Origin of the sequence: Paenibacillus sp. DS2015 (genome assembly GCF_050433705.1) — a bacterium.
Lineage (GTDB): Bacteria > Bacillota > Bacilli > Paenibacillales > Paenibacillaceae > Paenibacillus_AQ.
This window is the reverse complement of sequence record NZ_JBNPWS010000005.1, coordinates 115,343-173,013: the sequence shown is the minus strand read 5'-3', so window position 1 is coordinate 173,013 and position 57,671 is coordinate 115,343. Positions and strand designations below refer to the sequence as shown.

Genomic DNA, 57,671 nt, shown 5'->3' with positions numbered 1-57,671 from the left:
CCATTTCATTGAGAAGTAGGAAGCTACTAATGAAATGACAAAGGCTAGGGCATAAGGAAGCGCTAATGTTCCCAGATCGGGATCATGTAACAGGTTCGAACCTTCAAGAATCATACCGCCAATACTTATAGGGATATATAAGAAGAATGAAAATTTCAATGCGGTAGACTGTTTTAATCCAAGTCCCATACCCGCTACAATGGTAGCTCCGGATCGACTAACTCCCGGAATTAATGCAACAGTTTGGGCAAGTCCAATGATGATAGCATCTTTAAGTCTAAGCCCTGCCTCATTCTTTCGCCCACGTAAATTGCGGATCAACCATAAGGCAATCCCCGTAAGGAAGAGGGCTATAGCTATCGTTACTAATCCTTTTAAGGTCTCCCCGATCCAATCGTTAAATAGGAAGCCAATGAGTCCAGCAGGGATCGTTGCAATCACAAGGTACAGAATGAAATGGAAATCTTTTTTGTATTGTTCATCACGACCGGTGACGTACAGAAATCCATGTTTAATGAGTTGAATTAGATCATTCTTGTATATGAGTAGAATGGCGAGTAGAGAAGCAAAATTGACAAGAACCTCAAAGCTAAGTCCTTCAATCTCTAATCCAAAAAGCTTTTGCACAATAATGACATGTGCACTGGAAGAGACAGGGATCGGTTCTGTAACACCTTGTACTAAGCCCAAGAAGGCATATTTAAGCAATGTTATGAAATCAGTCATCGTTGTACAACACCTCGTTAATGAAGATTGTGGAGAAACACCATACCATGGACATACCGACGAGAGAGAGACTGGAAGCAGGATGTGTGAACAGAGGTTAAGGCTACATGGATCGCTGTTTGAAGTGTTTCCCTCTGTTCGTCAGAGAGCTCTGGTTTATGTGCAACATAATCTTTGGCGGCCTCATTAATCATCTGATCCCACTTGTAGACGAAATCTGTCCGATCACCTATGTAATTGCGGTAACGGACATCAAGCTCCTCGAACAACTCAGCATAGGAGGAATAGAAATCAAGGGGGTGAATCAGAAGTAAGTCTTGTTGATCCTGACCTTGAAATACAATTTGGAAAAATTTACGCATCGTGTCGTAATCCAGTGTCGATCTAAGATCCTCAATGATGAAGAAAAGAGCGACTTGTTGTAAGGAATACTTCTTACCTTCCTCCGCATGTCCAATAAAATCTTTGAAATCTCGTTTCACCCAGTTCTGAACGGAGGTAATAGAGAAATAGGTGTACTCAATTTGAGATCCTAGGGACACAATATCATGAAGAGAAAAGGCGGGATGGGTATCTGCCTTGATCATCTTTTCTATAATGGGCGGAAGTGAGGTTGAGATGAAGGCAGACATGGATGTACCTTGTGCAAATTCTTGTTGGTGATTGGTTCTCCAGATATCTTGAATAACCGTTCGTGGAGAGTTCGGTGCACCTGCTTGTAAAGAAAGCAATAAGTTGGCCATATCTTTGCGTGTAAACGTTAAAGTTTCCATAGAGACACCTTTCTATAATGACTAGTTCATCAGAACTTATCATAAAATGATTATGCGGTTGTGTCAAAAGGATATATAGAAAGAGAATGCGGCTGCTTGTTTCATAGGTGGGGTGTAATCGTCGAATTTAGCCTCATATGAACGCTATAGCCATTTGATATGTAGAGTATAACACAATATAATAAGTTCATAAGAACTACTTTATAGAACAACTCAACTATTATAAGAAGGAGCTTGATATGTTACTGAATTTATTTCTTGTTGCTTTACTGATTGTACTCACCGCGTTCTTTGTGGCTACGGAGTTCGCAGTCATCAAACTTCGCCCAAGCCGAGTGGATCAAATGGTTACAGAAGGAAGAAAGAATGCTTTAGCTGTAAAGACAGTAACAAGTAATTTAGATGGATATTTATCGGCCTGTCAGTTGGGTATTACGATTACTGCCCTGGGACTTGGTTGGTTGGGTGAGCCGACAGTAGAGAAGATTCTGTTCCCTCTATTCGAACAACTTGGAATTGGTGAAAGTACGGGACACCTTCTTTCCTTTATTATTGCATTCGTATCTATCACATTTCTCCATGTCGTGATTGGTGAGCTTGCACCCAAGACACTAGCCATTCAGAAGGCAGAGCAGATCGCAGTGATTACGGCCCCTATTATTATAGTGTTTAACAAGGTTATGTATCCTTTCATATGGGTATTAAACGGTTCCGCCAATGGATTAGTAAGAATGTTCGGTATTATGCCTGCTAGTGAACATGAGGAAGCCCATTCGGAAGAAGAAATTCGTATTATTCTCTCGGAGAGTTATGAAAGTGGTAAAATTAATCAGACTGAATTCGGATACGTAGATCGGATCTTTACTTTTGATGAATTACTTGCGAAAGAGATCATGGTACCCCGTACGGATATGGTATGTTTGGATGCCAATCAGACACTTGCGGAGAATATAGCCGTTATCAAAATAGAGCAATATACACGTTTTCTAGTTACTAAAGGAAGTAAGGATAACATTATTGGTTTTGTGAATACGAAAAAGTTCTTCTTGAACTATGATAACAATCCAGACTTCGATTTTAACGCATTGATCCAACCTGTCCTGACGGTCTCTGAGACGTTGCCTATTAAATCATTGCTATTGAGAATGCAACAAGAACAGGTTCACATTGCACTTCTAGTAGATGAATATGGGGGTACCTCAGGATTGATCACAATCGAAGATATTCTAGAAGAAATTGTCGGAGAAATTCGGGATGAATTTGATACAGATGAGAAGAAGCCGATCGAAATATGCGGTGAAGATCGATACCTAGTCCAAGGCAATACTTCGATTGACGAATTAAATCAGATGCTTGGTATAACCATTGAACATAGTGATGTGGATTCCATTGGGGGATGGTTATATAGCAGACGACCCGAGCTTGAGAAAGGTGTAGAGTGGCGCTATGGTCAGATTACCTTCATCATTCGGGAGAAGGAGAAACATCGGGTTCGCAAAGTTGAGATTATTCGTCACCAAGATGAAGTAATGCAGGAACAACTATAAAATTGATATGAAGGGAGCCTCTATGGGGCTCTCTTTTTTTAATGCATGGAGAGGAGTAAAAGTCGAAAAACTAGAATAATTAGCACTATTTTTTTGAAAGCGTTATTATAAAATATGGAGAGCTAGGGGGGGATTTGTTTGAATGATCTGTGTAAAGTACTAATTGTGGATGACGAATATTTGGTTAGACAGGGAATTAAGCATCTTCTAAACTGGGAAGCAGAAGGATTTCAAATGGTTGGTGAAGCCAATAATGGTAAGGAAGCATTAGAGAGAGTAGCGGTGTTAAGACCTCACATTGTGATCACGGATATCGTGATGCCTGTGATGGACGGAGAAGAATTCACACGGACGTTGAAGGCTACTTATCCTGAGATTGAGATTATCGTACTCAGCAGTTTCAGTGAATTTGAGTATGTAAAGTCTACCTTTCAGAGTGGCATAGCTGATTATATCTTGAAGCCTACGCTCGAAACGGAAGGCCTTCTTAATGTTCTTAGGGCTACAGCTAATAAAATTCCATCCTTAAACTTGAAGACTAGGTCAGCGGAAGAGGTTAGCCCATCTGTTGATCATATTATAGATAAGCTATTATCCGGTTATGAGGCGAAGGTTGACTCGGTGATCATCCGCGAGACTTTTCCATATGATCGATTCTATTTGCTCGGTTGCTATACGAAATATGCTCTCCGTAATAAGGATAAGGAATCCTCTCAGATAAAGTCTGAGCTCAGCATGGAAGTAGGGAAGTTCTTATCTCCTGAGGGCATATGTTATCACCTGATGGATACTGATCCGGATACCTTCGTATTGTTGTTGAACTTCGCACCATCGAAGTCGGAGCAAGTGGTTGAGCTGGTAAGAATGATTTCCACATCACTATTTAGCCTTCAGTTGGAATTATGCTGGGTTATTAGCGAACCTTTTCAAGGCTTGGAACAAGTGGGGGGCATATATCGAGAACCATTTTTAAAGCGGATGGATTATTCATTTTATTTTCCTGACCGGAGAATCATTATTGGGCGTGAACTACCCCAGATGCCGAAGATGAGCGAGAAGTTCAATTTGAATCATTTCACAGATGAATTGAAACGGAAGCGAACCGATGTGGCCTTCCAATATTTGCAGGAGTATGTGGAAGGACTTGCGACGCAGTATGAGAACGATGTATTTGAATTCAGGTCTTTTTTAAGTAATATTATCTTCGTGATTACCACCCTATTGAGTAGCTCTGAAGTGGATTCCACGATCCTCGATGAGGAGAAATATGTTTACTTCAAGAAAATAGATGAGGCTAAACACGTGGATGAGGCTATCGCATTACTGCATTCTTTTCTGAACGATGTGAGACAACTCATAGCATCATCCGATAATAAAGATAGTCATAAGGTTCAGCAACTGCTTGACTATATGCATGAACACTATGCAGAACAGCTTTCTTTAGCAGAGTTAGCGAAACATTTTCATTTCAACACTACCTATTTATCTAGTTATTTCTCAACACATGCCAAGGAAGGCTTCAGCGAGTATTTGAATAAAATACGAATTAAGAAGGCAGCCGAGCTACTGAATCATGATAATATTACAATTTCAGAAATTAGCGGGAGAGTAGGATACTCAGATCATAGCTACTTCTGCAAAGTGTTTAAGAAATTTACGGGACATTCACCAAGTACTTATCGCAAAAAATATATGAAGCAAGAGAAGTGAAATCGATGAAGACGATAATAAATAAATTTAAGAATCTGAAGCTGTTCACCCAAATGTTCATGGTTATGGTCGTAAGCATTATTGTTGTCTCCGTGGTAGTCTCGTGGACTACCATTCATATGTCGAGGGATTTATTTATGAAAACATTCAGTATTACCAATACGAAAGTTATCGATCAGATCAAGACCAGCTTCGAGTCGTTTAACGATTCGATTGCTACCGTGGTCAGTAATGCTAATCAGAGTGGAACGATCAAAAGCTTCCTGACGGAGGGGGATGGCAATTCACTGAGCACCATGAGGTCATATTACAACACCTCGGAGCAGATGAAGCGGCTAAAGTCTAATATGGATGCTTATGAGGTGGCTATTACGATTGTAGGAGTGAATGGTCGAATGTATTCAACCGATCGCTCCTATTTGTTGATGGATGATAAGGAACTGAAGCAGCACTCGCTTACAATAAATAGTCATAAGGAACCCAAGCGAATCATCTATCAGCCCTATACAGAACTAGAAGCTATTAATAGTGAAAACGAGCATTTAATTGTTGCATCCAAGGCACTATTAGATCGTTCTACAGGTAACATTTACGGAACCATCTACATCGCCATTAAGGAACGAGATTTCGGGCAATTTTTCAATAGTTATACGAGTAGTGGCAATGATGTGTTTATTATTAATCATGCCGGAGTCATTGTGTCGAGCAATCGCTCAGATCGTATGGGTCAAGAAAGTAAGGAAATGCTGAAATACGCTATGCAATTACAAGAGGAATCCACCGACTATTTAAATGGGAGCGTGATGGGTAAGCAGAGCCTGCTGCTCTCTGAGTATCTTCCGCCTTATGAGTTCTATATTGTAAATACCATTGATACAGAAATGGCCTTAGGACAAATGGTGGATGTAAAGACATTAACGTTGATTTGTATCGTCATTGTGTGCATTGCATTGTCGCTGGTGTTTCTCATTACTAGACAGATTACCAAATCACTCACGAAGTTCGTTCGGCAAATGTCTGATGTAACGAATAATGAATTCGATCATCATATCACGGTGACTGGAGGCTCTGAAATAAGAGAGCTGGGTCATGCTTTTAACTATATGTTGGACGAGCTTCACGATTATGTGGACAGACTGGTGGAGACGCAAAAAGGACAAAGAAATGCGGAGCTCGCAGCACTACAGCGGCAGATCAACCCTCATTTTCTGTATAATACATTGGCTTCGATTAAAGTATTAGTTCAGCAGGGGAGTAAGGAGAAGGCAACGGAAACGATTCATTCGTTAATCTCTGTGTTACAGAATACAATCAGTAATGTCAGTGAGACCATTACGGTGGAGCAGGAACTTGAAATATTGAAGCATTACGTATTTATTAATCATGCGCGGTATGGTGATCGAATTAAAGTTAGTTATTTTGTGGCTTCGGAATGTATGGATTATCATGTGCCCAAACTGATTATTCAGCCATTTATAGAGAATGCTTTCTTTCATGCGTTTAACAAAAAAAGCAGTGGATACATTCATGTATTAGTATCTCGCGACCGTGAGCATCTCTATTGTGAAGTGGTGGATAGTGGTGATGGAATAGAAGGAGTGACTTTTTCTGATGATAATCTATTTAATTCAAAGAGAAGTAGTCAACTATTTACTGGGATAGGTATCAAGAATGTCCATGAACGTATTGAGCTTTTATATGGTGATGAATATGGTGTTAGTATAGTCAGCAAGTTAGGCGAAGGAACTAGGATGAAAATAAAGTTACCGTTGGTCAAAAAACAAAGATAATACTATATTCTAAAGAAAGTACAAATGTCATAAAGAAAGCGATTACAATATGGCGAAAATATAACAAGTGATCATAAAGATATTACTAACCACCCATTCTTGAGGCAGGTTATGATGAATTCACAGAAAGGAAGCGGTTACATTAATCGCTTCCCAACATGAAATGGGGGTTGATTTAAGTGAAAAAAATATTAGCTGTTCTTCTAGTAAGTGTGATGATGTTGACCGCCTGCTCTTCGAAATCTAATGATGCAACAAATGCTGAAAAAGGTACAACTGAAGGCAAAAGTAACGAAATTACGATCTGGGCTTGGGATCCATCGTTCAACATTGCTTCACTTGAAATAGCAAAGGAAACTTATAACGCTACGAATCCTGACGTGAAAGTGAATATCGTTGAATATGCTCAAGCGGACATTATACAGAAGTTGAATACAGGTCTAAACTCCGGCACAACGACTGGACTTCCGAATATCGTCTTAATTGAAGATTTCCGTGCTCAAGGATTTATTAGTGCTTATCCAGATGCTTTTCATGAATTGACTGGAAGTATTAATCCGGAGGACTTCGCGGATTACAAGTTAGGACCTACAAGCTTGGATGGAAAGCAGTATGGGACACCGTTTGACTCAGGTGTAACAGGTATGTACTACAGAACGGATTATTTGGAGCAAGCAGGTTACACGGCCAAGGATATGGAAGACATCACTTGGGATGATTATATTGAGATTGGTAAAACAGTGAAAGCGAAGACGGGTAAAAACTTAATCACGCTTGATCCGAATGATCTAGGATTGATCCGCATGATGATTCAATCCGCAGGCTCATGGTATTTAACTGAGGATGGAAAAACACCGAACATCGCTACAAATGATGCACTTAAGGAAGCGTTTACCCTTTACAAAAAAATGATGGATGCTGATATTGTGCATATAAACTCTGACTGGAGTCAATTTATCGCAGCTCTAAACAACGGTGATGTAGCTACTGTTCCTACAGGTAACTGGATTACACCTTCCATTAAGGCAGAAGCTTCGCAGTCTGGTAAGTGGGCCGTTGCTTCACTTCCAATCCTTCCCGAGAATCCGAAGTCGGTACACGCTTCTAACCTTGGCGGTAGCTCGTGGTATGTATTAAATGCTCCTGGCTCTGAGACAGCTACAGACTTTCTTGTAAAAACATTCGGTTCGAATGTTGAAATGTATCAGAAGCTTTTGGATAATGTTGGCGTGGTAAGTACATTTAAGGCAGCAGCTTCTGGTGAGGCGTATGCCAAAGAAGACGAATTTTTCTCAGGACAAAAAATATATACTGAGTTCGCAAAATGGACAGAAGAAATTCCAAATATAAATTATGGTACGCACACATATGCCATTGATGATATCTTAGTCGTTGAAATGCAGAACTATTTAAATGGTAAAGATATCGACACGGTACTTAAGGATGCTCAAAACCAAGCGGATACACAAATTAGATAAACAACAATAAACCTAGAGCCTTGAGGCTTGAACGGCTCTCTCCACTAAATGCACGCTTGGGGGAGAACGGGTCAGCGCTCAAGGCTCTATTCAATATGGAGGGAGACAGAAGAGGAATGAAACAAACGAATTCTCGACTGAGTATGGAAAGAAAGAATGGAATTACGGGTTGGTCATTTATTTCTATAGCCGTCGTTATGATTACGATCTTCTATTTCTATCCCATGCTTCAATCGCTGATATTATCTTTCAAAACAGGCACGGGGGCCAAGTTAACTTATACGGGATTTGATAACTATATTCGACTTTTTAGTGATATAACTTTTAGAACAGCCGTCAAGAACACCTTTATTTACTTAATTGTACAGGTGCCTGTGATGATTATTCTAGGGTTGATCATCTCGGTACTTCTGAATGATAGTAAGCTGAAATTTAGAGGGTTTTTCCGCACAGCGATTTTTCTTCCTTGTGTAACTTCGCTTGTTGCTTACTCGATTATATTCAAATATTTGTTTGCAACGGATGGTCTTATTAATTCGATGTTGCTAAATATCCATTTAATTAGTCAACCTATTATGTGGATTACAGATCCATTCTGGGCGAAGGTCACGATTATCATCGCAATTACTTGGCGTTGGACGGGATACAATATGATTTTCTATCTATCCTCTATGCAGAATATCGATAATTCGATTTATGAAGCAGCGAAGATTGATGGGGCTTCAGCAATTAAGCAGTTTTTCAAAATAACAATTCCCTTGATGAAGCCTATTATCTTGTTCACATCGATTACATCAACGATTGGTACGCTTCAACTCTTTGATGAAATTGTCAATATTACTAAGGGCGGACCTGGTAATGCGACACTGAGTATATCGCATTACATCTATAATTTATCTTTCAAATATGCAGCAGACTTTGGCTATGCAGCAACCGTTTCTTACTCGGTTGTGATCATGATTATTGTATTGGCCTTCATTCAGTTTAAAGTGGCAGGTGAGAAGAATGGCTAAAATAAGAAGAGCGGTTGTGTATATATTTTTGGGTGGTGTCTCTTTTGTCTCTATATTCCCATTCCTTTGGATGATTATTAGTTCCACGAATCCATCCGTGGATGTGACTAAGGGAAGGCTACTCCCGGGTTCGTATTTTATGGATAACTTACGCAAGCTGTTGGATTCAACAGAATTGTTACAAGCATTGTATAACTCGGCTATTATTGCTATTGTGACTACGATATTGGCGATGTTAATCGCTTCACTTGCAGGATATGGATTCGAGATATTCAGAAGTAAAACTAGAGATGTGGTATTTAACATTTTACTATTATCGATGATGATTCCATTTGCTGCACTTATGGTACCTTTATATCGTTTCTTCGCAGAGTTATCGCAGTTTGCGCCTGCGATAGGTATGAATACTGTATCCGCGGTTATTCTACCTACAGTAACAACAGCTTTCCTTATTTTCTTCTTCCGACAAAGCACCAAGATGTTTCCGAAGGACATGCTTGAGGCGGGCAGAATTGATGGGTTAACGGAACTTGGATTATTCTTCAAAGTGTTTATGCCAACGATGAAAACAACGTATGCCGCTGCGGGGATCATTACTTTTATGGCAAGTTGGAATAACTACTTGTGGCCTTTGATTGTGTTGCAGACACCGGAAAAAAGAACGATTCCTCTGTTGATCTCTAACCTTGGTTCAAGTTATACTCCGGATTATGGTGTTATGATGATGGCTATTGTGATTGCAACGTTACCGACTGCGTTAGTGTTCTTCCTATTACAGAAGCATTTTGTTGCCGGAATGACTGGCTCAGTTAAATAAAATACGATTGTTTACGTGAGGAGAGATTGTATCATGTCACAAAGTAAGACAACACCTAGCGTAAGCTGGTTAACGGAATTAAATACTTATGCTGTGAATCGTTTAGCACCCCATTCAGATCATCGGGTTTACGAAACGATGGAAGAGGCAGAAGCGCTAGGACCGTTACCTCTACGCCATTCCCTGAATGGGGGCTGGAAGTTTAGTTATGCTAATCATCCTGCTGACCGTCCGAAGGAATTCTATCAATTAGATTATAATTGCGCAGGCTGGAACAATATTGATGTTCCAGGGCATATCCAGCTTCAAGGATATGGAAAGCCGCAATATGCAAATACGATGTATCCGTGGGATGGTGTGGAAGGATTACGTCCTCCAGAAATTCCGCAGAATCATAACGCCGTTGGTAGTTATGTGACTACTTTTTCTGTACCCGATCGGATGAAGAGTAGACCTGTTATCATTTCATTCCAAGGCGTAGAGTCGGCCTTCTATGTATGGTTGAATGGGCAGTTTATTGGCTATAGTGAAGATAGTTTTACGCCAGCTGAATTTGATCTTACACCGTTCCTAGTAGATGGAGAGAATAAACTGGCGGTAGAGGTATATCAACGGAGTACGGGAAGCTGGCTAGAGGATCAAGATTTCTGGAGATTCTCCGGTATATTCAGAGAAGTATATCTATATAGTGTGCCAGATCTTCATGTGAAGGATCTATTCGTTCATACGGCATTGGAGAATAATTATCGTGATGGGAAGTTATCTGTAGAGCTAGACTTTGAAGGTGATGTGAGCGCACAAATAGAGTTGGAGCTGAGAGATGCGGATGGGGAGTCAGTTGCTACTGTCCAATCCGCAATAAAGGGTAGTCATCGACTCGATCTCAGTATGGATGCAGGAGAAGTTCAACCCTGGAGTGCAGAGCATCCTTATCTATATACATTATTCATTCGTGTCTTTGATGAATCAGGAAGATTAGTAGAAGTGGTTCCACAGCGGGTAGGCTTCCGTGTGTTTGAACTTATCGATCAAGTCATGTGCTTAAATGGCAAGAGAATCGCATTTAAGGGTGTCAACCGTCATGAATTTAATGCTAGACGAGGTCGAGCGATTACCAAAGAGGATATGTTATGGGATATTCGTACGTTGAAGCAACATAACATTAATGCTGTACGGACATCTCATTATCCTAATCAGACAGAGTGGTACGAGCTCTGTGATGAATATGGTGTGTACGTCATTGACGAAATGAACTTGGAGACGCATGGTTCATGGCAGAAGATGGGGGCCGTTGAACCTTCATGGGTTATTCCTGGGGATCGTCCAGAGTGGCAGGGAATTGTACTTGACCGAGCAAAGTCCATGTTGGAAAGAGACAAGAATCATCCTTCGATCTTAATATGGTCTTGTGGTAATGAGTCCTATGGTGGCGAGGTGATCTATAACGTCTCTCAATATTTTAAAGACAAAGATCCTGACCGTTTAGTGCATTATGAAGGCGTATTTCATGATCGTCGCTTCGATGATACGAGTGATATGGAGAGTCGAATGTACGCCAAGCCTGCCGATATTGAGCAGTATTTACTAGATGATCCTAAGAAACCCTTCATAAGCTGTGAATACATGCATGCGATGGGGAATTCCCTCGGAGGGATGCACAAATATACAGAGCTTGAAAGAAAGTATCCATTATATCAAGGTGGGTTTATCTGGGACTATATTGATCAGGCACTATTCAAAAAGGACCGTTATGGTAACGAGTTCCTCGCATATGGGGGGGATTTCGGAGATCGTCCTACGGACTATAATTTCTGTACGAATGGTATTGTGTATGCCGACCGGACTCTTTCACCGAAAATTCAAGAGGTCAAAGCGTTGTATCAGAACTTCAGATTACAGCCCGAGCTTTCCGGTGTAACGATTGCGAACGAGAGCTTATTTCAAAATGCGAGTGATTACTTGCTGGAATACAGCTTGAATTATGAAGGAAATGAAATTTATCGTGGTAGTCTGGATGTAGATGTAGCTCCACAATCCGAAGTCTACGTGGCTCTACCTTATCTAGAGAACTTTGTGGATCAGAAGGGTGAGTATTATATAAATACCGCATTAGTCCTGAAGACGGACATGATCTGGGCAGAAGCTGGGTATGAAGTAGCCTGTGGTCAGATGGTATTTCAACACGGTTCAAGAAGTCAACTGCAGACGACGGCGTTGGGTCAATTGGAAGTCGTTCACGGAGATGTGAACATCGGAGTCAAAGGAACCGGCTTCGGGATGTTGTTCTCGAAACAGCAAGGCAGTCTAGTCTCACTCGTCTATTCAGGCCGAGAAATGATTTCTCGTCCTCCATACCCTCAGTATTGGCGTGCGATGACAGATAATGATAAAGGCACAAGTATGGGATATACGCATAGCGGATGGTATGCTGCTAGTCTTATGCCAAGATGTGTGAATGTAGAGAGCACGGAGTATGAAGATAGCGTAGTTATAACATTTACCTACGAGCTTAGTATTAGTAAAGAGGTGAAGGTAACGACGATGTACAAGGTGACAGCGGATGGATCTCTAACTGTGAAATCTCGTTATCAGGGTACATCGGGGTTGCCAACCTTACCTATCTTTGCTCTTTCTCTGAAGATCCCTGCCGATTACAGTCACTTAGATTGGTATGCGATGGGACCAGAGGAGAACTATATCGATCGGAATTATGGAGCTAAGCTGGGAACATTCCAGAATAAAGTATCGGATAACATCTCAGGTTACGTTAACCCACAAGAGTCAGGCAATCGCACAGGGGTTAGACGGGTCTCCATTTCAGATGATCTTGGTCATGGAATCCGAATCGAAGCAGATGTACCTGTAGAATGTAATATTTCACCGTATACAGCATTCGAGCTAGAGCATGCAGCGCACCTATATGAGTTACCACCCGTATATTATACGGTGATAACTGTAGCTGGGAAACAGATGGGTGTCGGTGGAGATGATAGCTGGGGTGCCCCTGTACATGATGAATACTTAATCCCATCTGATGGGGAATTGGAGTTCGAATTTGTCATTAAAGGATTCTAAGCAATGATGTGAGTGAAAGTGGAATCAAGTTAAAGGAGGGTAGATATGAGAGAGGACAAGATGCTAGAACCTATTTTCAATCAATTAAATATCGCGATAAAGTCTTTAATTCAACTGTGTGATCAATTTACAGAAGAAGAACTCTCCATTAGACCCATCGTGAACAAGCGGTCTCTAGGAGAGATACTAAGTCATATTGCGGTGATATGTAAGGCAGATTATTGGATTGCCAATGGAGCAACCGAAGTAGTAATGGCTGAATTCTATAGTAATAATGAACCTGTAACGATTCATGACATTAGAGAAGCTTTACCTACTAATTATGATTTTTTGGTGCGGAACTATTCTAACTATAGCCAGCAAGAACTTCATGAAGTAACCATCTCTTACTGGGGAGTTTCCTATAGTAGATATGAATGGTTATTAGAGATATTGTGTCATGTATATCATCATCGAGGTCAATTATATAGCCTGTTAACGCAGAACATACGGGAACCTAAGATTATATTGTTTGACTAGTAGATCTTTCTCTTGGAGATAGACATGATAGCGATGAAGAGGTTAGGGTATGTCGATTTAGAGTCGCAATCATGATAAATGCGCTACGAGGCAGGGTAGCGCACTTTTTTTTACACTGTATGTGAGTGCTTTCATTAAATTTAGGCTTAATTTTATGGATATATAGGTACGGTGATTACAACCTTACAGGGTTTATATCTTGTGGTATAGGATGTTCCTTATGATCGAGCATAGCCTCACGCCATTTAAGATAGGTTGCCCAAGCAGACCCATTGTCTAGAAGTGATTTGCACGTATAGACTCCTTCTTCTATTGAGTTCACACGCTGAGCAAGATGAAGTCTTACGGCACCGTTTAATAACACCTGATTATAGAAGGCCATATGAGACTCCCCACGCAGCACCTCTTCCGTTACCCGCAATTGTTCAGTAGCACTCCATGTGACCTCGGGGACGAGGGTATCAAGACCGTATGTTTCAGGATCGATAACCTGCATTCTGAATTGGTTGTTCTCCACGATATAAGTGCGCGTAGGCCGATCAATGAATAAGTCTTCAGACCCTTCAGCACCCTGTACAATTATTGCTTGCTTATAGTCCAATTTGTGTATTAATTTCGCCATACGCTCAAATACCGTATTATGAAAAACACCATATACAAGGTAGGGGGAATGGCTATAATCAATCAGTTTTTCCACGGTATTTAAGATCGTTCGCATGCCTAATTCCTCTCGGATCTTTCGCAGTTCTCTGAGTGGTGGACACCACTGCTCAGAAGATACACACAATATACCTGTAAGACGCGCTATTCGGATGGCATGCTCACTCGTCAACTGTTCCTCCTGAATACCAATCTCATGGAGTAGATCAAGAAGAGTTACGCCCCATTTGGGAGGGAGCGAATGCGTGCCATGCATGGTGACCGGAAGTCCTGCAGCTCCTAGTAAGAAAGCAGTAGCAAATGTGGCGATGAAGGATGACTTTCTGCCGTCATAAGGACCTGCAAAGTCAATTCCACTCTGAATCGGTGTGCGATTGGCATATTTACGGCAGACAGACACAAAAGCCTCTAACTCCTCCACACTTTCTGTTTTGATACGTTCAGCAGTAAAGAATGCACCCATTTGTGCAGGAGACGCATTATTTCCTATAATCGCTTCGGCTGCTGTCAGTGCTTCTTCATCATTCAAATCACGAGCGCCACGTTTTCCTCGGGCTACTTCTTTTAATATGTTTATCATCACTCTGAAGCCCTCCTTCGTAACTACGCTTTTAAAGTCTGATGTGCTTTAACGATTGAGGTAGAAATATCAACCATCCGTTTACGCTCGTTCATAGCTCGCTTGCGGAGAATATCATAAGCCTCTGCCTCTGATATCCGGTTCATATCACTTAGAATCTGCTTAGCCATATCAATCCATTTACGCTCTTCGATGCGGGTTAATAGTTGTAAACGTTCATCGTGCCAATGTTGTCGCGCATAGAATTGCTTAGCGCCGAAGTGAAGTGCCCAGTGTAGCTCTTGTTCGCTCATGCTGGGCGTGAGTATACCGTCGATATTCACGTCTGCTTCACATGATGAGATGGAGGACGTTGCAGAAGTTGTGCTACACCACCAGAGAAGGGGAAGGTTTCTCCATTGTTTAAGAAGAACCTCCCATGCATTAATATCTGCAAGGGGTAAGTTTAAGACGGCAGCATCTACCTCTTGAATAACTTGTTGGATATTATTTTCTTCACAAGAAGTAAATACCTGGTAACCGTTACATTCTAGAAGGGTTTCAGGCTGAATTTCTAAAGAGGGAGATAGCCGATCCTGAGTGGCGTGGGTAGTATAAGACGATTCATGAATAACCAATAAGAAACGCATCGATCGGTGATCCCTCCTATACAAACAGAATAGTGTTAATAAGATAAATTGAAAGGGTAGTAAACCTAACATGATAAAATTATATTATAGTATACAAATTTTCTGGAATGTATGATGCTTGATTGATAATATAATACCCGAATACGTTTCACAAAAGGATATTCCAAATCATTTTGTGTGATTCACTGTGAATGGGTACCTTAAATTTTAACTATTGGTAAGAATTAGATTATAACACATGTCATGTAATGATACATATATGTTCTTTTTTTACTTAAAAAGTTATTTTTAATTTAATTTATGTTAAGTATATTGACATATGTGACAACGTCTTATATAGTTAGTCTCATCAAATAGTAATTCCATATCTTTCACGAATACACCGACGTATTCGTATAGAAGCGGCAATGAGGCCTGTCTTCGCTTATGTAGGGAATGTTTTCTTTTCCTTGAGCGCAGCAGGTCTTTTTATGTTTATTCTGAGGGGAGAGACCGATATGAGTCAAACGAAAAAAATGGTGTTAATCGGCAATGGTATGGCGGGTATGCGAACAATAGAGCATGTGTTGAAGCTATCTACAGATGCATATGAAATAACAGTATTTGGGGCTGAACCTCATCCTAACTATAATCGGATCATGTTATCCTCCGTACTAGCGGGTGGAGCGGATATGCAGGACATCATCATCAATGACTGGGATTGGTATGAAGAGAACAATATTCGGCTATATACGGGAGATGCAGTTAAGAAAATTGATACTGTGAATCGTAGAGTGACCTCTGAGTTGGGTATTGAAGTGGAGTACGACATCTTGATATTAGCTATGGGTTCTAATCCATTCATGCTTCCACTTCCGGGAGCGAATAAAGAGGGAGTCATCGGATTTCGAGATATTAAAGACTGTCAGATTATGATGGAAGCATCCAAGACATATAAGAAGGCAGCGGTTATTGGTGGTGGATTACTTGGTTTAGAGGCAGCTAGGGGACTTCTTCATCTGGGAATGGATGTTAACGTTATTCATATCCATAAATATCTGATGGAGCGTCAACTGGATGAGTCAGCATCGATGATGCTACAAAGAGAGCTAGAACAGCAGGGAATGAAGTTTCTGCTGGAGAAGCAAACCGCTAGCATTGTAGGTAAACAACGTACACAAGGAATAACTTTTGCTGATGGAAGTGAAATTGACGCTGACCTTGTGGTTATGGCAGTTGGGATTAAACCGAACATTGAATTAGCCAAACGTGCAGGTATTGAAGTGAATCGTGGGATTATCGTGAATGATTTCTTGGAGACTAGCATAAAAGGGGTCTATGCAGTAGGTGAGTGTGCTGAGCATCGGGGGATTGCATATGGGCTGGTAGCGCCACTATATGAACAAGGTATGGTCTTAGCGAAGAGGCTGGTAGGAGTCGAGACTGCGGGTTACGCGGGTTCCGTCACCTCGACTAAGTTAAAGGTATCAGGTGTGGATGTTTTCTCCGCAGGCTATTTCAAAGATGAACCGAGCACGCGTTCATTGCGGTATCAAGATGATATAGATGGCGTGTATAAGAAAATTGTCCTTCAAGATGATCGAATGATCGGAGCTGTGCTGTTCGGCGATACATCGGATGGAGCATCCCTGTTCTCCTTAATAAAGAGTGGAGAGTCAATTGCGGGTAGGGAAAAGGAGTTGTTGCTTGGTTTCTCGGCTGGGAAGTCAGGAGTTTCAGTGGCGAGTAGGCTTGAGAATATGGCCAATGATGAAATCATATGCGGCTGTAATGGTGTTTCCAAAGGGGCGATTGTAGAAGCTATCGGTAATGGATGTGCAAGTGTTGGTGAGATCAAGATGTGTACGAAAGCTACGGGCTCTTGTGGAGGGTGTAAACCCCAAGTGGAGACTTTACTACAACTGTATGCAGGTGATGTGCTCGGTGAGCCGGTAAAAGAAGGGATCTGCGGATGCACAAGTCTAGGCAGAGATGAGATTGTTGAGAGTATGAAGGCGATGCACTTAATGAGCGTGAAGGAAGTTATGAATGTGCTTGATTGGCGTGAACCTGAGGGTTGTTCCAAATGCCGTCCTGCATTGAACTACTATCTAGGGATGCTGTGGCCGGCTGAATATACGGATGAGAAGGAATCACGGTTTGCAAACGAACGGTATCATGCGAATATTCAGAAAGATGGCACCTATTCTGTTATTCCACGAATATATGGTGGGGTGACATCGCCAGCTGAACTGAAGAAGATCGCAATGGTGGCTGAGAAATACAATGTTCCTTTAGTGAAGTTCACAGGGGGTCAACGATTGGATCTGTTCGGTGTGAAGAAGGAGGACCTGCCAGGCATTTGGGAAGAGCTTGATATGCCTTCCGGTCATGGATATGGTAAAGCGCTTCGTACAGTGAAGACCTGCGTTGGGTCTACGTTCTGTCGATTCGGTACACAGGATGCAATCGGTATGGGAATTCGCCTAGAGAAGGCCTTTGAGCGAATTAATACGCCGGCTAAAGTGAAGCTTGCTGTTTCTGGATGCCCTCGAAATTGTGCGGAAGCAACCGTTAAAGATCTAGGGGTAGTGGCGATCGATGGGGGTTGGGAAATCTACGTTGGTGGGAATGCCGGGGTTAAGGTTAGGGCATCAGAACTATTGTGTACGGTAAAGACGGAGGATGAAGTGGAAGAGTGGGCAGCGGGTTATCTGCAATATTATCGTGAGAATGCGAACTGGAATGAACGAACAGCGAGCTGGATTGAACGAGTAGGCCTTCCTTCTATTATAGAAGCGCTAGACAATGGTGATGATCGTAGAGCTCTTGTTGATCGAATTGAGGAGACGTTAAGTTATACGAAAGATCCTTGGAAAGAAATTATCCAGAATGATGAACTCCGTAAAAACTTTGAACCTTTGTCTGATATACAGATCGTAAATAGGTAGGGGGAGAACAATGATGGCGAAAATACAGGTGGGAATCATAACAGATATCGATCGAAAGGGATCGCGTACGTTTCAAGTAAATGATACAGAGGTCGCTGTGTTTCGTCTTAGTGATGGAACGGTGAAGGCGGTGGAGAATCGCTGCCCTCATAAGGGTGGTCGGTTGTCAGAGGGTATGGTGTGTGGCTCATCGGTACACTGTCCTCTGCATGATTGGAAGATTGATCTGTCCAGTGGGCAAGTGCATAAACCAGATGATGGATGTATCACAACTTATGAAACCGAAGTAGATGGTACCAGCGGTTCTGTTTATATCAGCATATAGGAGGCGGGGGCGTTAAAGATGGATTATGTGAAGCCGGCAGAAGTGTTGGATACGATGATTGAGACAGGGTCAACGAAGGCGAATTTGAGTAAGCTTCAAATGCTTATTCGAGGGTTCTTGGGCGGGGCTATTCTGGCCTTTGCGACAACGCTAGCCTTTACGGCTACTGCTCAGACATCGCTTGGAATTGTGGGTGCGCTTGTATTTCCAGTAGGTTTCGTAATCATCATCTTGCTTGGATTAGAGCTGGTTACAGGGAGTTTTGCGCTCATTCCGCTGACTGTGCTAGAAGGTAAAACATCTGTACGGCGAATGCTGACCAATTTCGGTTGGGTCATCGCGGGTCATCTGATCGGTTGCGCAGTATATGCAGCATTGTATGGGCTAACGATAACGAAGATGGGTACGGATATGAGCAACCCTATGATTCAGACCTTAATACAATTGAGTGAAACGAAGACGTTAGGTTACAAAAGTATGGGATGGGAAGGTATGGCGCTTGTCACGATCAAGGCTATATTGTGTAATTGGATGGTTACGTTGGGTGTGGTAATGGCGATGACATCTCGCTCTACCTCTGGGAAAATTATAGCGATGTGGCTGCCGATCCTGATCTTCTTTGCTCAAGGATTTGAGCATGCTGTGGTGAACATGTTCGTCATTCCGGCTGGGATGATGTTAGGAGCAGATGTCAGTATGGCCGATTGGTGGATCTGGAATCAGATTCCAGTTCTGATTGGGAACTTCTTTGGTGGCGCAGTATTTACAGGTTTACTTATCTATATGTCGCAGAAGAAAGTGAGTAGCAGACGGCTGGCTACTGCCAGTATTCATGAAGACGACCGTCGTGTAGAGAATAGGGCAATGCTACCTAAAACCATGGAGGAGAGCTTATGAGTATAATGGGGATGGTCAGTATTGTTGGAGCAGGACCGGGGGATCCGGAATTGCTTACGATCAAGGCACTAAAACGGATAGAGACGGCTGATGTTATCCTATATGATCGGCTTGTAAATGAAGAAATACTTCTCCATGCGGGTCCTCGTACACTCCTTGTATATTGTGGTAAGAAGCCAGGCTTTCATGCTATGTCTCAACAAGAGATTAATGCTGCGTTGGTTTCGTACGCATTAGCAGGGCGAAACGTGGTTCGTTTGAAGGGGGGAGACCCCTTCGTCTTTGGACGTGGTGGAGAGGAAGCACTCGAATTGGCTGCATATGGTATTCCGTACGAGATTGTGCCCGGGATTACCTCGGCCATCGGCGCTGCCGCTTCGGCGGGGATACCGTTGACTCATCGTGGATATGCCGCTTCGTTCGCTTGTGTGACCGGAACTAGGTGTCATGGGGAACAATCCAGGGTTAGGTGGGACTTGCTTGCACATAGTGTGGATACGTTAGTCATTTATATGGGAGTCAGTGAGTTAGGATTCATACGTGAACAATTGTTGAAGTTCGGGAAGGACGCGTCTACACCCGTCGCACTCGTTGAGCAAGGTACGACAAAGAAAGAACGTACGTTCACCGGGACGTTGGCAGATATACACAAGCTCGCTGTTGCGGTCCAATTGCAGAATCCTGCTCTTATTATTATCGGTGAAGTTGTGAACATTCAAGAACAACTAGCATCATTAGAGAGACCTCCTGTTGCACAAATAGGGTAGCGAAACCCTGTAGAGGTTGTTCGGAAAGTCATCTTTTGATCACGAAGCATATCAAGAGGCCTAGTCAACTTTTGGAACACGCACCTATAGTGTAATTACTCTCTCTTTATAATGGAGTGAAATATTAGCTCATGGATTGTGTGGAGGATGGATTGTTCAATCCCTTGTCTGTGAGATGCCTCTAATGAAGTAAAGGGACTGTCCTAGAAGGTCAATGTACTGACCATAGGATGAGTCCCTTTAGTTTGCTATATTCCTAGCCGTAGAGGGTCAGGTTTTTTTTCTGCTTCGTATCCACAAGAATAGTGCAACAATGATTCCAAGGCCGATAACTGCATAGGCAATATTAGAATACACATCCATAAACGCTACGACTTTGTCCCAATTGTCCCCAACAGCAGCACCGACCGAGACGAGAATGATATTCCAGATTAAAGTTCCCATCATCGTATAAAGTAGAAATAGTCCGAATTTCATTTTAGCCATGCCTGCAGGGATTGAAATAAGACTGCGAACTAAAGGGATCATCCGGCAAAAGAAAACGGTCCAGTAGCCATAACGCTCGAACCAGCCATCAGCTTTACGGATATCCTCTTTCTTCACACGAAGATACCGTCCCCAACGATCGATGATCTTCTCCAGCCGATCCACATTGATCAGATAACCAACACCATATAATATAACGGCGCCAATAATGGATCCCAGCGTTGCCATCATAATAACGCCTGGAACCGTCAGATTCGTATAGGTCGTCATAAATCCACCGAAGGTTAGAATGACTTCAGATGGAATCGGAGGGAATATATTTTCCAAGGCGATTAACAGGAAAACACCCCAATATCCAAATTGCTCCATGAAACTAGCTATCCAATTTTCCACGTGGTAGATCCTCCAAGTAATGTGATAGTAAGATATAATAGATAGTTTTTACTGTTCTACCTTATTTGCTGCTTCAAGCTAGTATAACCGAAATGATTACGAAGTGAAAATTTACGCTTATCCATTTGTGATACATAGAATCGGGTAACGAATGATCTCTACATTGGTGGTACGCACAGAAATACAATGTTTGCTTTTATTAATTTTCTATGACATAATTAAATGTTAGCTCATACAATGTGTACTGGGCGTTATTGTCATATGACTTCATGGAGGTAAACAATATAGTGGAGCGTTATCCTTTCGAGCATGATCCTTCCAAGCCCTTTATTCCGCAAGTGGGGGATTGGGTGGCAGATGTATTCTATGATTTATTGCCAGCAGCGGGCTTTGAAGTTCGCGATGAACAGATATATATGGCGTTTCAATTGGAACGTGCTTTTGCTGAGAAGAAGGCTATTTTTGCAGAAGCAGGCGTTGGGACCGGGAAGACATTGGTCTATTTACTATATTCTATTTGTTATGCCCGTTACACTCGTAAGCCGGCGATTATTGCCTGTGCGGATGAGTCGCTTATTGAACAGCTGGTGAAGCCAGAAGGTGATATTGCAAAGTTAGCTCAGCACCTTAGTCTAGCCATTGATGCCAGACTAGGTAAATCACCTGATCAATATGTGTGTCTAGTGAAGCTAGATCAAGCTAGATTCTCCGATGAACTAGGGGCGCAGTGGGAAGATTTATATGAGAACTTACCTGATTTTGTTCATACCCCTGAACCCATGCAGAAATTTCATGCCTATGGAGATCGTAAGAACTATCCTCATCTGAATGATGAGCAGTGGCATAAGATTAACTGGGATACTTTTCAGGATTGTTTCACATGTGATCGTCGGCATCGCTGTGGGCAGACACTTTCCAGAGAGTACTATCGACACTCAACAGACTTAATTATATGCTCGCATGATTACTATATGGAGCATGTGTGGACATTCGAAGGAAGAAAGCGCGAGGGACAGTTGCCCCTTCTTCCAGATCATTGTGCTGTTGTATTTGATGAAGGTCATCTACTTGAATCAGCCGCGATGAAGGCGCTTGGATATAAGATGAAGCACGTGGTATTTGAAGAGCTAATCTTACGCTTATTACATGGGACAGTGAGAGAACCGTTGGCTGTACTTATAGATGAAGCAATTGAACAAAGTGAAATCATGTTTGACGTATTGGGTCAACAAAGTGAAAGTATTCCGGGTTCGGATCGAAAGCATATTCATCTCAATGATCAGCTTCTACGAGAAGTTCACCGTTTCCGGAGTATATTAACTGCGATCGAAGAAGAACTGGTATTTGAGAGTGAACTGTATACACTGGATGATTATCAGTTACGGATTGTCGAGGAACATATCGAGATGATGCAGAAGGCGTTAGGGTTGTTTGAGAATTCGGAAGCTCTCATCTGCTGGGCAACGGACAGTGAAGATGGATTGACGTTATCCATTATGCCGAAGACCGTTAAAGAAGTATTGCAAGAACGAGTGTTCAGTACAAAGATGCCGATTATCTTCTCTTCTGCAACGTTATCTGTGGATGGTTCATTCGATTATGTGGCGGATAGTCTTGGGCTGGAGTCCTATCTATCCTTCTCTGTGAATTCACCATATGATTATGAACATCAAATGAAGGCCTTTGCACCGAAATTGGCGAGCGGAGAGATATTTGCCGGGAAAATGGAGATTGCAGGTCAATTGCTGGAACGTACAAATGGGCGAGCTTTAATTTTGTTCCGTACCCATGAGGAGTTACAGCAATTCAAGCAGCAGATTTCTAAGGATAAGCGTCATGCGTCCATGACCTTTTATTACGAAGGAGATCAAGAGATCAGTTATCTTATATCGGCCTTCCAACGGGACGAAGCGAGTGTGCTATGTGCGGTTAGCCTATGGGAAGGGCTTGATGTACCGGGTCCCTCTTTATCCAATGTCATTATATGGTCATTGCCATTTCCTCCTCAAGATCCCGTGTTCATGGCGAAACGGAATGCTTCAGCATCACCTTTTGAAGAAGTCGATCTTCCGCACATGTTGCTACGTTTACGTCAAGGAATCGGTCGCCTCATTCGCTCAAGTAGCGATCAAGGTATTATTGCTATCCTTTGCGAAGAATTACAGCAGAATGCTGCCGTGCGAGAGCATGTTCTGTCGGTGATGCCCGAAGGTGTTGCGCTACAAGAGACGTTATAAGATAGGTAGATGGATGGATGTTGAGTGAAGCTGCGACAGAGCTTGTATCCAACAGTAGCTTGATAATCAATTGATATCTCCAATATAAACAGATAAAAACCTTAATTCATCAAAAATGATGGATTAAGGTTTTTATGTATGTAGGTCGTTATGAATTTGAAGTATAGGAGTAGCTAGTAGTTATCAATAATATAAAGATTCAGAAGAGAAAACAAGAAGCATTACGATGATAAACGTAATAATAATAGCATAGAGTGCAGTGCCCACAATTCCACATACAAGACCAGCTACTGCCAAACCACGTCCTTGTTCATTCTTGTATTTAAGTTCTTTGAGCGAGAGACTGGCGAAGATAATAGCCATGATTCCTATAAGCAAACCAATGTAAGGAAGAATAATGGATAATACGCCAAGTACGAGCGCGGTGATGGATTTGCCGTTTGTTTTCGCAGGTGGCAGAGGTGGTGGATAGTTATTATAGGGCCCAGTTAAATCGTTGGAAAGTTGATTCACAGGATAAATCCTCCTTTTGTGATGGTTATTGTAGGTCTAAGTATACTCAAATATACCTATAATTACCACAGATTACTTATGAAGAGGAATTTACCATGCACAACCGACTAGGGTTGCGTAACCGAACCTAGAAATAACCAAGCCTTACTCTGTGTATCTTCAATGGCGAAAAAGAACGGTCGATTGAGGGTCATATTTACAGGTTCTGGTGGAGCGGAGGAGGAGCCTGCGTCTACGAGTATACTCGTTACTGCAGCAGCCTCTGCTCCTTTTTCATTCACTTCTAGTAATGTTTCATGCATGATCGAACTGATATAAAGTTGACGTTCATTAGACATTCGTGAGAAATCGGCTACTTCGGGTTGGAACGCTAACTTCATCCCTATATTCTGTAACACTGTCTTTAATTGCTGTTTATATTCAATTTGGAAGCGGGGTAGACCGATGTTTACAGTATTCTCATCAAAGGTTTGTTGCCAAGGCGAAGGATCTTTCCAGAGTTCCTGTTGAAGCTCACCCAGTGAGGATTGCTCACTTGGGAGAATAATGAGCATGGACATTCGTCCGTCTCCATAAGGGAGTCTAATGGATTGCCAATCTTCAGTCTCAGCGTACGGAAAGGAGTAGGTTTGCCGCATCATTTGAACTTGTTGGGTAGATCCATCCGTAAGGACGAATGATTCTTCCTGTGTGTTATCTTCGGAGAAGGAATGTTCCCAAGTTCCATTGAAGTAGATCGCATTGATCAGAACTGACTCGGTTAATGGACTTAGGGGGTTAGCAAGAATCTGAGTGATTTTATTATTCGTATGCTGCTTCACCCAATTATTAATTTTATCCATGGTTTTGGTATTGCTTAATTTCAAGGAGTAGATGTCAGCATTATAGCTATCTTTACTAGCACGTAGAAAAGGCTGTTTGAATTCCGTCCCTTCTTTCACCCAGACTGAATTCGCTATATTTAGTTCGATGCCATCATCCGAGTCGGAGAGTAGCTTTCTTAATTGTTCATTATGTTCGTTCAAATCTTCTAAAGTTATATCATCCCAACCTAGCGTCTTTGTCATTTCTGACGCGGTCTCTCCAGCGCTCCCGTTATAGGCGAGTGCTAGAGCAGTAGAAATGCTATAAGGAGAAATCATCACATTCTCACCTGTTCCACTCTCAACAAGTTGACGATGAAGTTGTAAGCCCAATGAATTCTCTGCTTGTATAATTTGAGGATTAATAAGACTCGCAGTATGCTGTCTCTCTTCCGATGACAACGCTGGTGAAGCTTGACTAGTTACTGAACATGCCGGCAATATAAGCGCTAGCAGACAGATAAGAACCCGTAATTTATGCAAAGAAGACAACTCCTTATATTAACACTATATATTGTTAGTTATTAAACGAATTAAACAGAAGGGATGTTGCATGAAACAAGAAATATTAGATTCTTCAATTGAAGGCGTAGCCTAGAAGCATTTGAAGCAGAGGGTATTGAAATGTTTCCAAAGGAAGAGCATAAGGATTGGGTGCTGAATCATGTTCAACCTCATAGGTACTCTGTAAGTCGACCCACGGAAGATAACGCATATCCAGAGTTTATTTCTATTTACGTTTATGAGTCAGAATCAGCACGTAAAGAAGGTCTGGAAGATTTCAATACTCAGAAGGAAAAATATAATATGCAGATACCAAACATTTATGAACAGCAGAATGTGCTTATACTCTATTGGCATCATGAAAATTTAGATCATGCCAATCAGACGAAGTTTGGTGAATCGATAGCAACAGCGCTGCAAAAGTTGTAGATAAAGTGGAGGGCTCAAATGCATAAACAGGGATGGTTGAACGATTAAGAAATTGAGGCTTTTGAACAACCTCTATAAATATAAAAAGCAGCCCTTGGGGCTGCTTTTTATAATTAAATGAAGTACTCAATATACGTATGTGTTACCGTTGAACCTGTTGTACGAGAGTCTCTAAACATAGAGTAATACAGAATCGATGCCCCTACATAGAGTGTTCCTGTGATACTAAACGTGATGGCATATCCCCAATAGTAGCCATAGGAGGTAATAAGATAGGATTGCACAGGTCCCATGAAGGCCCATCCGAGCATAAATGCAGTCTGTGTCATGGAGTTGGCGATCCCTCGATTCGAATCCGATACACGGTTGATCAAGACGGTGGATTGAATTGGATTCGCGGCGTTCATTAGGGCTTGTCTGAATAAAAAGCTAATGGATGCGATAGCCAGTATATTCGTGAATCCAGTTAATAGTAGGAAGGGTAAAGAGAGCATTTGGAAGCATATGATAGCCTTTACCGATCCAATTCGACCTGCGAGTGAGGGGCCGATAAGCATAGATACAATCGTCATAATTTGTCCCAGGGAGATGAGTAGACCCACGGCGCTAAGCGAGACAGAGAAACGATTGGTGAAATACAGATTTAAATAAGGAATAACGAGTCCTGAACCCGTTCCAATGATAAGTTGTACGATGGCGAATTGACCTATAACTTTATATTCAGATTTTAATGGACGGTTGCCAGCTGGGATGGTGTGATTAGTAACTGTGGGTGGAGCTAAGACAGGTTTAGCAACTTTAGCTGGCTCGATCATGAGTAATAGCGGAATAAACGCGGCAAATGTTGCGATTCCTCCGGTAGTGAGTACAATCTGTAAACTTGAAACCCGGCTTACTCCGAGACTTTGAATCAGATCTGCTAGAATACCACCGCCCATACTCCCTATAACCTGTGAAGCTAGCACAAGGGATGAATAATAGCTGATCACCCGTAGACGTTGAGAAACAGGGACACTTTCGGCCAGAAAAGGTATAGCAAGCACTTGAAATATCGAAGTGAATAACCCTGTTAAGACGGCAAAGGTTAGTAAATTGAACTCAGCCACTAGGAAAGAGCGCCCGATGAATGCAAGACCTGTGAATAAAGCACCAATAATTAATAGACGCTTACGACTCGTGCGGTCACCCAGTAGTCCGACAGGAATGAACATGAGCGCCGTAGCTAAGGATTGAATACTGATGATTCTTCCATTCATAGCATTACCATAACCAAGGCCTTGGATAAATAGATTATATAATACGGAGAACATCCCCCCACCTATCTGAAACAAGATATTCGCTAGAAAAAATAATTTGATATTACGAGATAAGTTGTTCCATTCACCTATGATTCGTTGCATAAAACTCATGATATTCCCCCTAAATCTCTAAGAACCAATCTTTCTATAATAGCAGTTTGGGTGGGGGCAGGAAACTATTTTTAATCCTACTATTCCTATATGTTGACAGCAATTCAATGTCAGGGTATTATCATAAATAGAAGCACTAATTGAATAAAAATACATTTATGTGTATAATTATGGTATATTGATGTTTTGAAATTGAATAATGTGGAATAAGGTGCTTCAGTTGAACGAATTGAAGCTTAAAAGGGAAGTTCGGTGTAACACCGACGCGGTCCCGCCACTGTAACAGAGGAGTCACTGCTAGATAGCCACTGATTGTATAATCGGGAAGGTGAGCAGATGATGTTGATTCTGGAGCCAGGAGACCTGCCTTATTTGACACACTGCTTTTACCTACGGGAGATAGGAAGGTGTTAGAGATGGCGGCCAACTTAGGCATGTTCTAAAGGCATCTTTATCCTTTTTGTATAGGGTAAAGATGTCTTTTTGCTATGAAACAATAAATAGATTTGAAATCAGAGGAGGCGCTTTAACGACATGGTAAAGAGTAGCAATCTAGGGTACCCACGTATTGGAGCACACCGTGAATGGAAAAAAACGCTTGAATCTTTCTGGGCAGGTAAGATGAATGAATCCCAATTGATTAGCCAGCTGGAGACCATTCGCTTGGATCATCTGAAGCTTCAGCAAGACAAAGGCATCGAGCTCATTCCTGTGAATGATTTCTCGTTCTACGATCATATATTGGATACTTCAGCAATGTTCGGACTTGTACCTGAACGCTTTTCGTATGACGGGGGTGTCGTTCCGTTCTCCACCTATTATGCTATGGCAAGGGGAGACAAGGGAGCCGCTGCATGTGAGATGACGAAGTGGTTTAATACCAATTACCATTACATCGTACCCGAATTGAATGGGGCAACACCTGCACTTACTAAGAACCAGCCACTACTTGCCTATCGTGAAGCTAAGGAGAAGTTGGGTATCGAAGGTAAACCCGTATTAGTAGGTCTGTATACGTTCTTGAAGCTCGCCAAAGGATATGAAGCAGATCAACTGGATGCGTTAATCGAGCAATTCCTACCTCTGTATACTCAGATTCTACAAGAGCTGGAGCAAGAGGGTGTGCAGTGGATTCAGGTGGATGAGCCGATTCTAGTGACTTCTGTGACACAACAAGATATAGAAAGAGTTCAGCATATTTATGCAGTGTTACATGCTGCTGCTCCTAAGCTTAACATCATGCTACAGACGTATTTTGAAGCTGTTGATCATTATGAAGAGTTGATTTCACTTCCGGTTCAGGGGTTGGGACTTGACCTTGTCCATGGTTTAGAACAGAATTTGCAATCGATTAAGAAGTTCGGATTCCCAGAAGGGAAAACACTTGGCGCGGGTCTGATTGACGGACGTAACATTTGGCGTTCAAGTCTTGAATCTCCGCTCCAATTGCTGAAAGAGTTATCTGAGTTCGTACCTTATGATCGGATTGTGGTACAACCTTCTTGCAGCCTACTGCATGTTCCGGTTAGTACGCAACCAGAGACGGCACTAGATCCTGTGTTAAAAGAGGCTTTAGCTTATGCGGATGAGAAGTTAGATGAGATTGTGCTTCTTGTACAAGCGGCTAGCGGTCAAGAGGGTGCAGATGCGAAGCTAATGAATAGTAGAAACGCAGTCGAAGCGCTTAATGCGTCCCAATCAAGAAATCGTGTTGAAGTTCGACAAGCCGCAGCGAATAGGGGTTCACAACCGTCGACAAGAACGAGTGCCTTCAATAAGCGCCAAGTGAGTCAGCAAGAGAAATGGCAGCTTCCATTCCTACCGACAACGACGATCGGGAGCTTCCCGCAGTCACCAGAGATCAGAAAAGCTCGGCAAAGCTTCCGCAAGGGAGAATGGAGTAACGAGCAATATGAGACATTTATTCAAGAGCAGATTCAGATATGGATTAAAATTCAAGAGGAAATTGGCATAGACGTACTCGTTCATGGTGAATTCGAACGAACCGATATGGTTGAATTTTTCGGCGAGAAACTGAATGGTTTTGCCTTTACTTTGAATGGTTGGGTGCAGTCCTATGGTTCACGTTGTGTGAAACCACCGGTTATCTTCGGGGATGTAGAATTTATGGCTCCGATGACTGTGAAAGAAAGTGTGTATGCACAATCTTTAACCGACAAGCCGGTAAAAGGAATGTTGACGGGTCCATTGACCATATTGAACTGGTCCTTTGTACGTGACGATCTTCCCCGTCATGAAGTGGCCTTCCAGATTGCATTGGCATTAAGGGAGGAAGTTGAGGCGTTAGAAAAGGCTGGAATTGAGATGATTCAAGTCGATGAACCTGCCCTTCGAGAAGGACTGCCCCTGAAAAAAGAGAAGTGGGATAGCTATTTGGAGGATTCCATTCTTGCTTTCCGTCTCTCTACATCTACCGTAAAAGACACAACCCAAATTCATACACATATGTGCTATTGTGAATTCCACGAGATGATTGATGCGATACGTGCACTAGATGCTGATGTTATTTCCATCGAAACATCACGTAGTCATGGTGAACTTATTCATACTTTTGAAGAGTCCACATATGAGCTGGGTATTGGATTAGGGGTATACGATATTCATAGTCCAAGAATTCCAGCGGTAGAGGAAATGGTATCTATGATCGATAGAGCGTTACAGGTATTAGATCCAGCGTTATTCTGGATTAATCCAGATTGTGGGTTGAAGACGCGTGGAATAGAAGAGACGGTAGCCTCTCTGAAACACATGGTCCAAGCGACTGAAATTGCAAGAGAAGCTAGGAAAGTAACGAATTAATAGTATTCGATAGATTTCGTGCAATAAGCAGCGTGGTGTTGAGCTATAAACAAGCAGGCCAAATTTTCCTGATCTAACAGGAGGATTTGGTCTTTTTGAATTGACATAAGAAAAGGATACAATTGCAGGCGCGAGTCATTTGGAAATTCCAAGGTTGGAAATGATTGTGGTGTCTGTTACTATAGGTGTTAATATAGTGCTTCGACATAATTCTATCAAACCCGGGAAATGGACGATCCATCTCCTTCACAAAGGGGCAGGTTAATATGAGAAAAGGGTCGATGAATGGCGTATTAGCTCGAAACACGATGCTTGGAAAAGAACCGATATACCAAATTCGCAGAATATGTTCCTGTAGTGAGCTATCAGTCGTATATATCGCACGTCATGTAGAGACAGGGACTAAGAGTGTGATCAAAGAGTTCTTCCCGCGTGCATTGGCTCGTCGTTCTTCCAACGGTAAGACACTTCAATGCTTGCAAGCATCCGTCTCGCCACAATTTGTGAAGCTAATGGAGGCATTTCAACGAGAAGCTAAGGTATTATGTGATGTACAGCATCCAGGAATCGTCGGTTACGAAGACTATTTCGAAGCCAATGGGACAGCGTATCTAGTGATGGAGTATTGTAGTGGTATAACGTTGGATCAAGTCGTAAGAAAGAATGATAAAGTTATGAATGCTGACTTTCTTCGAACTTCCATGCTCCCATTAATCGGGGCAATGGAGCATATTCATCAACAAGGTTTCGTTCACCGAGATATAAGACCTGCCAATATCATCATTGGGGAAGATGGGCGGAGCAAGTTAATTGATTTCGGGTCTGTGATTCGTTATACAGAATCTGATGCCGAACGATCTATCTTTACTACAGCTGGCTATTCACCATTGGAATTGTACTCAGAAAAGTCTATACAGACACCTGCTGCGGATATTTATAGTTTAGCGGCAACCCTATACTTCTGCTGCATTGGAGCAGCGCCTACGGCGGTGCCGACACGGTTGTTTGAGGATAAACTGGATTCGGTGCGCCTCTTAAACAGAGATGTTTCCCCCCTGTTGTCACGTGTCATTCATTGGGGGCTTTCGCTTTCCAGCCATAAGAGATGTGGCTCCCTTCGCTGGTTTAGGCTGGCATTACGTGCAGAATACATATTACAGAAAAAGAGTGTGGTCCGGCTAATAGGTCGTAAACCCACAGCCGTACCACACTCCCTTCCTGCAGAGCGAGAACTCCAACACTCAAAGTAAAGCCGAGTGTGGGGTCTTGTTCCACATATAAGTGTTAGTAACGGGTTTAACCGTTTTATAGCGAAACTCAATCGGGCCTTCCCATCTTCAAAGGTGATATCTAATTTATCATTGAAGTGGAAGGCTTTTTTATTGTTTCTAGGAAGCCAAAGAATGCTCTTATCATGTTAATAGTTTTCGTTAATTCTATAATGGGAAAAATAAGACTAGATTATTTATCAATAAAAGTTATTATATAACAATATAGTAGTGATCTAACAAAGGAGGATTGGGTGCCCAATATGATGAGTTACACCTTAGAAAGAGAAGAATTATTTTATTTATGCGTGCTTTCAGGTGCAAATGTGCTGTTCGGTATTGAAGATCCCTCCATACGTTTAAGTCAGAAGGAGATAAGAACCAAGTGGTCAGAAGTCTCTACACAGCTAGTAGGTAAGAGAATATTATCTATTGGAGAGAACCAAGAGCCATATATAGACCAGGCCTATGCTAGGTTAGTAACGACGCTGTCTTTTCCAGATCGTGTGTTTATTAGTTTAAAAGAAGACAATGAACAGGTTGATGTTGAATTTATTCACATGAAGAACGATGTCTGCACTCAGTTAAAAGGTGAGGAACATTATGAAATACAGGTAACCGGTAATCGAGAAGATTGTCTATCGCTCCTGTACGAAGAATTCATCCTCAGAGACTGTGAAAGAGAAGTTCAATTGACCATTCCCTCGGTATGGATGGATGATGTCCTCGCACTAGCAGAATCAGGGAAATTGCGAGATGCAGTTAAATTACTAGAGCACTATGGACTCAATGATGAAGAGGGAGAACATCTGCTGAGAGCTCTCTTCATTCAGGGAGACACAAGGGTGTTGGCGGGTTACGGCATCCATGAGGAGTCCCCATCGGAAACCTTATTTACATGTGTAGCAACAGAGAAAGGGACTTGGGTTATGTGCATGAAGCGAGGCAGTGAATGTGTAACACTATTTAGACGACATCCACCTATCGCGCTTGAGTATATTATGAACTTCTAAGAAAGAAATGATGGATACTAGCTTTCAAAGGAAAGGAGTTCATGATGAAGCAGAAGGTAGATACCAAACAGATAACGGAACTAGCTGGTGGGATGAGGCGTCTAGATCTCGTGATCGAGGATGCTGGGATGATTAGAATGAATGAGATTTCTAAACTAGTGAGTGATACTAGAGATGAATACTACTCTGAACGATCCGTACAGTCCGCTGTAGAGGATGTAGACCGGTTAATAAGAGAGATACAAGCCTTATCCCGATCGTTGCATGAGCAACTAGATCAGAAACAGAAGACGCTAGATTGGGTAGCTAATGAGTATGTGATTCGAGAAATGGAAGCGAAAAAGATGCTTGAAGTTATGATTCCCTTACCATGGAATGTAACTTCGCCATTCTCTGGTTCAACAAGCGAGGGTAATAGTAAGTCATGGACAGACCCAAGGCAATTGTTTTTCTCGTTTGCTCCACCTAATTTCTTTTTACCGATTACAGTGAAGCCTCTTTCTAGTAACTTATCTTTAAATCCAAGTGAATATAGTGATGATACCAAGCAACTCCAGCAGCGTCTTAAGGAATTGGGCTATACCATTGAAGTCGATGGTTATTTTAATGAACAGACCCTAGAGGCAGTGAACACCTATAAGGATAGATATAAGCTTGGGAATGAAGGAAAAGATAAAGGGATTGTAGGAGAACAGACATGGCGCTACTTGTTTGGTACACTTAGTGGCGAACTCGGCCTGGATTCAACACAAACTTCAGAGCAGGTAAGAATGGCTCAGATTCGGTTAAGTGAACTAGGCTTCGATGTAGAGGCCACAGGTTATTTAGATGAGACAACGATTAGAGCTGTTAATGGATTCAAGGAAATTAATGAACTGGATAACAGTGGAAGATGGGAAGGGGTAATTGGACCGCAGACGTGGAAGGCGCTATTTAATATACAGACACCCCCACCTCCTGTAGTAGATCCACATCAGGCAGTCCTCAAAGCAGTGGATCCATATCAATCGGTGTCATTAGAAGACATTCTGAATCGAGACGATCCTGAGGTACAAGAACGACTAAAAAATACATACTGGGCCACACTTTCAGAAGAAGAGCAGGATAAGCGTTATGAAGAAATTAAGGAGGATATAGATCGGGAGGACAAAGCGTATGCGGATAAAATGCGCAGGCTAAAAAGTGGGATAGGGAACCAATTCATAGCGAACCTGTTTGAAGGTGGATCCAATGCTTTCGTGAATGCGATTAATACGAGCACAGCAGGAATAGCAGAAATTATTGTAGAAAGTATAATGGGACCCCAACCCGCTCATTATAATGATCCGCTGGATAATGAATATGGCAAAGGACTTGGGGAAATTGTTGGTCAAGTGATAGGATTCGCCCTACCTTTTAAATATCTCAAAGGAATACCCTCTCTTAAAATATTAGATAAACTCACGGCAACCATGGTAGCTTCTGTGACAGCCGAGACGATCTTCAGCACAGTGACGCAAGTATCAGATGCGATCACGGATTTCAAAAAAGATGGGGATCAGAGTCTGGTAACGCGAGGGGTAACGATAGCTGAGAATGCAGCCTTAGCGGCTGCAGGGGATTTACTGCTTACCTATGTAGGTAGAGGAGTTGTCAGTGCGATTCAACGGATAACGGGGAAGAATCTCTCGGAGTTGTTGAAGGGTCCAAATAAGGTGGATGATATTGTTGAGGGGGCAGAACCCAAACCATTGGATGTGCCGGCACCGGTGGATCCTCTGAAGGGGACGGGTAATCTTGTCAGCAAATATCTGGATGATATAGTTGATGCGGCAGGTAATATCAATCATACTAAGATGAATAACCTTAAAAATGCTATTCAAAATAATACATTCAATGCAGACGAGCTTTCTCAAATTAGCAAAAAGATGACTGATTTGCGTATTACATCGGAGTTCCATGAAGTATTACTAAAAATTGATTTTGGTAAGTATCTCAAAGGACGAATAGGTGACCCACCTGTAAATATGTTGAATCCACATGCGCATCATACTCTATTCAAAAAAGGTCTAGGTGAGGCTCAACAAAAGCTTGTTCAAGAAGGTCAAGAGATATTAAGAAAGTATAATATTGACCCTATAATTGGTGTAGAAAATTTAGTTTGGGCACCAAATAGAATTAGTGGGCAGCATAGTATTGAAGCTTTAGAAAACGTTGTAAATCAATTGAAAGCAGTTGATGCGGCAGGTGGGGACTTAGATGATTTTGTTGAAATACTAGCAGACCTGGGAAAACTAGCTGCTTCAAGAAGATAAAAATTTAAGGAGAAATTAAAATGGATAAAACTCAGATTGCAAAAGACATTAGAAGCGCCATAAAAAGCGTCAAACTGGATACATTAAGAAATTTACTTGAGAAAAACCCAGAAATGTTAGAATGGATGACACCCTTTGGTACATGGTTACATGTTGCAGCAGCTCATGGGTATTTAGAAATAGTAGAATATCTTATAAATGCTGGGATCAATATTAATGCACAAGGTGGAACCTTTTCTACAAATGCCCTTGAAAGAGCGGCTGCAAAAGGACATTTGGATATTACAGAATATTTCATTAACCATAATATTGAGATTGATATCAGTGAACCAGATAGAAATCCTTTATTTGCTGCAATATATGGTGGTCATTTTGAGATTGTTAAGTTGTTAGTTGAGAAAAATATAGATATATCTATAAAATACTCTGGTGAAAACATGAACGATATGGATGCTTATGCATTCGCTATTGAAAGAGGAGAAACAGAGATTGCTGAATATATAAAACAAAAAATGGATGAAAAAGAATAGAGTTTATACATTTTATTCTTTAATATTTCTAATAGTCTGTCAAATATTTTGTGAAAAACCTTCACAACACTAATAACAAGTTTGTACATCCAATTAAGACCCATGCAAAACGCCACGATGCGAGCAGTAGCCCGTGTTGTGGTTTTTTACCATATACTCTTAGTTTAGTGGCGACAGCAACTAGAGAAAGTGTTAATCAGGCAAGCTTTATGGTGATAGTTGGTAAAAAGGCTATCATCTTTTTATTCCCCAATGTAGCTTTACTACTTAGGGGACGGGTGAAGGTGAATTATCTGATAGCATGTTAGGGAAGAATGATGCTGATCCGTTTAGGGATATTTATGGTCCTGGACGTCTCTCCCACCCCGAAGAATGGGATGATATTATTGAGCAGGCGCAGGAGGCAGGTGTAGAGGTAAGAATCCTAGATCGTGATATTATGGCATATGCACCAAAAGGAAATATTCCAGGGCAATTAAATATATATGAAAATGCTTCAATAAGTGCCCTAAGACATGAGTATCAGCATTTTCTAGACGATATGGCAAAAGGCTACCCCAAATTGGATGTTACTTATGAGTTCAAAAATAGAATTATTATGGAACTCAGAGCATACATGGTTGAAATAAAAGAGGCTGACAGAATCGGTAACAAGGCTCTTGCTGAACAACTGTGGAACAACTGTAGAGCCGAAAGGCAATATCTAATAGATAACTTCGGTCCTATAAGTGAATAATGGGAGGCGATAAAGAGTGAAACCTTTGAGTTTATCGAAGGAAATAAGAGAAAGTAAATTAAACGATCTTGAAATTATCAAGTGTTTAGATATTCATCATAATCAGGTTTTAGTCAGTGCTATAAGTCAGATTGTCAGCAGGAAACTGTGTAACGAAGAGATTATTTCTAAACTTGCTTACATAAGTAAATTTAGAGATCCGAATGTAAATAAACTCTTTGGAATTGACACCATAGGGCATTACAGTATAGCGGCACTTTTGGCTATTGATATTCCTGAATCGAAAAGAAAATATGAGGAATTAGTGGCTGATCTTGATGATTGGGATAAAGAAATTGTGGAAAGAATTGCAGAAGGCATGAGTTAATTAATAACAGTGGTGGGCTATCCAGTGTCGATTGAAGCCATTATTCAATCAATAACATATATAACCCATGTAATACCCGTTTAAAGTTTATTTGATTCGCTTGTACGTACAGTGATGCTCGAAAAGTATAATCTAAATAACGCTAAATCGTTACATGTAACAGGTCAATTATGGTCAGATACCACCATGATTGATCTGTTTTCATTATCTTCGCTTTCTCTAGACTATTGGTAAAAGTGAAAGTATCAGATGCGATCACGGATTTCAAAAAAGATGGGGATCAGAGTCTAGTAACGCGAGGGGTAACGATAGCTGAGAATGCAGCCTTAGCGGCTGGAGGAGATTTACTGCTTACCTATGTAGGTAGAGGAGTTATTAGCGCGATTCAACGGATAACGGGGAAGAATCTCTCGGAGTTGTTGAAGGGTCCGAATAAGGTGGATGATGTTGTTGAGGGGGCGGCAGAACCCAAACCATTAGATGTGCCGGCACCAGTGGATCCTCCTAGCACTGTTAATATTGATAATGGAGTGTTGATTGAACATTTAGTTGATGGGCATGGCATTGGCAGGGGAAGTAAACCAAGTGTAAAAGGTGCACATAATTTGGATAGCTTCAATAAAACAATAGATGAAGAGGCAAGCAAGTATGGCTTGACTCGTTCGGATTTTATTATTGGCGATCCGAAACCACATCCCCAAATAGAAGGGATATATGAGGTGAATTATCGTATACCTTCATTGGAAACAGATTATGTGAACGGCGGACTGAAACTTAAATTAAATTCTGAGCCGTGAGTTCATCTAATACTTTAAGAGAGGGTATTCCCTTGAGATATTTAAAATGAATTCTTTATTCAACCAGTAACACGCTCGCTTAACCCCTGGAACCAAGCTCGTAATAGCCCTCAACAGTAGGCCTCTGAGAATCTACAAATTCATTAATATATAACCTCGTCATCTCACGTTTTCTAGCAGGTCAATGCTAGAACGATTGAAGGCTATCGTGTGAATGCTACGCATGCGGATATTTCACCATATGACGTACCGGCATTTGTCATCAGAAAGTTCAGCAAGAAAAAGATTACACCTGGGATGATGATCAAGAACGAATCATTCTCAGTGAATATGTTCAGATTATTATCACTTATACCTAAGTCGGACTTATCTTGGATCACGGTTGGACCTACAGGGAGTGGTAAGACAACGCTGAACGAAATCTTAGTTAAGGAAATCAATCCATTATCTAGAATCATAACGATCGAGAATCCATCTGAAATGAGATTGCTTCAGAGAGAGGGAAACAGTGAACATGGAAGGATCGTCAATGACGTGCTGCAGTATGAATCTGTCTCGGAAGATGATGATGCTAGTCCAGCAACCATGGAGAATCTCCTAATCAATGCGATGAGACAGTCTCCACATTGGATCGGACCAGGAGAGCTCAGAACACCTGGGGAATTCGCAACGGCACTACGAGCTGCTCAGACCGGGCATTACTTCTTCACAACGCTACATGCGGAGGGGGATAGAGAGGCCATCTATCGATTCCTAACCGCCTATCTAATGGCGTCGAATGAGCCTGCAGAACTGGCACTTAGGAACATATGCAGTGCAGTCAAGTTTGTTATATTCCAAGAAAAGTTAGCGGATGGAACAAGAAAAGTTACCTCCATATCGGAGGTGATGGGTTCAGAAGGCTTAGAGCCGATAGTTAATCCGATCTACAAGTTTATCTGTGACGACGTATCTGAAGAGGAAGGCTCAAACAAGGTGCTCAAGATCATTGGGAGACACCAACGTGTAGGGAAGTTATCGGATAGAACGCAGCAGTCCATGCTGAAGGCAGGTATCAAAAAGAGTAGGTTTGAATTTCTGACTAGAGAGCCCGAAGAAGATGAAATAGAGGGGTATGGATTTGATGAATACGACATTAATAATTAGCCTTCTATTGGGTGTGACCTCCTTTATCTTGTTCAATTCAGTATTCCAAGTCCGATTCTTTCAAGGGACCGCTAAGTTCTTCCTAGATATGTTAGATACGTTAGCAGAGCACTTAGGAAGATATAACACCAAGAGATACATAGAACGAATCAATAAGGAACGAATTGTAAAGAGGAAGGAGAATATCTTCTCTAAGTACAATCAACTGGTTGAGGGGCTGATCCTCGATTTCAATATGCCATTGACACTGGAAAGCTTCAATTCCCTTCTATGCATCTGTTTCGCGATTATGGTATTGATCATCATATTCTTTATGCAGAATGTCACGTTATCTGTGGTCTTGACAATCGCATTCTTTATAGGGCTGCTCACGTACTTCGTCATGCAGTCCAAGGCCATTAAGGCCGAGAAGCTCGAGAATATTATGGATGCTGAAGATCTGATTTGTCCATTAGCTCGAGAAGGTGTATTGGTGGCGATTAAGAAGGTGATGGAGAGTGATGAATATATAAGATCTAGCATTCGTCCCTACTTCCAGCAATTCATAGATAATTGCGAGAATAACGGATATTCCTTCAGACAAGCGATTACGTTACTCAATAAACAATTGGGACCGAAATTTGATAACTTCACGAAGAAGGCCATTGTGTTCGAGTATAACGAGCGAAAAGGGATGGCTGATATCTTCCTAGACATTGTCGACGAGAATGCTGTACTCAGGGAAATTAATGCTCGGAAAGATCGCATATTTAGGAGAATGAATAGGGATTTTCTATTGAAGACGGCTATTATTCTATTGTTCTTTATCTATGCGTTGTCCGTGCCTGACTTTAGACAGTTTATGTTGTTCAATAACGTTGGCAAAATGATCAATACACTCATGGTCAGCGTCATTTGTCTAAGCTTTGCTCGTTGTCAAGCGTTACAAGGAAACTTGGGTGTGGGGAGTGGAGCGAAGCGATGATTCTTGCTAAGCTGTGTGCCCTTGCGTCGGTAATCTATCTTGTGATGGTCCTGTTGTATCCGATTATCAAGCCGATCAACAATAGACAGAAGAAACGCACCCGTCGGTATCTAAAGGAAAGAAAAAATATTGAATCCAAGCAGAAGTTCAGACTAATGAAGAAAGAGTTTGCCAAAAAATATGTTTCACACTTTGTGGGAAGTGCGGAGAGGTTAAGATATCAAAAAATGATAGACAGATTAGATCTTAACATTCGACCGGAGGAGATTCGCGCTGATCAGATCATCTATCTCACAGGGGCGATATTGATCACGCTGGTGATGATGAGTGCTCATATATTGCTTGGATGTGCATCGGCAATATTCATTATATTAGGATGGCTCTACCCTGTCATGGAAATAGAGAAGAAGATTGATAAGAAGAATAAGAATATCTCGCTTGATTTTCCTGCCTTCTATAGCATGATCTATTACCAATATGCGAAATCAGTCAACATCTACCTTGCCGATGTGATTAAGGATTATTTGCCCAATGCCAATCCTGATATGGCGGAAGAACTGGGGGTAATGTTGGATAATATTGATTATGGCGAGGATTATGCCTTAAAGCAGTTTAAGAAGCGGGTCCCATTACATTACATTATTAAGTTCTGCGATATATTGGAGACTCGATTGAAGGGGTATGATAATACTTCCCAAATGGTCTATCTGAAGAATGAGGTAGACGAATTCAGAATCAGAGCGTTGGAGGATGAACTCAGGCAACGTGAACGGAGCAATTCTAGAGTACAGCTGATATTAATTGCAGTGCTCATGATATATATAGCAATCTATTACTTATTTACAATTCTAGACTCGCTCAAAATGTTTCAATAGAAAAGAGGAGGAATCTTTGTATGAAAAAGAAAAACACAGGAGCATCGTTTTGGAAGGATGAGTCAGGGGATGTCAGCATTAAGGGAATCGCCATAACCGTTGCGATTCTTGTTATTGTTGGTCTTGCTTTGGTATTTGTCAAAGACAAGTTAGATATATGGTTAGAACTTATATGGAATAAATTTATGACTATGATTGATGGTATGATTACCTAATTTTATGGCGGTGATATAAATGAAAGGTATGGCCAAATCCATTCTAATTACAATGCTAGCAACCATCTGTATTATGTTGTTTACACAAATGATTTTCTTCTTCACGTGGTATTCAACACTTGTCATCGAGACCTTCAATATCTCTCAAATGGCGGCAAGCGACAATTATGTCTTACAATCAGATTACGATAATGCACTTAAAACACTGCAAGAACGCCCGATCTACAGAGAGAAGCCGGGTGATGTTGTTATTATTGTAAACAATAGTAGTGGTGAATCCGCTATAGGTAACGACGATGTTAGTACCTATGAGTTATATGATGATGATGATAAGCCCTATAGACAACGTGGAAACCCATTGGACATAAAGGTGAGTGCGGTATACCCACTCACCATAACCCTCTGGGGTCGTAAATATGAGTATGAAGGGGGAGTCCCTGCGTCCTTCTCATTGACGACTATTGGTCTGAAACACTATAAAGATTTGATTTATTAATCCAATTAAATAGGACTGAGAACTTGTGAGAAATATAGCGTTAGGTTTATTAGTAGTCGTCCTATTATCCATCATAATTGAACCGCTCGTTGAGGTGTTAAATGTGTGCCGAGAGAAGATCATTCTCGGCTCAGCACTTACGAATGCCTCACGTGCAGCGAAGGATCAGAGTATCATCTATGAATCTCATAGAGACCTGGATGCAAAGATTGATGAGGACCGTTTTGTTGATTATTTCGCAGAAGCATTTGAGAGTGCTATACAGGTCGAACTTACATCGAGAATTGACAATACACTGAAATTCAACTCAACTGACGGGAAATATAACAGCTTCACAGTCACTCTGGAATTTAAAGAAGAGTTCATCGAATCCGAGAGAGACGATGGTTCTAAGGTGGAACAGATCATTAGCGAAGTAAAGGTGAAGGCAGAATCAACATACAAGTTCAAGACGAAGTACTTGAGGATAGCTGAGAGTGTGGGTGGAGATGTAGATTATCAATTAACAGGAGAACGTATTCTGAAGTTATCTGTTAAGAACTGAGTGAAAGGGTGCTTCTTCATGGATTATGTAATGGTCACATTTCAGGCAGGAGATAACATGAATAAGGATCTGAAGGTTCCGACATTTGTAACGGTGGGAGAACTACTTCACATATTGTCAGAGGGATTAAGCCTGACCATTAGTCAAGACCGCAGAATTCAAGCTGAACCGATCGGACGAATTCTAGACAATAGCTTAACACTGACGGAGGAAGGGGTGCTGCACGGAGCGCTGCTAACTCTCATATGAGGAGGAGCAATGAGATGAACTTTAACATAGCTAACGGTGGTCTTGCCATGAAGGTAGGGAGTAGTCTTTATCTAAGTGACATAAGCGGCTATACCGGTACGACTATTGTAGATACTGTAACAGGGGAAACGAATGTCACCATGGGTCTATTTTGGTTCATGAATAACATCGACCATTCTATCTATTATAGTGATCAACAACGTGGAAATGCACTCTGTAAGTTCGATATGAACACACAGACGATAGAAATAATTCAGAAGAAACCTTGCTATGGGATTCTTCACATTGGAGAATGGCTCTATTACATTAATGATGATGATCGTAAGTTATATCGATGTAAACACAATGGACGTAGCGAAGATAGACTAACGGATGAACCTGTAATTTGCTTCATAGCCAATGGCAATAGGATCTACTATTCGACTGAGAAGGGTGTTCGGTGGTGTAACTTAAGTGGTAGTAATGTAGAACGAATCTCAGAATCAGTAGCTATAGGAATGATTATGATGGGCGATACACTAGCCTATGCAGATAAGAATAATAACTTTACACTTACGCTGCTCGACGTCACAACGAAAAGTACAAGCATATTTAAAGATATTTCTCCAACGAGTCTAAACACGGACGGGAGATACTTATATTGCTCTAACCGGCAGAATGACAGATCCATCTACAGAATCGACACGGAACAAGGAACTAGTATTAGAATATGTGGTGATCGTGCAGATTATTTGCATATTATTGAAGATGAAATTTACTTTTGTAGTCGTAATGAGTGGTTCAGAATGTCCTTGTTAGGTGGACAAGCCACGAGAGCTGCTACGTTGCCGAGGTTAATATAATGAATAAAACATATGAATTTAGTCGTCAGCCAAGGTTCATGCCTGAAATGCCAGTGGGTGAGATTGAGATTCCGAATCCCCCAAGCTTTCAAGAAAAACCAGAAATATCATGGTTTGCACTCTTAGCTCCACCCGCAGTTATGTTAGTTATTACCTTCTTACTCGCCTTAACCTCACAATCAATGTACATGATGGTGTCGATAGCAGCTACGATCATGGCACTGATCGTGTCATTGACTGGAGCTACATCTCAAATAAAAAAATACAAGAAGAAGAATAAGGAACGCGAGGCTAAGTATCTTCAGTTTATTACCGATACCCGCAGTGACCTAGCCATTGCTAGGGAACAGCAGATTAAGGCGATGATTGAACTGAACCCGGAGCCTTCGGCCTGTATCCAGAGAATTAATCAGACAGACAACAAGCTGTGGGAAAGAACAACTTCATTTAATGATTTCCTCTCTTTGAGATTAGGTGTAGGAAGCGTGATGTCAGCTATTCGAATTAATTATACGAAGCAGGAGGTCATTATGGAGAATGATCCGCTTCTCATGGAACCGCAAAGACTAGCCTTGGAATTTGAAAGAGTTCAAGAGGTCCCGGTGTCCTTGAACCTTATGTCGACTGAAATATGCGGCCTGGCTGGTGAAGAAGATAAGACTTCAGGGCTCGTTATGCTCATGTTACTTCAGTTAATTACACACCATGGATATGACGATGTAAGAGTTGTTATTTTGGCTTCTGAAGAGGGTGTTACTAAGTGGAATTGGATCAAGCATCTGCCTCATGTATGGAATGATGGATTGAATTCAAGATACCTATTATGTGGCAAAGCGATTGCCCATCAATTATTGGGAGAGTTATACGAGATACTCAAACAGCGGGAGCTGTCAAAGGTCGGTGGTAGCCCGCTTCCTCATTATGTGTTCATCATAGAAGATGCGTTATTACTTGAAAGTGAGCCTATTAATAAATATTTATTTAATCGTTCTTCAGAACTGGGTGTGTCCTCAGTATTCGTGGCTAAGAATAAAGCTTACCTACCGATGAACTGTAGAACGGTAGTAACACTTGACGGGAGAATTGCTGAACTAGCAGATAGGATATCAGGAGAAAGATCTACCTTTACACCTGATAGAGTTGATATGAAGAGTCTAGAGCAAGCTATACGTAGAATGGCACCGCTGCGAATCAAGAATTCAAGTGCAAATTTTTCACTGACATCTTCCATTACGCTATTGGACATACTTCAGGTGCAAAAGGTAACGGAAGTAGATGTCTTGACTCTTTGGAGGAGAAATAAAACCTATATGGGGATGAGCGTACCCATCGGTGCCAAAGCGGGTGGCGAGGCATTCATGCTGGACATGCATGAAACAGGTTTTGGTCCTCACGGATTGGTAGCAGGTACGACCGGATCGGGCAAGAGTGAGCTGTTGCAAAGCATCATCGTATCCCAAGCGATTCATTATCATCCGCATGATATTGTCTTTGTGCTTATTGATTATAAGGGTGGAGGGATGGCGGATGTATTTAAAGGGATGCCGCATCTTGTGGGCACCATTACGAACCTCGACGGCAATCAGACGACGAGAGCCTTGCTTTCTATAAAAAGCGAATTGCAGAGAAGACAGCGCGTGTTCTCGGAATACGGTGTCAATAACATCGATAAGTACCAGAAGCTATATTACAGCAAGAAGGAACAGAACGAGATGCCTGCAATTCCTCATCTAATCATGATAGCGGACGAGTTCGCTGAGCTGAAGCAGGATCAGCCGGACTTTATGAAGGAGCTTGTTAGTGCAGCAAGGGTAGGAAGAAGTCTTGGGGTTCACCTTATTCTTGCGACTCAGAAGCCAGCAGGTGTTGTCGACGATCAGATATGGAGTAACTCTAAATTCAAGATTTGTCTCAAGGTTCAAGATGAGAGAGATAGTAGAGATGTCATCAAGCGTCCAGATGCGGCAATGATCAAAGAGCCTGGCCGAGCATTCATTCAAGTAGGTAACGATGAAGTATTCGAATTGTTTCAGTCGACCTATTCAGGCGCCGATTATGATCCGGAAGGTGAAATGCAAAAGAGCGAAAACAAGGTGAAACGAATCTATAAGGTTTCATTGAATGGTAGAAGTGAGCAGATATATCCTTTATCTGAAGAGAAAATTGCGAAAGACGAATTGCCTTCTCAGTTAGGAGCAATGGTCGAGCATATTACGAATATGGCGGCTTATTCGGGAATCGAACCGTTGAAGGGTCCTTGGCTACCTCCACTCCCTGAAATTATATATTTAGATAATATTTTAGAGAATAGATTTGAAACAAGTCCTTGGCCGGCACGGGAACATCTATTGAGGGTACCTGTTGGAAGAATGGATGATCCAAGGGGACAAAGTCAGAATGTGCTGGAAATAGACTTTGCTAATGAAGGTAATTTATTTGTATTCGGCACGCCAGGTACAGGTAAAACGGTATTTCTAAAAACGCTGTGTATGTCTATGGCTCAATTATATTCACCAGAAGCTGTGAATATATATATTATGGATTTCGGTGGAAATACATTGCGAGTATTGGAGAAGCTTCCTCAGGTAGGCGGAGTTATGACCTTAGAGGAAAAGAGTATACTAGACCAGTTTGTCTTGTTTCTTTTTAGAGAAATCGAGATAAGAAAGGCTCTGTTTGAAGAAAGTGGGAGCGAAGGTTTCAATTCCTATAGAAATTCTGGAAGAACGCTACCGGCCATTGTATTAATTATTGACAATTACTTTGCATTATCGGAATCCTACGATGACCTCGATGAACAAATGATGATATTAGCGCGTGAAGGGTCGAAGTACGGTATTTATCTGGTGGCTACCGCAACCAATTCTGCCTTTGTAAGATATAAGTTTTCTGTGAATTTCAAGTTGGCGGTTACATTCCAGATGACGGATAAAGGCGATTATACTGAAATTGTCGGTAGAACCGAAGGGTTAGAGCCAATGAAGGTTGCAGGCAGGGGACTAGTCAGAGGGAAACCTCCGTTGGAGTTTCAAACCTCGCTACCTGAATTTGAAGGCGTTAGTACTGAACAGCTTCTACACTCGTTTGCAAGTATGAAGTCTAGTAAAGCAAGGCCTATTCCAGTCATGCCATCGATGATTAACATACAAGACATCAATAACGAACCTGGAAGGTTAGCAATAGGGCTTGGAAGTAATGATCTTCAATCAGTTTATATTGATCTGTATGCAACGCCAGTACTTATGGTGGCTGGGGAATCGATGTCAGGAAAAAGCACACTCATAATGTCATGGATAAGGATACTTGAGGATGCCACTGTGTATGCACTTGACTCCAATGGTATGGGTCTATTTCAAATGATGAATTTGTCTAATGTTACGGACATATCTGAAGTGGAAGATACGTTTATCGCTGAGGTCGAGGCGTTGCTAGAGGAACGTAGGAAACAGATGTTAGAATGCAGACGTGAAAACGGGGATATGCAGGAGCTCATTCGATTATGGAAGCAAGTTATCTTCGTGATTGATAAGCTTAGCGAATTTACGAATAATGACGACAACGACAGGTTAAAAGAGCTAATCGAACGAATCGTAAAAAAGGAACGTGGAATGAAAGTAGCAGTCATTGCAGCAGATAGTATCTCAGATTTTTCTAGCAATTGGGACAGCCTTGGTAAAGCAATGAAGGAAGAACAGACGGGTGTGCTGATCGGAAGTATAAAGGAGCAAGGACTATTCTCAGCGAGTATGCCTTATGGAACTTCGGAGAAGGAACTGGAGCTTGGGGACGGATATGTAATCATTAAGAATAAGTTTATAGGATTAAGATGTGCTACCGTCCTGACAAAGAGTAGCTGAGATGCTGGATTCCTGAAAGGAGAATTGCTATGCCAACAACAACGGAAATAAATAGTATGGCAAAAAAAGTTTCCGAGATGAAATCTAATATCAGCAATGAAAGTAACCGCCTCCATGGCCAAGTAGACAATTCCAGTACGTGGTGGCAAGGCGAGGCAGGTAAAACCCTGCGAAGTGATTATAACAAAATACGAACAGAGATTAAAACGTTGATTAATAAAATGGATAAACTGTATAATCACACGATTAGCTTCTCTAAAAAGGTTCAACAAGCAGCAGAAGACAAGAGAAAGGCCGATGCTGTGGCAGCAGCAAAGGCTTTAGCAGCTCAGGCTACTGTTGAGCAAAAAAGATTAGCGAGTGCAATGAAAAAATAGATATTCGGTAAAGGTGAGATTCTATGAAAGGAGGTGAAAATAATCATGGCTAGTCAAATAACACAAAAGTTTGATTTCGGCGAAGCAGATAAACTGAAAGGCAAGCTGGGATCTGAAATCTCTAAAATCGAAAGTGATCTCAATAATATGGCAAAACAAGTAGCAGGCGTGACTTCTTGGTGGAGCGGCGGTTCAGAAGTAGCATTCATAGAAAATTTCGAGAAAACGAAGAAGCAAGTCGTCAGCGGTCTAAACGAGTGGTTGACAGATTACAAACTACTTATTGATGCTGTTAAGAAAAACAAAGAAGAAAGTGATACATTTCTTGCAAATCAGTTAAGAAAATAAATGATTATAGATGTGGTGACGACTTGAAGCCGTCACCACATCTATATATATGAAAGGGAAAAATGGGGATGACGATAAAGACTATTTAAATGACATACGAAAATTGGCGTACTCGATAACGGAGCGGCTTAATGATAAATATACCCAGCTAGTAAATTAACAAAATATAATAAGAGGAGCTTTAATCATGAAAAAAATCGCACTATTACTCACCCTTATCTTCACATTCACCCTACTATCCACATCGTTCGCTTCAGCAGAGGATGTCAAAATTCGTGTCGTGGTAAACGGGAGAAAAATTAATTTCCCAGATGCTCAGCCATTTGTAGATGCCCAAGGCAGAACACAAGTGCCATCGAGATTTATTGCAGAAGCCTTAGGTGCAAGCACCACATGGAACGCGAAAGAGCAGAAAGCTTCGTTTGAATTAGAGAAGAATAAGCTTGTATTAACCATAGGACAGAGTAAGTACCTGCTAAACGGTGGAACCTACCGCATGGATACGGTAGCGATCGTTAAGAATGCGCGGACTTACGTACCGGCACGGTATGTGGCGCAAGCATTCGGGGCAGAAGTGAAGTGGGACAAGGCGGTACGGACAGTGTATATCCAGACCAACACCACGGGAGAGGTGACGCCTGCACCGGAGCTTGTACCTGAAGGGGGAACGACGAAGAAGTATGGTGGGATCTCCTTTAACGATGTAACCGATGTCGATCAGTATGGACGGATGACGAAGGAGAAATCGATAGAGTTCCTGCAGAAGCTTGCCAGCCAGATCACATTCGTAAAGGAGAATGGCAAATATGTAATCAAATGCACGTATCCTAAATTACCAAGTGAGTTTGTGTGGTCTGTAGGGATTACCGTGGAAACCGGCGTTGAAGGTGATAACTGGAGTGGCTTAGTAGAATCGAAACTATCGCATATTCCTTTAACAGGTTCTTTCACGAGGGAGGTACCTTTTATCAAGAATGCAAAAGATGTTGAATTGTATAGTATGTCACTAACGATAAATCCTATAGATCGTTCCAAGTTGGATGGAAATGATGGGAGTCCAGGGTTATTGGCGATTAACAAAACACGAGAAGAACAGAGTGCAGGCTATGTTCCAAGAACCGGTCCTAGTCAATATTTCAAAGATTTCAATTTTGGGAAGATGTTTCAATGGTAAGTAATAAATTTCAAGGACGGGGTATGGCATGAAACAGAAAACCTTTATTATGCTGCTCGTAGCGATATTCATAGGTATTAGTGTATACGTTAGCCCCCTCTCTCCTGTGCAGGCAGCTTCGCCAACGGTTGAAGTTCTAGTGGACTACGAGACAGCGAAGCCAGTAGTAGAACCTATCGGTGTTATTAAACATAATATGGAGATTAGCATTTCAAGATAATACAATCCTCTTCATAACTGCCTATAACAAGGAACTAATAATAAGTAGGCAGGAAGACATGAGTAAGAGGGTACTAGAATCGAAGATAATTTACTTAGCTACAACGGATGAACAAAATATAATAAGAGGAGCCATAATCATGAAAAAAATCGCACTATTACTCACCCTTATCTTCACGTTTACCCTACTATCCACATCGTTCGCTTCAGCAGAGGATGTCACGATTCGTGTCGTGGTGAATGGGAGGAAAATTAATTTCCCAGATGCCCAGCCGTTTGTAGATGCCCAAGGCAGAACGCAAGTGCCATCGAGATTTATTGCAGAAGCCTTAGGTGCAAGCACCACATGGAACGCGAAAGAGCAGAAGGCTTCGTTTGAATTAGAGAAGAACAAGCTGGTGTTAACCATAGGACAGAGTAAGTACCAGTTAAACGGTGGGACCTACCGCATGGATACGGTAGCCATCGTTAAGAATGCACGGACTTATGTACCGGCACGGTATGTGGCGCGAGCATTTGGGGCTGAAGTGAAGTGGGATAAGGCGGTACGAACAGTATATATCCAGACCAACACCACGGGAGAAGTGACGCCTGCACCAGAACTTGTACCTGAAGGCGGAACGACGAAGAAGTATGGCGGGATCTCCTTTAACGATGTAACCGATGTCGATCAGTATGGACGGATAACACAGGAGAAATCGATAGAGTTCCTGCAGAAGCTTGCCAGCCAGATCACCTTCGTAAAGGAGAATGGCAAATATGTAATCAAATGCACGTATCCTAAATTACCGAGTGGGTATGAATGGTCGGTAGGGATTACCGTGGAAACCGGAGTTGAAGGTGATAACTGGAGTGGCGATATATGGTCGAAACAATCGCATATTCCTTTAACAGGTTCTTTCACGAGGGATGTACCTTTTGTCAAGAATGCAAAAGATGTTGAATCGTATCGTCTGGTATTAGCGATAGACGTTATAGATCGGTCGAAATTGGCTGGAGAACAAACATATCTAGGTTTATTTACAGTCACCAAAGCATCAGACGGCTACAAGTATGTTGCCTTTGTTCCAGAGATAGGTCCAGATCAAAAATTTAAAGATTTCAATTATAGTAGGATGTTTCAATGGTAAGCACTACTAACTTTCAAGGACGGGGTATGGCATGAAGCAGAAATTTTTTATTATGCTAGTCATAGCGATATTGATAGGTGTTAGTGTATACGTTAGCCCACTCCCTTCTGTACAGGCAGCTTCACCGACGGTTGAAGTTCTAGTGGATTACGAGACAGCGAAGCCAGTAGCAGAACCTATCGGTGTTATTAAACATAATATGGAGACTAGCATTTTAAGATAATAGAATCCTCCTCATAACTGCTTATAACAAGGAACTAATAATAAGTAGATAGGAATACATGAGTAAGAGGGTACTAGAGTCGAAGATAATCCAACTAGTTACACGGACTAACAAAATATAATATGAGGAGCCATAATCATGAAAAAAATCGCACTATTACTCACCCTTATCTTTACGTTTACCCTACTATCCACATCGTTCGCTTCAGCAGAGGATGTCAAGATTCGTGTCGTAGTGAATGGGAGGAAAATTAATTTTCCAGATGCCCAGCCATTTGTAGATGCCCAAGGCAGAACGCAAGTGCCATCAAGATTTATTGCGGAAGCCTTAGGTGCAAGTACGACATGGAACGCGAAAGAGCAGAAGGCTTCGTTTGTATTAGAGAAGATTAAGCTGGTATTAACCATAGGACAGAGTAAGTACCTGCTAAACGGAGGAACCTACCGTATGGATACAGTAGCGATCGTTAAGAATGCGCGGACTTACGTACCGGCACGGTATGTGGCGCAAGCATTCGGAGCCGAAGTGAAGTGGGACAAGGCGGTACGGACGGTGTATATCCAGACCAACACCACGGGAGAGGTGAAGCCTGCACCGGAACTTGTACCTGAAGGCGGAACGACGAAGAAGTATGGTGGGATCTCCTTTAACGATGTAACCGACGTCGATCAGTATGGTCGGATGACAAAGGAGAAATCGATAGAGTTCCTGCAGAAGCTTACCAGCCAGATCACATTCGTAAAGGAGAATGGCAAATATGTAATTAAATGCACGTATCCTAAATTGCCGAGTGGGTATGAATGGACGGTAGGGATTACCGTGGAAACTGAGGTAAAAAGTGAAACATGGACTAGCTTTATAGAATCGAAACAATCGCATATTCCTATAACAGGTTCTTTCACGAGGGAGGTAGCTTTTGTCAAGAATGCAAAAGATGTTGAAACGTATCGTCTGGTATTAACGATAGATGTCAAAGATCATTTCAAGTTGGATGGAAATGATCCGAGTCAAGGATTATTTGTGATCGTTAAATCATTAGAAGAAAAGAGAGCTGGCTTTGTTCCAAATACGGGTCCTAGTCAATATTTCAAAGACTTCAATTATAGTAGAATGTTCCAATGGTAATCACTAAGTTTCAAGGACGGGGTATGGCATGAAACAGAAAACCTTTATTATGCTGGTCGTAGCGATATTCATAGGTATCAGTATATACGTTAGCCCCCTCTCTCCTGTGCAGGCAGCTTCGCCGACGGTTGAAGTTCTAGTGGACTACGAGACAGCGAAGCCAGTAGCAGAACCCATTGGTGTTATTAAACACAATCCAGCTGTGGAGCTGTGGCATTCTAGTGGAGGATACTGGAGTTACAATAATTTAATTATCAAAGACAGTCAGTTGAAGAATAGACTTGATGATGCTGAGAAACTTGCGGAAGCAATGGATAAAGAACTCAATAAAGATCCCGATAAAGAGCCAACCAATATTATTCATTCCGAAATCCCTCTCAATAGTACCTTATATGCGAAGTTGATGAAGGCGAACAAGGTGCAAGTGTATGTCTCCTCAACGATGAATGGGAAGAATCTCTCTGAGTTATTCTATGGGAAGCCGACCGTCACGCTGAAGAACAACAAAGTCTATTTCGAAGGGAAACCTAAGTTTAATTTTTATAATAAGGGTGATATCACTTATAAGACTTTTGTGGGTGATGAATTAGGGGTAACAATCCCTATTGTTGATCCGGAATTTGGCTATAACAGATATTCCATCTGGGGTAGGTCTTCTTCCGTGGGATGGGGGGCGACGAACGGGTATTTTGATGCGGGTAAACCCTTCGCCCCCGCTCCATCCGACACAGGCAAGATTGCGCCTAGTCAGATCATAAATGTTCAGGGGTACTTAAAGAACGGATTCACCGTGATAGCAAAGAATAACAAAGCTGTGACGAGTAAGTTAAACTCAGGTACTGTATCCGTTGGCGATGGTACGTTTAACGGGGGTGGGGCAGTGGCCATTCACTTCGAATACCCCATTATGCTCTCGTTCTATACGGATGAGACCGAAGACCTCTCCGCTCAATTTGAATCTTTTCCACCAAGCTCTCCGGAAGGATCCAGTGTGGAGATCGATGTCCGCGTCGAATCGACTTTTGGATCTATACAGAAAGATGTTCCTTACCAGTGGGCTATTACCACCAAGAGTGGAGATCCAGTTCCGGTCACCTTCTCGGGTCATAGTAAGAACGAGAGCAAAGGGAAGATCGCGAGCATTCCAGCGAAGGGAGAACGGTTGCTGACAGCGACCTTCATCATGCCCAATGAGGGTGTGAACGTCAGATTTGAAATCAATAAAGGGGGTAAGGCACCGGTCGAGGAAAAACTGGACAACAATGTGCTCCAGTCCACGGTTACGCTAAGCACCCCGATATCGCTTCCATACGATCTACTTTCTAAACAGGTGAGATTAGAATTTCCAGAATTGCCAAGTAAAACGGCGAAGTTGACTTTGCCAAGTTTACCAGATGCAGAATGGACGGAGAATGCTAAGGGTAGTCTGCAAGTGTCCAATGGGACGAACGATTTACAGCGGGATTTCGTCGTTCTCAATAACCCTGTCGTCAATGAGGACAGTGAGACCATCACCCGTACACCGGTGGTGACATTTACGATTAAACGCGAGGACTTTGGCGATGATCCATTGAACGAGAAATGGAAAAATTTAAGTGACCCAGGAGAACCCTTAGAACGAATGGGAGAAATCCACTATGCAGGTTCGGTAAGTAGACCTTATCAGTATACGTATTCATGGCAGACGTGTTCCCTAGTAAAGGAAAAAGTCGTCTGTACAAATCATTCAGAGACCAGAAACGGAACCGTAACGAGTGAATTTAAATCCGAGACGGTTGAGAAGCCCTATAAGATGTATGTGTATAACGGGCGCAAAGAAATCCCAGAGCACACCTACCAGAATATCATTGAGGATGATGCCCTAGATTCAAGGAAAAAGGAGCTCTATTGGACCAACGAACCTTATCTCTATTCTGTGATAAGGTGGATGCATCATCAGAATGTTAGTGGAATGAAATACAACTGGACACAAGTACCCGGGCAATACGAACGGTCATTCATCCAGCAGGCGAGTGGAACAGTAGGGTGGACGGTAGGAAGTTCTATGCAAAATGAATATAGCCAAGCTAGAGAAGCAGCTAGAAGTAAACTAAACAAGAAAGTACTCTATGATAAAGCCGTGTTTGCGACCGACCAACAATTACAAAGCTATGATTACCCGATAAAATCGGGATATTATTTCAACCCCAGAGGGAGCTACAACTTGACCGTGAAGACGGTGGTATTCAAGCCGACGGATGGGGAGACGAAGGATCATCAGGATATGGTGGATGCCGTCATTAATTCATTCCGCTATGAGACCGACCTGATGTATATCAATAGTAACAAACAAGCGGTCAATATTCGGAACGAGCCTCTTCATCCGATCGGTGGAGGATTTGAACGAGAAACAGGCATTTTATCTGTAAAGAATAGCGAAGGCGTGAACGGAGTGAAGTTGATAAGTGTGCTAGATAAAAATGAAGATGAAACCAGATATACAAAAGAAGTGAATGAGATCCCGTATACGGATGCACGTGGTGGGAATTCTCATAAGTTCTGGAAGCAGGTTCTGGAAGGGTATAGCGAGTCGTACACCGAGGGTAGCAACACGTATTATAACTACCGGGAATACGTGAAGGCAGGCCAGCATATGTACAAGATCACGGAAACGACACAGGTGACGATTGTCATTAATCCAACCAATATACCGCTTTATACCCATGCCAACATGCCAAACGGTACGTATGACATCAAAGTATGGCTAGATGATACCGTCCTGTCGAAAGGAAACCATGCGTATAAAGTATTAGACAAGCTTGAGGGAATCGAAGCGTTGAACGCCATTCCAGTCACCGTTGTGGGTTCAATGTACGATGATCTGAACAACTAATCACATAGTATAGACCCCATCCCCGCCATTACATCGAAGTCTAGTCCAGGAGAAGCACGACTAGATGGGAAGGTAATGACGGGGTTTTTATCATGCTAAGTTGAAAGGATTGGAGAGAGAGGCGTTGAATCATGGAACAGAGAGTCGAACCGGATAAGATCCGGGAGCTTTCAGGGGGAATGGAGCGTCTAAACCGTATCGTGAACGATACAAGCCAGATGTATGCGGAGATGGATAAGCTTACAAGGGATATCCCCGCCCAATATCCAGAGTCCGGCTATGTTCAATCGGCTACGCGAGAGGTCGATGACCTGCTGCGTGAGATTCGAGATCTAGCCATGTCCCTCCATGAGAGATTGGATGGCAAAGCGAGCACATTGAAGAAGACCGCCGGGCAGTATGAGGAAAACGAGGAGAAATTAAAGTTAATCCTTTCTAAATCCCCTACATTTAGCTGGGTGAATATGGGAACGAAGTGGGACGGGAAGGTGGCGGTGAAGCCCCCTTTTATGGATAAGTGGAAGTTGCCCCTTCTCCAAGCTCGAAAGAGCACACCTACGGAATCAGCCGATAAGATAGAGGTCGAAACACCGGAAGAAATACCCGTAAATCGAGCGAATTTAGATAGGTTATTACAACAGTATTCGGATGAAGAGGGGTACACGTTATTTGCGGGAGAGGTATTGTATCAAGCCGTATTATTTGACGAGGTACCTAAGTTCATAGCCTTTGCATTGGATAAAGGGTATGACCCGGATACCTTTGAGTATCTCGAATATTGGGAACGATCAGAGGCATACCAGAGATTAGAAGGGAAAACGAAACAACTAGAACAAGAGATTGTGGATTATCGGGAGCACTATTTAGATGGATATGAAGAAATAGCATTTGGAAGAGGATTCATAAACGGAATGGACCGAAATGTGGACGACATATTTAATACTACAGTAGAGATTGTCAAACATCCCATAGACAGTGGGAAGGCAGCGATCGAAGGAATTAAACAAATCTACGTAGATATAAATGAAGAAATAGAGAAATACCAGAAGGATCCCATGGGTTATATAGAGAAGACGGTGAAGGATACATGGGGGTCGATGGAGAAATTCTATAAAGAATTCAAGGAGCTCACCCCAAGCCAGAGATCTGAACGAATAGGAGAAATCGTCGGAGAGAATGCGATCTCTGCTGCAGTAAGTGCAGTGGGTGGAGGAATGGTAGGTCAAAGTATTAAAAAGGTAGTCTTGGTCATAAATTCGAAAGTGGATATTAAGATACCGGAAATGAAGTTGCTGGATGATCTTGATAAAAGTGATGTGGGTGAGGGGAATAAGTCTGGTATTGGGGAGACGGGTAAACCCAAGCCATTGGATATGCCGTCAACAGTGGATCCTCTTAAGAGGACGGGTGAAAATAGACTACCTAGTAGGACAATTGACAGCTTATATGAAAGAACTCAAAATATTAGAGGTGATATTAACAGTGAAATAGAAAAATTAAGAAACTCTGAAGAATACAAAAGCCTCTCAAAAACACAGAGGGATAAACTTGATAGAAAACTTAGAAAATTAAATAGCGGAAATGTTGCAGTAGCAGATGTGAGCATACCTGGTATTAAAAAAGAATTTCAAGCACACAGTCAGATTCATTCCTCTGATAGTGTGGGTAGTAATGTTGGAGATTTTAGTAATTCCAAAGCAGATAAATCATTGGAAACCTATGTTGATGATGACTTTCCACGATTTAATGACACGGAGGCTAAGATTCTTGAAGATATTGCTTCTCAGATAAAAGACCCTAATGTTAAAGGTCAAATAGATTTGTTTACAGAACTAGATGCCTGTCAAAGTTGCACAAATTTGATTATGGAATTTAGAAGCAAGTTCCCAAATATTCAGTTAAATGTTTATTCTGAAAATATGAAATAAGGACTGATGATATGAATATGACAAGTTATGAATCAATAAAAACCTCGGTAGCGTTAGACTTTGAGGAATATATTGAAGAAGAAGGTTTAAATGTGGCGCAGGTTTCAGCGAAAACTTTGGAAGAAGATTGGCGAATAGTAAACGATAGTTTGTTTACTAAAACATTATATATTATTTCTATTGCAATAGAGAGTTTGAAATACAAAGAAATTTCTGATTTCATATATTCTAAACTAGATAGTTATCTGGAAAACACTGAATTTGAAGAAGCTGCAGATAAAAATGACATTGAACAACTGTTACAAGATATTCAAGTTTGTAAAAAGTTAATTGATAAAAATGAGTATAAAGTCAGGGAAACAAGCGATTCTACTAAAGCAAGAGTAGAATACATCTTAGGCTTGAAAGTTGATTAAATAGGTGGTTGTTACAAACGTAATCATGCGGAGGGCTACCCAGTGCTGAATGAATCCATTATTCAACCAATAACACACTTAACCCATGTAATACTCGTATAAATATTTAGTCATTTCGTTTGTACGCACAATAATGATTGATAATTTATAACCTAAATAACGCTAAAGAGTAACAAAAAACAGGTCGATTATGGGTAGATACCACCATGATTGACCTGTTTTTTGTTATATCCTTCTCTTCTCAACGATTAAAGAAGGAAGGTGTTGAAGATGAAAACGAAGGTTAATCATCTCTGGTTGGCTATAAATAACAAAGTCTATTACGTTCAAAGATGAAGTTACCAAAGAGACATCGACCACAAACTTTAGGAAGAACAGAAGTGGAAAAGAATTAAGCAACTGGAAAGAACTACAGTCTGGATTGTTTAGAAGTACAATATGCACATCGGGTGAAGAACCGACGGGGGTCTTTATGATGTGAATACTACATTTCATGCCAAAATTGCTCGAGAAATCCGTCGATTTTTTTCTTGGATGGCAACACCAGACCGCACTCTTTGAATTTATGGTCACTTATTAATAGATAACTAGAATAAAAATAATTGTAAATAAGTATTAATTGTAGTCAAAATAAATGATTAAGGATATTAAGTTAAATTATGGTACAATATTTTCGACAACATAAAGTGACAATATCCCAATGGATAGGAGGTTAAAGGGAGCGGCGGTCAGCTTCCTACGAAAGAAACGTCTCTTCTTAATGCATATAACAAGGAAATAATACAGGTTAATAGGAATACATAGAGGCTCATAAGGCACCTAACCATCGATGGTGTAAGAAGCATAATATATTCGTGCAAGTGATTGAAAAATATAATAAGAGGAGCCATAATCATGAAAAAAATCGCACTATTACTCACCATTATCTTCACGTTCACCCTACTATCCACATCGTTCGCTTCAGCAGAGGATGTCAAAATTCGTGTCGTGGTAAACGGGAGAAAAATTAATTTCCCAGATGCTCAGCCATTTGTAGATGCCCAAGGCAGAACACAAGTGCCATCGAGATTTATTGCAGAAGCCTTAGGTGCAAGCACCACATGGAACGCGAAAGAGCAGAAAGCTTCGTTTGAATTAGAGAAGAATAAGCTTGTATTAACCATAGGACAGAGTAAGTACCTGCTAAACGGTGGAACCTACCGCATGGATACGGTAGCGATCGTTAAGAATGCGCGGACTTACGTACCGGCACGGTATGTGGCGCAAGCATTCGGGGCAGAAGTGAAGTGGGACAAGGCGGTACGGACAGTGTATATCCAGACCAACACCACGGGAGAGGTGAAGCCTGCACCGGAACTTGTACCTGAAGGCGGAACGACGAAGAAATATGGCGGGATCTCCTTTAACGATGTAACCGATGTCGATCAGTATGGACGGATAACACAGGAGAAATCGATAGAGTTCCTGCAGAAGCTTGCCAGCCAGATCACCTTCGTAAAGGAGAATGGCAAATATGTAATTAAATGCACGTATCCTAAATTGCCGAGTGGGTATGAATGGTCGGTAGGGATTACCGTGGATACCGGAGTTGAAAGTGATAACTGGAGTGGAGATTTATGGTCGAAACTATCGCATATTCCTTTAACCGGTTCTTTCACGAGGGAGGTAACTTTTGTCAAGAATGCAAAAGATGTTGAGTCATATCATCTGGTATTAGCAATAGACGTCAAAGATCGTTCCAAGTTGGATGGAAATGATCCGATTCAAGGATTATTT

The 57,671-nt window shown here is 41.7% G+C and carries 50 protein-coding genes and 1 riboswitch (2 of these 51 running past the window's edge); of the genes, 42 read left to right on the top strand and 8 right to left on the bottom strand.

What is annotated here, in order from left to right; genetic code table 11:
- Both J2T13_RS07210 and J2T13_RS07205 read right to left on the bottom strand, forming a co-directional pair.
- A protein-coding gene (locus tag J2T13_RS07210; protein ID WP_429369742.1) for an undecaprenyl-diphosphate phosphatase crosses the window boundary here: on the bottom strand, positions 1–726 show its 5' portion. It extends 90 nt beyond the left edge of the window; 726 of the gene's 816 nt are visible here — the first part of the coding sequence; its start codon is at positions 724–726; its stop codon lies beyond the left edge, outside the window.
- A 17-nt stretch (positions 727–743) separates the two neighbouring features.
- The gene (locus tag J2T13_RS07205) at positions 744–1,499 is read right to left on the bottom strand and encodes a DUF1836 domain-containing protein (protein WP_429369740.1); all 756 of its coding nucleotides are present in this window, start codon (positions 1,497–1,499) and stop codon (positions 744–746) included.
- 239 nt (positions 1,500–1,738) lie between these two features.
- On the opposite strand from J2T13_RS07205, the gene J2T13_RS07200 reads away from it, so the two are divergent.
- The 8 genes from J2T13_RS07200 to J2T13_RS07165 all read left to right on the top strand — a co-directional run bounded on the left by J2T13_RS07200 (position 1,739) and on the right by J2T13_RS07165 (position 13,448).
- Positions 1,739–3,046, top strand: a complete 1,308-nt coding sequence (locus tag J2T13_RS07200; protein ID WP_429369738.1) for a hemolysin family protein — start codon at positions 1,739–1,741, stop codon at positions 3,044–3,046.
- Positions 3,047–3,184: 138 nt separating this feature from the next.
- Positions 3,185–4,756 (top strand): response regulator transcription factor, encoded by a 1,572-nt coding sequence (locus tag J2T13_RS07195; RefSeq protein ID WP_429369736.1) that lies wholly within the window; start codon positions 3,185–3,187, stop codon positions 4,754–4,756.
- Positions 4,757–4,761: 5 nt separating this feature from the next.
- Complete coding sequence (locus J2T13_RS07190; RefSeq protein ID WP_429369734.1) at positions 4,762–6,546, top strand: sensor histidine kinase; 1,785 nt, start codon at positions 4,762–4,764, stop codon at positions 6,544–6,546.
- A 179-nt stretch (positions 6,547–6,725) separates the two neighbouring features.
- A complete protein-coding gene (locus tag J2T13_RS07185; RefSeq protein ID WP_429369732.1) occupies positions 6,726–8,024 on the top strand; it encodes an ABC transporter substrate-binding protein in 1,299 nt (432 codons plus the stop codon).
- Positions 8,025–8,140: 116 nt separating this feature from the next.
- Positions 8,141–9,037 carry a carbohydrate ABC transporter permease gene (locus tag J2T13_RS07180; RefSeq protein ID WP_429369730.1) on the top strand — a complete coding sequence of 299 codons (897 nt, stop codon included), beginning with the start codon at positions 8,141–8,143 and terminating at the stop codon, positions 9,035–9,037.
- Positions 9,030–9,854: a carbohydrate ABC transporter permease gene (locus J2T13_RS07175; RefSeq protein WP_429369728.1), complete on the top strand. Its 825-nt coding sequence runs from the start codon at positions 9,030–9,032 to the stop codon at positions 9,852–9,854. The genes J2T13_RS07180 and J2T13_RS07175 overlap by 8 nt, the downstream gene beginning before the upstream one ends.
- 33 nt (positions 9,855–9,887) lie before the next feature.
- Complete coding sequence (locus J2T13_RS07170) at positions 9,888–12,929, top strand: glycoside hydrolase family 2 TIM barrel-domain containing protein (RefSeq protein WP_429369726.1); 3,042 nt, start codon at positions 9,888–9,890, stop codon at positions 12,927–12,929.
- 45 nt (positions 12,930–12,974) lie between these two features.
- Complete coding sequence (locus J2T13_RS07165) at positions 12,975–13,448, top strand: DinB family protein (protein ID WP_429369724.1); 474 nt, start codon at positions 12,975–12,977, stop codon at positions 13,446–13,448.
- 175 nt (positions 13,449–13,623) lie between these two features.
- Here the strand turns inward: J2T13_RS07165 and J2T13_RS07160 are convergent, their stop codons facing one another.
- Complete coding sequence (locus J2T13_RS07160) at positions 13,624–14,688, bottom strand: anthranilate phosphoribosyltransferase (RefSeq protein WP_429369820.1); 1,065 nt, start codon at positions 14,686–14,688, stop codon at positions 13,624–13,626.
- A gap of 23 nt (positions 14,689–14,711) precedes the next feature.
- Positions 14,712–15,317 carry an ANTAR domain-containing response regulator gene (locus tag J2T13_RS07155; RefSeq protein WP_429369722.1) on the bottom strand — a complete coding sequence of 202 codons (606 nt, stop codon included), beginning with the start codon at positions 15,315–15,317 and terminating at the stop codon, positions 14,712–14,714.
- 497 nt (positions 15,318–15,814) lie between these two features.
- Between J2T13_RS07155 and nirB the strand changes: the two genes are divergently transcribed.
- Genes nirB through cobA form a run of 4 tightly spaced genes read left to right on the top strand, consistent with a single transcriptional unit; the run spans position 15,815 to position 20,236 of the window.
- A complete protein-coding gene (nirB, locus tag J2T13_RS07150; protein WP_429369720.1) occupies positions 15,815–18,247 on the top strand; it encodes a nitrite reductase large subunit NirB in 2,433 nt (810 codons plus the stop codon).
- A gap of 13 nt (positions 18,248–18,260) precedes the next feature.
- The gene (nirD, locus tag J2T13_RS07145) at positions 18,261–18,572 is read left to right on the top strand and encodes a nitrite reductase small subunit NirD (protein ID WP_429369819.1); all 312 of its coding nucleotides are present in this window, start codon (positions 18,261–18,263) and stop codon (positions 18,570–18,572) included.
- An 18-nt stretch (positions 18,573–18,590) separates the two neighbouring features.
- Positions 18,591–19,469 (top strand): formate/nitrite transporter family protein, encoded by an 879-nt coding sequence (locus tag J2T13_RS07140; protein WP_429369718.1) that lies wholly within the window; start codon positions 18,591–18,593, stop codon positions 19,467–19,469.
- A gap of 2 nt (positions 19,470–19,471) precedes the next feature.
- Positions 19,472–20,236 carry a uroporphyrinogen-III C-methyltransferase gene (cobA, locus tag J2T13_RS07135; protein ID WP_429369817.1) on the top strand — a complete coding sequence of 255 codons (765 nt, stop codon included), beginning with the start codon at positions 19,472–19,474 and terminating at the stop codon, positions 20,234–20,236.
- 270 nt (positions 20,237–20,506) lie between these two features.
- Here the strand turns inward: cobA and J2T13_RS07130 are convergent, their stop codons facing one another.
- Complete coding sequence (locus tag J2T13_RS07130) at positions 20,507–21,115, bottom strand: DedA family protein (RefSeq protein WP_429369717.1); 609 nt, start codon at positions 21,113–21,115, stop codon at positions 20,507–20,509.
- A 287-nt stretch (positions 21,116–21,402) separates the two neighbouring features.
- On the opposite strand from J2T13_RS07130, the gene J2T13_RS07125 reads away from it, so the two are divergent.
- The gene (locus J2T13_RS07125; RefSeq protein WP_429369715.1) at positions 21,403–23,352 is read left to right on the top strand and encodes an ATP-dependent DNA helicase; all 1,950 of its coding nucleotides are present in this window, start codon (positions 21,403–21,405) and stop codon (positions 23,350–23,352) included.
- A 183-nt stretch (positions 23,353–23,535) separates the two neighbouring features.
- Here J2T13_RS07125 and J2T13_RS07120 read toward each other — a convergent pair whose 3' ends face one another.
- Positions 23,536–23,865, bottom strand: coding sequence for a DUF4190 domain-containing protein (locus tag J2T13_RS07120; protein ID WP_429369713.1), 330 nt, complete (start codon positions 23,863–23,865; stop codon positions 23,536–23,538).
- Positions 23,866–23,972: 107 nt separating this feature from the next.
- On the bottom strand, positions 23,973–25,211 hold the full coding sequence (locus J2T13_RS07115; RefSeq protein WP_429369711.1) for a serpin family protein: 1,239 nt from the start codon (positions 25,209–25,211) through the stop codon (positions 23,973–23,975).
- A 141-nt stretch (positions 25,212–25,352) separates the two neighbouring features.
- Here J2T13_RS07115 and J2T13_RS07110 point away from each other — a divergent pair, with 141 nt between their 5' ends.
- The gene (locus J2T13_RS07110; protein ID WP_429369709.1) at positions 25,353–25,661 is read left to right on the top strand and encodes a hypothetical protein; all 309 of its coding nucleotides are present in this window, start codon (positions 25,353–25,355) and stop codon (positions 25,659–25,661) included.
- 113 nt (positions 25,662–25,774) lie between these two features.
- Here the strand turns inward: J2T13_RS07110 and J2T13_RS07105 are convergent, their stop codons facing one another.
- Positions 25,775–27,070, bottom strand: coding sequence for an MFS transporter (locus tag J2T13_RS07105; protein ID WP_429369707.1), 1,296 nt, complete (start codon positions 27,068–27,070; stop codon positions 25,775–25,777).
- 192 nt (positions 27,071–27,262) lie between these two features.
- Positions 27,263–27,455: riboswitch (cobalamin riboswitch) on the top strand.
- A 149-nt stretch (positions 27,456–27,604) separates the two neighbouring features.
- Here J2T13_RS07105 and metE point away from each other — a divergent pair.
- The 28 genes from metE to J2T13_RS06965 all read left to right on the top strand — a co-directional run.
- Positions 27,605–29,890: a 5-methyltetrahydropteroyltriglutamate--homocysteine S-methyltransferase gene (gene metE / locus J2T13_RS07100; RefSeq protein ID WP_429369706.1), complete on the top strand. Its 2,286-nt coding sequence runs from the start codon at positions 27,605–27,607 to the stop codon at positions 29,888–29,890.
- 266 nt (positions 29,891–30,156) lie between these two features.
- Complete coding sequence (locus J2T13_RS07095) at positions 30,157–31,140, top strand: serine/threonine protein kinase (RefSeq protein ID WP_429369704.1); 984 nt, start codon at positions 30,157–30,159, stop codon at positions 31,138–31,140.
- A 272-nt stretch (positions 31,141–31,412) separates the two neighbouring features.
- Positions 31,413–32,171, top strand: a complete 759-nt coding sequence (locus J2T13_RS07090) for a hypothetical protein (protein ID WP_429369703.1) — start codon at positions 31,413–31,415, stop codon at positions 32,169–32,171.
- A gap of 41 nt (positions 32,172–32,212) precedes the next feature.
- Complete coding sequence (locus tag J2T13_RS07085) at positions 32,213–34,465, top strand: peptidoglycan-binding domain-containing protein (RefSeq protein WP_429369701.1); 2,253 nt, start codon at positions 32,213–32,215, stop codon at positions 34,463–34,465.
- A gap of 20 nt (positions 34,466–34,485) precedes the next feature.
- A complete protein-coding gene (locus tag J2T13_RS07080; RefSeq protein WP_429369699.1) occupies positions 34,486–34,995 on the top strand; it encodes an ankyrin repeat domain-containing protein in 510 nt (169 codons plus the stop codon).
- Positions 34,996–35,296: 301 nt separating this feature from the next.
- The gene (locus J2T13_RS07075) at positions 35,297–35,731 is read left to right on the top strand and encodes a hypothetical protein (protein WP_429369697.1); all 435 of its coding nucleotides are present in this window, start codon (positions 35,297–35,299) and stop codon (positions 35,729–35,731) included.
- A 16-nt stretch (positions 35,732–35,747) separates the two neighbouring features.
- A complete protein-coding gene (locus J2T13_RS07070) occupies positions 35,748–36,098 on the top strand; it encodes a hypothetical protein (RefSeq protein WP_429369695.1) in 351 nt (116 codons plus the stop codon).
- Between the two features lie 236 nt (positions 36,099–36,334).
- Complete coding sequence (locus J2T13_RS07065) at positions 36,335–36,895, top strand: hypothetical protein (protein ID WP_429369693.1); 561 nt, start codon at positions 36,335–36,337, stop codon at positions 36,893–36,895.
- Between the two features lie 210 nt (positions 36,896–37,105).
- Complete coding sequence (locus J2T13_RS07060) at positions 37,106–38,041, top strand: ATPase, T2SS/T4P/T4SS family (RefSeq protein WP_429369691.1); 936 nt, start codon at positions 37,106–37,108, stop codon at positions 38,039–38,041.
- Complete coding sequence (locus J2T13_RS07055; protein WP_429369689.1) at positions 38,019–39,005, top strand: hypothetical protein; 987 nt, start codon at positions 38,019–38,021, stop codon at positions 39,003–39,005. The genes J2T13_RS07060 and J2T13_RS07055 overlap by 23 nt, the downstream gene beginning before the upstream one ends.
- Positions 39,002–39,880 (top strand): hypothetical protein, encoded by an 879-nt coding sequence (locus J2T13_RS07050; RefSeq protein WP_429369687.1) that lies wholly within the window; start codon positions 39,002–39,004, stop codon positions 39,878–39,880. The genes J2T13_RS07055 and J2T13_RS07050 overlap by 4 nt, the downstream gene beginning before the upstream one ends.
- A gap of 20 nt (positions 39,881–39,900) precedes the next feature.
- Complete coding sequence (locus tag J2T13_RS07045) at positions 39,901–40,095, top strand: hypothetical protein (protein ID WP_429369685.1); 195 nt, start codon at positions 39,901–39,903, stop codon at positions 40,093–40,095.
- Between the two features lie 19 nt (positions 40,096–40,114).
- Positions 40,115–40,591, top strand: a complete 477-nt coding sequence (locus J2T13_RS07040; RefSeq protein WP_429369683.1) for a hypothetical protein — start codon at positions 40,115–40,117, stop codon at positions 40,589–40,591.
- 25 nt (positions 40,592–40,616) lie between these two features.
- A complete protein-coding gene (locus tag J2T13_RS07035) occupies positions 40,617–41,135 on the top strand; it encodes a hypothetical protein (protein WP_429369681.1) in 519 nt (172 codons plus the stop codon).
- Between the two features lie 18 nt (positions 41,136–41,153).
- The gene (locus J2T13_RS07030) at positions 41,154–41,384 is read left to right on the top strand and encodes an EsaB/YukD family protein (RefSeq protein WP_429369679.1); all 231 of its coding nucleotides are present in this window, start codon (positions 41,154–41,156) and stop codon (positions 41,382–41,384) included.
- Positions 41,385–41,398: 14 nt separating this feature from the next.
- Complete coding sequence (locus J2T13_RS07025; protein WP_429369677.1) at positions 41,399–42,226, top strand: DUF5050 domain-containing protein; 828 nt, start codon at positions 41,399–41,401, stop codon at positions 42,224–42,226.
- Entirely contained in the window at positions 42,226–46,083 is a 3,858-nt protein-coding gene (gene essC, locus J2T13_RS07020; RefSeq protein WP_429369675.1) for a type VII secretion protein EssC, read from the top strand. The genes J2T13_RS07025 and essC overlap by 1 nt, the downstream gene beginning before the upstream one ends.
- Positions 46,084–46,112: 29 nt before the next feature.
- On the top strand, positions 46,113–46,460 hold the full coding sequence (locus J2T13_RS07015) for a WXG100 family type VII secretion target (RefSeq protein WP_429369673.1): 348 nt from the start codon (positions 46,113–46,115) through the stop codon (positions 46,458–46,460).
- Between the two features lie 45 nt (positions 46,461–46,505).
- Positions 46,506–46,808, top strand: coding sequence for a hypothetical protein (locus J2T13_RS07010; RefSeq protein WP_429369671.1), 303 nt, complete (start codon positions 46,506–46,508; stop codon positions 46,806–46,808).
- A gap of 187 nt (positions 46,809–46,995) precedes the next feature.
- Complete coding sequence (locus J2T13_RS07005) at positions 46,996–47,982, top strand: copper amine oxidase N-terminal domain-containing protein (protein WP_429369669.1); 987 nt, start codon at positions 46,996–46,998, stop codon at positions 47,980–47,982.
- A 28-nt stretch (positions 47,983–48,010) separates the two neighbouring features.
- A complete protein-coding gene (locus J2T13_RS07000) occupies positions 48,011–48,202 on the top strand; it encodes a hypothetical protein (RefSeq protein ID WP_429369668.1) in 192 nt (63 codons plus the stop codon).
- A gap of 139 nt (positions 48,203–48,341) precedes the next feature.
- The gene (locus J2T13_RS06995) at positions 48,342–49,331 is read left to right on the top strand and encodes a copper amine oxidase N-terminal domain-containing protein (RefSeq protein ID WP_429369666.1); all 990 of its coding nucleotides are present in this window, start codon (positions 48,342–48,344) and stop codon (positions 49,329–49,331) included.
- Positions 49,332–49,362: 31 nt separating this feature from the next.
- Entirely contained in the window at positions 49,363–49,554 is a 192-nt protein-coding gene (locus J2T13_RS06990) for a hypothetical protein (RefSeq protein WP_429369664.1), read from the top strand.
- Between the two features lie 138 nt (positions 49,555–49,692).
- Positions 49,693–50,679 carry a copper amine oxidase N-terminal domain-containing protein gene (locus J2T13_RS06985; RefSeq protein ID WP_429369662.1) on the top strand — a complete coding sequence of 329 codons (987 nt, stop codon included), beginning with the start codon at positions 49,693–49,695 and terminating at the stop codon, positions 50,677–50,679.
- 28 nt (positions 50,680–50,707) lie between these two features.
- On the top strand, positions 50,708–53,551 hold the full coding sequence (locus J2T13_RS06980) for a hypothetical protein (protein ID WP_429369660.1): 2,844 nt from the start codon (positions 50,708–50,710) through the stop codon (positions 53,549–53,551).
- A 131-nt stretch (positions 53,552–53,682) separates the two neighbouring features.
- Positions 53,683–55,479, top strand: a complete 1,797-nt coding sequence (locus tag J2T13_RS06975; protein WP_429369658.1) for a deaminase domain-containing protein — start codon at positions 53,683–53,685, stop codon at positions 55,477–55,479.
- Between the two features lie 17 nt (positions 55,480–55,496).
- On the top strand, positions 55,497–55,895 hold the full coding sequence (locus J2T13_RS06970; RefSeq protein ID WP_429369656.1) for a hypothetical protein: 399 nt from the start codon (positions 55,497–55,499) through the stop codon (positions 55,893–55,895).
- 894 nt (positions 55,896–56,789) lie between these two features.
- Positions 56,790–57,671, top strand: partial view of a copper amine oxidase N-terminal domain-containing protein gene (locus tag J2T13_RS06965; protein ID WP_429369654.1) — the 5' portion only. It continues 105 nt past the right edge of the window; only the first 882 of its 987 coding nucleotides appear in the window; it begins with the start codon at positions 56,790–56,792; its stop codon lies beyond the right edge, outside the window.

Bases quoted from the DNA above. Each gene is read 5' to 3' on its own strand.
- J2T13_RS07175 (WP_429369728.1), top strand. From the start codon at position 9,030: ATGGCTAAAATAAGAAGAGCGGTTGTGTATATATTTTTGGGTGGTGTC.
- J2T13_RS07205 (WP_429369740.1), bottom strand. From the start codon at position 1,499: ATGGAAACTTTAACGTTTACACGCAAAGATATGGCCAACTTATTGCTT.
- nirB (WP_429369720.1), top strand. From the start codon at position 15,815: ATGAGTCAAACGAAAAAAATGGTGTTAATCGGCAATGGTATGGCGGGT.
- J2T13_RS07005 (WP_429369669.1), top strand. From the start codon at position 46,996: ATGAAAAAAATCGCACTATTACTCACCCTTATCTTCACATTCACCCTA.
- J2T13_RS07025 (WP_429369677.1), top strand. From the start codon at position 41,399: ATGAACTTTAACATAGCTAACGGTGGTCTTGCCATGAAGGTAGGGAGT.
- J2T13_RS06980 (WP_429369660.1), top strand. From the start codon at position 50,708: ATGAAACAGAAAACCTTTATTATGCTGGTCGTAGCGATATTCATAGGT.
- J2T13_RS07095 (WP_429369704.1), top strand. From the start codon at position 30,157: ATGAGAAAAGGGTCGATGAATGGCGTATTAGCTCGAAACACGATGCTT.
- J2T13_RS07200 (WP_429369738.1), top strand. From the start codon at position 1,739: ATGTTACTGAATTTATTTCTTGTTGCTTTACTGATTGTACTCACCGCG.
- J2T13_RS07045 (WP_429369685.1), top strand. From the start codon at position 39,901: ATGAAAAAGAAAAACACAGGAGCATCGTTTTGGAAGGATGAGTCAGGG.
- J2T13_RS07190 (WP_429369734.1), top strand. From the start codon at position 4,762: ATGAAGACGATAATAAATAAATTTAAGAATCTGAAGCTGTTCACCCAA.
- J2T13_RS07155 (WP_429369722.1), bottom strand. From the start codon at position 15,317: ATGCGTTTCTTATTGGTTATTCATGAATCGTCTTATACTACCCACGCC.
- J2T13_RS07015 (WP_429369673.1), top strand. From the start codon at position 46,113: ATGCCAACAACAACGGAAATAAATAGTATGGCAAAAAAAGTTTCCGAG.
- J2T13_RS07040 (WP_429369683.1), top strand. From the start codon at position 40,115: ATGAAAGGTATGGCCAAATCCATTCTAATTACAATGCTAGCAACCATC.
- metE (WP_429369706.1), top strand. From the start codon at position 27,605: ATGGTAAAGAGTAGCAATCTAGGGTACCCACGTATTGGAGCACACCGT.
- J2T13_RS07165 (WP_429369724.1), top strand. From the start codon at position 12,975: ATGAGAGAGGACAAGATGCTAGAACCTATTTTCAATCAATTAAATATC.
- J2T13_RS07180 (WP_429369730.1), top strand. From the start codon at position 8,141: ATGAAACAAACGAATTCTCGACTGAGTATGGAAAGAAAGAATGGAATT.
- J2T13_RS07085 (WP_429369701.1), top strand. From the start codon at position 32,213: ATGATGAAGCAGAAGGTAGATACCAAACAGATAACGGAACTAGCTGGT.
- J2T13_RS06970 (WP_429369656.1), top strand. From the start codon at position 55,497: ATGACAAGTTATGAATCAATAAAAACCTCGGTAGCGTTAGACTTTGAG.
- J2T13_RS07050 (WP_429369687.1), top strand. From the start codon at position 39,002: ATGATTCTTGCTAAGCTGTGTGCCCTTGCGTCGGTAATCTATCTTGTG.
- J2T13_RS07000 (WP_429369668.1), top strand. From the start codon at position 48,011: ATGAAACAGAAAACCTTTATTATGCTGCTCGTAGCGATATTCATAGGT.
- J2T13_RS06975 (WP_429369658.1), top strand. From the start codon at position 53,683: ATGGAACAGAGAGTCGAACCGGATAAGATCCGGGAGCTTTCAGGGGGA.
- nirD (WP_429369819.1), top strand. From the start codon at position 18,261: ATGGCGAAAATACAGGTGGGAATCATAACAGATATCGATCGAAAGGGA.
- J2T13_RS07030 (WP_429369679.1), top strand. From the start codon at position 41,154: ATGGATTATGTAATGGTCACATTTCAGGCAGGAGATAACATGAATAAG.
- J2T13_RS07140 (WP_429369718.1), top strand. From the start codon at position 18,591: ATGGATTATGTGAAGCCGGCAGAAGTGTTGGATACGATGATTGAGACA.
- J2T13_RS07110 (WP_429369709.1), top strand. From the start codon at position 25,353: ATGTTTCCAAAGGAAGAGCATAAGGATTGGGTGCTGAATCATGTTCAA.
- J2T13_RS07075 (WP_429369697.1), top strand. From the start codon at position 35,297: ATGTTAGGGAAGAATGATGCTGATCCGTTTAGGGATATTTATGGTCCT.
- J2T13_RS06990 (WP_429369664.1), top strand. From the start codon at position 49,363: ATGAAGCAGAAATTTTTTATTATGCTAGTCATAGCGATATTGATAGGT.
- J2T13_RS07105 (WP_429369707.1), bottom strand. From the start codon at position 27,070: ATGAGTTTTATGCAACGAATCATAGGTGAATGGAACAACTTATCTCGT.
- J2T13_RS07170 (WP_429369726.1), top strand. From the start codon at position 9,888: ATGTCACAAAGTAAGACAACACCTAGCGTAAGCTGGTTAACGGAATTA.
- essC (WP_429369675.1), top strand. From the start codon at position 42,226: ATGAATAAAACATATGAATTTAGTCGTCAGCCAAGGTTCATGCCTGAA.
- J2T13_RS07080 (WP_429369699.1), top strand. From the start codon at position 34,486: ATGGATAAAACTCAGATTGCAAAAGACATTAGAAGCGCCATAAAAAGC.
- J2T13_RS07055 (WP_429369689.1), top strand. From the start codon at position 38,019: ATGAATACGACATTAATAATTAGCCTTCTATTGGGTGTGACCTCCTTT.
- J2T13_RS06995 (WP_429369666.1), top strand. From the start codon at position 48,342: ATGAAAAAAATCGCACTATTACTCACCCTTATCTTCACGTTTACCCTA.
- J2T13_RS07010 (WP_429369671.1), top strand. From the start codon at position 46,506: ATGGCTAGTCAAATAACACAAAAGTTTGATTTCGGCGAAGCAGATAAA.
- J2T13_RS07160 (WP_429369820.1), bottom strand. From the start codon at position 14,688: ATGATAAACATATTAAAAGAAGTAGCCCGAGGAAAACGTGGCGCTCGT.
- J2T13_RS06985 (WP_429369662.1), top strand. From the start codon at position 49,693: ATGAAAAAAATCGCACTATTACTCACCCTTATCTTTACGTTTACCCTA.